Origin of the sequence: Paraburkholderia podalyriae (assembly GCF_014397785.1) — a bacterium.
Lineage (GTDB): Bacteria > Pseudomonadota > Gammaproteobacteria > Burkholderiales > Burkholderiaceae > Paraburkholderia > Paraburkholderia podalyriae.
Map to the genome: position 1 here is coordinate 1 of NZ_VZQQ01000030.1, position 57,671 is coordinate 57,671.

Sequence of the window (57,671 nt, forward strand, 5' to 3'; positions counted from 1 at the left end):
GCAGCTTCTCCGGCGCGATGCTCGGCCGACCTCCCTTGATGTCGGCCTCGTACATCCCGGCAAACACCCGATCCATCTTAGCCAGCGCCTCGTTCGCCATGACGCGAATCGAGCGCAGCGGATGCGAACTCGGAACGAAATCGTCCAGCTTGCGCACGGAAAACAGACTCTCGGTGAACGTGTCGGTGCCGCGCATGATCTCCAGGGGGCGGGTGAGGTTCTTACATCAACGCTTTTGCTATCCGTCGCGATGACTTCAGCGCGAGGTATTTCCGCAGCCTGCTAAGCGTTGCAAACACATCAGTGAATATCCGGAAACACGCTGCCTGGCAAGCCCATTGTCCCGACCTCGACGCCAGGTCCGTGCCCGGCGAACTCACGCCTTCAACGCTAACGCGCGATTCGATCCTCGCACACTGGTTGCAATCGACCGGCGTCTGAAGGTCTGCTTCTTGCTGTTGATTCTCCAAGGTCGGCAATCGCCCGCTTTCGCCGTGAAACAGGAGAGAAGGTCATGGGGGCCGGGTCCGGGCGGCACACATCGTCTGCGCCACGCGCGGTCTATTACGCTCTCGCTTCGAATATCGCTGTCGCCGTCTGCAAGTTCGCCGTCGCTTTCTATACCAACTCGAGGTCGGCATTCGCCGAGGCCGTCCACTCCAGCGCGGACTGCCTGAACCAGCTTGTCCTGCTCGTCGGTCATCGTGCGGCGCGCGCCACGCCCGACGAGCAACATCCACTCGGCTTCGGTCGCGAGATCTATTTCTATGGAATGCTGGTGGCGATGCAACTATTCATCTTCGGAGGCGTTGCGTCGATCGTGATCGGCGGTTTTCGAGCCATGCATCACTCGCGGCTTGAACGACCTCTGCTAGCGATCGGCGTATTGTGCGTGTCCGGCGTGATCGAGGCACTCGCTCTGAGAGCTTCCATTCGCACGATCGAGCCGCGGCATCGCGCCAAGGGGCTGTTGAACTGGTTCAAGGAAAGCGGCAAGCCGTCCGTGATGCTGTCGGTCAGCGAAGATCTCGCCGCGGTAGCGGGAGTGCTCGTCCGTGATCGCGATCGGTATCACCGTCCTCACCGGAAATCCGCTTTACGATGCGCTCGGCAGTATCGGCGTCGGCCTGGTGCTGATGGCCTCGGCTCTGTTTTCGATGAGCGAGATCAAATCGCTTCTCGTGGGTGAATCGGCGCACCAGCGCATACGCGAAGAGATGCACGCGTGGCCGTCAGAATTGCAAATCACTTTGCTGCGTGTTCGGCGGGCGCCGGCGAGTCGTGGCGCACCGCTTGCTTCATAGCTTCCCAAGGCCGCCAATCGTCCCCGGTGTTCCGGAAGAAACGATGATGGGCTATAACACAGGCGGCAGCGCCGTGATGACCGGAAGATCACTGGTGCGCGCATGCGACGTCCCCGGACGCCGTGTGGCGAGCCCGGTACATAGCATGGTCCGGGAATCGTCGGTGACATTGGTGAGCGGCGCGAGCTGCATCCCGTTTGAGAGATCGAGTCGATTCAGACGCTTCCCCCTGGTGCTGCCCTGAACCAACCAGCCAGGAGCAGGCCATGGCCATGCGCAAGCGGGAAGACGATGAGGTGTATCCGAACGCCGCCGGGATCGATGTGGGCGCGTCCAGCCACTGGGTGGCAGTCCCCCGGACGGCCGACGACCAGCCGGCGCGCGAGTTCGGCACGATGACCGGTGACCTGCACGCCATGGCCGACTGGCTGCTCGCGTGCGGCGTCGATACCGTGGCACTGGAATCCACCGGCGTCTACTGGATCCCGGTGTATGAGGTGCTCGAGCAGCGCGGGCTGACAGTCTGGCTCGTCGATGCGCGGCAGATGAAGTACGTGCCGGGGCGCAAGAGCGACGTACAGGACTGCCAGTGGCTGCAGAAGCTCATGAGTCTCGGACTGCTGCGTGCGGCCTGGCGCCCCGCTGGCGAGGTCTGCGTGGTGCGCGCGGTGGTGCGGCAGCGCGAGCTGCTGCTCACCGAACAAGGTAGCTGGGTGCAGCGCATGCAGAAGGCACTGCTGCAGATGAACCTCCAGCTCACCGAGGTACTCACGGACGTGATGGGTACGACCGGACAGGGGATCATCCGCGCGATCGTGGCCGGCGAACGCGACCCGAAGGTGCTCGCGCATTTCCGCCACAGTCTCGTCAAGGCCAGTACCGAAGACATCATCAGGGCGCTGACCGGCAACTGGCGCGAGGAGCACCTGTTCGTGCTCGCGCAGGCGCTCGCAATGTTCGACAGTCTCGCCGAGCGCATCCTTGAGTGCGATGCGAAGACCGAGGCGCTGCTGGTCCCCCTGGGGCGTCACGACGTCCAGCTGGCCGGGCCGGACAAGAAACGCCAGAAGAACGCCCCCCGGTTCGACGCGCGTACCGCGCTCGCGCGCTGGGCGGGCGTGGACCTGACGCGCATCAACGGCCTGTCCGTGGCCACCGTGATGACGATCCTCTCCGAGATCGGCCCGGATCTGAGCCGCTTTGCCAGCGTCAAGCACTTCTGTTCGTGGCTGCGCCTGTGCCCCGCCACGAAGATCAGTGGCGGCAAGACGCTGTCTTCCGGCACACGACCCTCCGCCAACCGCGCCCGGCAGGCGCTGAAAATGGCAGCCATGAGCCTGTCGCGCAGCGACTCGGCGCTCGGCGCATTCTACCGCCGGCTGTGCTCACGCATGGACAAGCCGCGCGCCAATACCGCGGTCGCCCACAAGCTTGCCCGCATGGTGTACTTCATGCTCACGCGCGGCGAAGCCTTCGTCGACCAGGGGCAGCAGCGCTACTATGAGGAACAGCAGCGCCAGCGCAGCATCGCAGCCCTCAGGCGACGTGCTTCCGCCCTCGGATTCCAGCTCCAGCCAAACGCGCCGACTCCATGAAATCCAACCTTTTCCATTGGGTTTCTTGAGAGTACGCAGGGGCGATCGGGTGGTTTGCCCCTAATCGAGCGGACAACGAAGCGTCTGCGCGATCAGGCCGGGCGCAATATGGCTGACAGTGATAATGGATAGTTTGCGGTGCGAATACGACGATTGTATGGTGCTGATCCGGGCAATACGCAACTGGATCGGCCCCCAATGTCCCAGCGACTGTGTGCGCATCAAGGCCGAAATCGGACAGCTCGTCGACCAGGTCGAAGTGGCCGGACCGCGCGACGCTGTGTTTCACGGTCGCCTCGAAAGGGCCCGCTCGCTCATCGTGCTGGGGCGACTATCGGACGCGCTGGACTGTGTCGATACATTACTACCCGTCGTTCGGCAAATTGAGCACGATCCAACGCGTGGCGCTCTACCGCCCGAGGTCCGGGGCCGCAAGCCGTAGACCACGCCAAGGCTTGATGAATCTCAGCAACCACTCAGGCCGCAAAGCCTACCGGGATCAGATAGACGACGGTCTGGCCGTGCGGCAGGCCAAGCTTGCGCGCTGCCGGCGCCCCGTCGACGGCGCCCACGGTCACGGCGACGAGCCCCAGAGTGACGGCCTGGAGCAGCATGTTCTGGGTCGCATGCCCGACCTCGAGATCGGCATACAGATTGGCTCTCGCGCCATACCTCTGCGACAGCCGGCTCGGCTCGGCGGCCACCACGAGCACGGCCGGAGCGGCCTCGACAGACGCCTGATCGACCGCAACGGACCTCAGCCCGGGGCGCAGGTCCGACGTGGCCCGCGTCTCGGCCCGATGGCCTTGAGGCAGGTAGTGCATCACCTCGGTTGCGGTCACCACGTAAAGTTAAAGCGCGTATAAAGCGCCGGCCGAAGGAGCCGCGCGCTTGCCGTCCGGGCTGGTAATGCCCTGCCCGGCCCACAGCAACTGGCCGATGGCCTCGACAGGCAGCGGCTTTGGCGCGAAGCGGCGCACGGACCTGCGCCGCTCGATGGCTTCTTCGAGGGAGACCGTGCCTGTGACGTTCGCCTTGGGCAGCGTAATCTCATTGGTGTATTGCGCCTGGCTACCCTGCGCCAGGCTGGCAGAACTTTCGGCAAGCGCGCCCGCGGCCAGCGCAACCAGCAGTTCACGGCGTTTCATCGGCACCTCCATGCGCGAATCTCAGTGCTGCGCGTTTGCGGCCAATTAGGCCGGTGCAAGCTCGCCTCGATGCCCGGCACGGAAGCACCTCAACGCCAAACCTGGATGATGACAGGCAAAGATTCCGCCTCAATCGGACTTTGGTCTTACAGCCGCCGGGCGCAGGGGCCGGCGAGATGCGTTCTTCGTGCCCGCATTCAGGCGCAGTCACATCGGGCCTGCGATTTGCTTGAGGTTGCCGCGAGGTGACATACATGAACGACGAAAAATTGATCGAGCCCGAATCGGAGGTTCGCGACCGCGTCGAGCGATCCTGGATCAAACGGCTAGGCCCTGGCCTGATCACGGGCGCCGCGGATGACGATCCGTCCGGAATCGGCACGTATTCGCAAGCCGGCGCGCAGTTCGGCTTCAACCTTCTGTGGGTGGTCCTGATCACGTATCCGTTGATGACCGCGATACAGTTGGTGAGCGCACAAATTGGCCGGGTGACCGGCAAGGGCCTCGCGTCCAACATGCGCGCGCACTACCCGCCATGGCTGCTGTACGGCGCGGTCGCCCTGCTCGTCGTGGCAAACATCATCAACATCGCCGCTGACTTGTCGGCAATGGGCGCCGCAGCCGGATTGCTGCTGCCAGGGCCGCAGCACGTTTATGTGGTCGGCCTCGGTGTCTTCTCCGTCGTTCTGCAGATTTTTGTCCCCTACGACACTTATGCGCGCATTCTGAAGTGGACCGCCCTATCGCTGCTTGCGTACGTCGCGGTCGCATTCATCGTTCCGATCTCCTGGGGTGAAGTTGCTCGCGCCATCGTCTTGCCGCGCGTCTCCCTCACGTCGGGCTATCTGACCATGGTCGTCGCGGTGCTGGGCACGACGATCAGTCCATATCTGTTCTTCTGGCAGGCGTCGCAGGAAGTCGAGGAAATGCGCTCGGCACCGAGGCAGGCTCCGTTGCGCCGCGTACCGTACCAGGCGCCCGCGCAGTTGCGAAGGATCCGATTCGATACGTGGCTTGGCATGGGGGTGTCCAACTTCGTCGCATTCTTCATCATGTTGACAGCGGCGGCCACGCTCCATCTGCATCACATCGATGTGAAAACCTCGGCTGATGCCGCGCGCGCGCTCGAGCCTTTTGCCGGGCGTTTCGCTTACATGCTGTTTGCACTCGGCATCGTCGCAACCGGCCTGCTCGCGCTTCCGGTCCTCGCCGGCTCGGCCGCCTACGCCGCCGCGGGCAGCTTTCGCTGGCGCAGCAGTCTCGCGTTGCATCTGAACCTGGCGCGGCAGTTCTATGCGGTGATCGCACTGGCCATCCTGGGCGGTGTGGCCATCACCTTCATGCATTTCGACCCGATCCGCGCGCTGTACTGGAGCGCGGTGATCAACGGCCTTGCCGCGGTGCCGATCATGGTCATCATGATGTCGATGGCCCGCAGCCGGCGGATCATGGGACAGTTCGCCGTCAAGGGCGTACTGGCCTGGGGAGGATGGCTGGCAACGCTCGCCATGGCGCTGGCGGCAGTGGGCGTGTTCGTGCCGTCGTGACGAACGCGTGCCACGGCGAACCCGGCCTTCGCACGGAACAGCGGTGCTCCGCAATTCGCGCCAACGGGTTGCGGAACGGCAACCGGATCTGAACTTCCTCGCTCCACGCTCGTCTCAACGGTGCATCCGGCCAGAGACGGCACCGTCACATGCTGACGGTTTGCCGACAACCGCGTGGCCGCACCCGTTCGACGATCAAGGAGGATCGGACATGCCGAAGAAGCGTTCAGACGACTCGACAGCCGCAAGCGGCAACCACAGCGGCAGGATTCTCGCCGCGCCCGTTTTCTCGCAGCCGCAGCCCACGCCGGACCCACAAACTTTCGTGGTCAGGCACGCATCCGATACCGCAGCCTACAAGGTCATCGACGAACTGAACCGCGAGCACAAGCTGAAGGCGCTGCCGTTTCCCGCGCCGCGCGGCGGCACCGAGCCCCGGCTGACGTTCGCGGAGGTGGTCGACAACAACCAGACGCTGCTCGACGGCATCACCGCGAGCGGACAGATCGTCTTTCACGCCACCGGCGATTGTGGCAGCACCAAAGGTCCGGCGACGCAGAATGAAGTATCGGACAAGATGGTCAGCGACTTCGACGAAGCGGATCCCGCGGAGGTGCCGCAATTCAACTTTCTGCTGGGCGACATCGTCTACAGTTTTGGCGAAGCGCAGTACTACTACGATCAGTTCTATGAGCCGTATCGCGACTATCATGCGCCGATCCTCGCCGCTGCCGGCAACCACGACGGCATGGTTTCGCCGTTGAAGCATGAGAAAAGCCTGCAGGCGTTTCTCAGGAACTTCTGCTCCGACTGCTTCCAGGTCTCTCCCGATGCCGGCCACCTTTCACGCACGGCACAAATCCAGCCAGGGGTTTTCTTTACGTTCGAGGCGCCGTTCGTGCGCATCATTGCGTTGTACAGCAATACGCTCGAGGATCCCGGTGTGATCGCGGACAGTCACATCGGCAACAGCCAGTTGAAGTTTCTGAAAGCGGCGTTATTGCGGGTCAAGAAAGAGAACTATCGAGGCGCCCTGCTTTTCGCGCATCACCATCCCCCTTATGTGGCGCGCGGCCGTCACGGCTGGAGCGTCGACATGCAACAGCAGATCGATGCCGTCTGCAACGAGGTCGGCATATGGCCACATGCGGACCTCGCGGGACACGCGCACAACTATCAGCGCTTCACGCGAACCCGTTCCGACGGCACCCACATTCCATACATCGTTTGTGGGAACGGCGGTCATGCGGTGCAACGACTCACCACCAACGGACAGCCGCCCCTTCGCGCGCCGCAGCTGATGCAGGCTGCATCGAAAGACACGGATGCCGTCGTCCTCGAAAACTACGACGACCGCAACTTCGGCTATTTACGGCTGGTCGCCAACGCCAGACAGTTGCGTATCGAATACCATCCCGCCGTTGACGGACCCAACACCAAAGCGCCCGACGATCACGTGACCATCGATCTGGCCACCCGGCAGGTGGCTCACTACGTCGCTCGCGACTTCGGCGTACCCGCTCTGGCGGACAGCATTCGTCAGTTCGCGCAGGTCAAGCCCAACAAAGGCTGATGGGCGCACAATCCGACACCCATCCGAAGCGCTCCGCGATTCCCTGCTGGCTCCACGCGTTAAAGATTCGAGGATTCGTACCGTAATAGTAAAGATGGGGCGGCAGCTAGCGGTCGGGGCTGTCGCTCAACCAGCTAGTCGGAGAACAGCGTGAGACCCAAAGCGGCACCGTGCCCTAAAAAACCCAATCCGCTTGAGTCCCAGGTCGATAACGACGCACACGCCAATGGCTGGTCAGCCCGCAACCAGCAGTTTCTTTCGTATTTCCTGTCGCGCTTCGGTCAACGCAGGACCATACCGGTAACGAGTGTGCTGATTGCCATTTCCGCCGGCGTTGGCATCGGTGCTGTCGTGCACCATGCAGTCAGCGAAGCGGCGATGACCGTACGTCTTGTATTGTCGATGGTGGCAGGCGTCGCCGGCCTCGCGGTGGTTCGTCGAAAACTCGCGTTTGATTACGCCCAGCAGAGCGCGGCCACCGCACTAGCGGGCGGCCTTCTGCATGCGAATCGCGACTGCCTGAAGGTGCTCGCCACGGACGGAAAAATGCTGCGGGTGTCGGAGCATGGCGCCATGTTGATGGAGGCGGAGTCACCGGAGCAGCTCGCCGGCGCCGACTGGCTCGATTTCTGGACCGGCGAGGACCGCACAGCGGCGGAGCAGGCTTTGGCGGGCGCCCTTTCCGGCAAGAGCGCATCTTTCACCGGAAGCTGCGCGACGACGAAGGGGCGGATCAAATGGTGGAACTCCACCCTCACGCCGGTGACAGGCGACGACGGTGCGGTAGCCGCGCTGCTTTGTGCTTCAGAGGATGTCACCCAGCAATCCGAGCTGTTGAAAACACTGCGCGAACGCGATGAGCTGATGCATGAGATGGAGTTGCATGTGCGGCTCGTGTTCTATTCGTATAGCTCGCATTTTGAACGCTGTCATCATGTCAGCGCAGGTGTCGAGAGCGTGTTCGGCCTGACGCCTGAAGAGCTCAGCAACAGGCCTTCCGCGTGGCTCGAACTCGTGGTGCCTGAGGACCTCGAGCCTTTGCTCGCCGAGATGCGCCGCATCGCGACGGAAGTCGCGGAAGGTCGCTGCGAATATCGCATCCGCCGGCCTGACGGTTGCGTGCGCTGGATCAGAAGCACGGCCTATCCGGTGTGCGATAGCTCCGCAAACGTGGTGCGCATCGTCGGTGTCAGCGAGGACATCACGCTGGAACAGGAACGCCTCGCGGCGCTTGAACATTTGGCCCACACCGATGGGCTGACAGGTTTGGCTAACCGCAGCGCGCTGATCCGCCACATGAAGACGCTGTGCAGGCAGAACGTCGCCTTCGCTCTGATGTTCGTCGACCTCGACCGGTTCAAGGTCCTCAACGATACGCTAGGCCATACGGCCGCTGACCGTCTGTTGCAGGACATCGCCAGGGTCATTCAGGGCGCACTTCCGCCGGATGCCTGTGTAGCGCGCCTCGGCGGAGACGAGTTCGCGGTCATCGTCAAGGGCGACAGCGACAAGGTCTCGTTGGCAACCTTGGCGCAGTCGCTTCTGAACCTGTTTTCGAGCGACGTTCGAAAAGACCACGCCGCGCCATTCGTGACGGCGTCGATCGGCATATCGATCTTTCCCGAACACGGCCGCGAGCACGACGCGCTGCTGACGAGCGCGGATATCGCGATGTATGCGGCGAAAAAAGGTGGCCGCAACGGCTTCCGGTTCGCCGACGAAGCGTCCAGCGATGTGCTCGGAGATTTCGAACTGGAGCGTAATCTGCCGACGGCGCTCGCGTCGAACCAATTCGTCCTCCATTTCCAGGGCATTCATGAACCGGCATCGCTGGCGGTGAAAGGCGTCGAAGCCCTCGTTCGATGGAATCATCCGGCGCGAGGGTTAGTGGCTCCTGGCAGCTTCATCCCGATATTGGAAGAAAGCGGCTTCATCGTCGAAGTCGGGGCGTGGGTCGTGGACGCGGCCCTCGCTCAACTGGCCGTCTGGCAGGCCGCCGGCAGCAAAGAGCTTTCGATGTCGGTGAACGTGTCCGCACGTCAGCTCCGGGATGACGCGCTTGTCGCGATCGTCGACCAGGCGCTGCGAAAACACCGGGTGCCGCCGCGCTGCCTTCAAATCGAACTGACCGAAAGCGCGCTGATGGAAAACCCGACGCTCGCGCAAGCAACGCTGATGGCGCTCAAGCGCGTTGGCGTGCGGATCGCCATCGACGACTTCGGAACGGGGTATTCGAGCCTGCGTTACCTGGCCGATTTCTCGCCGGACATCGTCAAGATCGATCTTTCATTCACGGCAAGGTTGGGCCGCGACGCGGCGGCCACGTCGATCGTGCGCGGCATCATTCAGATGTCGCACGAACTAGGCATTGAAGTGACGGCTGAAGGTGTCGAAACGAATCAACAGTTGCATGCGCTGCGCGACGCGGGCTGCGACTACGTGCAAGGGTACTTTTTGACGAAGCCGACGAATGCAGGGAATCTGGTTCACTGCGAAAGCTTCGCGCCCGCGTTCGCAGCGGGAGCAACCAGCTCCTGCTCCGACTGATAAACAGATCCGCGACGACCGGGCGCAGCCGGCGATTGCCGGCCTCGATCTGCGTACGACGACGCACCCAGACCGGTTCCGTTCCAGTTCCCGCCTTCGCCGTCAATGCGTGCGCACCGGTTGCGCGCTCTGTCCCGCACTCATCGCCGCGTCTCTTTCGGCTCGATGAATGGCAGCGACCTTCGCTTCGGCAGCTAGAATATCGGCGGGATATGAACCATCGTCGCCGAGCGACGGGTTATATCCGGCCGCTTCCAGCTCCTCGAGTTCGTGCATGACTTCCGCGCGGGTGACTTGATGAGGTTCGGGCTCGGACAGAGTTTGCGCATACAGGCCCGCCGAGTTCGCCATCAACATCGCACCAGCGATCGCGAAGCTCACTAGCGGGGAGACCGCGGATTGATTCAACGATTCCGATTTCATGTTGCACTCCTTTTTACATGAGGACGTATTCGCGCATCCGTATATATTGTGAGAGTTACGTGATGCACATCCGGTAGACGGAGTTTTCTCGTTGGATATTCCCGGGCTTCGCGTCAAGGAGCACTGAGATAAGCCGGATACTTCCGGATGCCTAAATAGAACTCCCACGCAATCTTCGCCGCTCGATCCCGTTGCGCAATTGACCCGCGACGAACGCGCCGACGATCAGAGCCAGATATAAGGCCACGAGATCGTGACGCCAGGCATTCAGCGTGAGCTGATGCGCAATCAGTTTTGGATCGGGAGCCGCGAGGATCGCCCGCTTCGCTTCGACGGTTCGCATCATACGGACAAAGCCCACCGCGGACAGCAATGGCAGCATGATGACCGAAGTGAACAGCACAGGCTTCATGCGAAGCGCCCATCGCATGTGACGCAAGCGAAACCATAATCCGAGGCATCCGTGTATCCATCCGGGCGCGAGCAGCGCAAGCTGCAAACCTTGCGTACCTGTTGTTAGCAACTGGTTCACGACGCGCTCGTAGTCCGCTTCGAAGCCATACAGCGAGGACGCGAGCCGGGTCGTCACCGCATGACGGATCAGCAGCAGCGGCAGGCTGAGTCCTGCCCACAGACGCACCCCACTCCACCGGAGGCAACGCCCAGTGACGGCGAGCATAGATCGTTCGCATCGCCAGCGCGAAATGCAGCGCGGCCGCCCCGTACAACGCGATCGTTCCAGGCGCGCTGCGCCAGAGCCGCAGCGCTATAACGAGACCACGTCCGGCAAGTTCGAGCGACCAGATTCCGAGTGCGTGATTGAGCAGATGGAGAAAGAGATAGACCAGCAACACCACGCCGGAGCCGAGTTGCATCCGGCGCAGCGCGGCTTGTATCCGCAACGTCATGCGAACGTCCCGCTGGTGACATGCATCGTGTGACGGGCAAACACCGCCTCGATGACGACCACTCCCGATCCCCGGGCCACATCGACGATGTTCATTTGATCACCCATCCGCTGTCAGTCTTGCCTGCAAGACCGCGGCGATGCGGCGGTTATTCCCGATTCGATCCTCGCGGCTTCGCAGTATCGAGGGAGTACGACAATCTGGCGTGCCCGCGATGGCAATTCGGCGCGTGTTGCGTGAGTGAGCGTCTATGATGGATTGGTTGATTCTGGCCGACCGGTACCACCTCGACAGGGCAATGAAGACTTCTACCAAATCGACAACAAGTTCGGTTATGCGGTGTCGGGCGGTATTGCGCGCAACGCGCTAGTGGTGTCGCGCTGTATCCCGGCTATAACGTGTATGGCCCAGCTACAACGGCGCGGGCGATGTGAATAGCGCGGCGTCGTTTACCTGCGTGCAGTGAAACCGGTGATGGAGAGGCTTGCCGGCCTCTCCACCGGCGCTCTGACGTACCCGGCGTTCGATTGGTGAAGCTAAGCGGATGAATCGACATCGTGCCGGAACCGACGGCGCTGCGCGGCATCGGCGATGCAGCTTTCGACCCGCTGAAGAAACTCGTCGAAATTCACCGCACGCCGCGCCTCGCGACTGGCGATCATCTTCGCGATCGGGCCCAGATAGACGGCCAGCTTAACGGCGACGGCATCGATGCTAGCCTGATCGATCGCACCGGCCGGTGGCATGCCTGCGGCGGTCGCCGGCGATACGGACGATACCTTTGCCGCAGCCGTCGCGACCCGCGGGCCCGTCGATGACGACGTCAGTATCGACCCATCGGGCACGCCCGCCGTCAGCCGTGCGAAGTCCTGCTCGAATTGGCTGCGCGCCGAATCCGGCAACACCGCCACCAGTTGCGCGCCGAGCGCTGGCAGGTCGTTCGCCTGCATGGCCGCGCGTCGCACCAGAAGGCTCGCGAGCGGGCCCATGTGTGTCGCGAGTTGGCGTTCGATGCGCGCGAGTATGTCAGGCGGCCAACTCTGCGGCGCCGAAGGCATAGGCGAGTTGCTGGCGCCGCCCGTCGCATGCGCTGGTGAGGACGCGGACCAATAAGCGGACGGCGTCACGATAGTCAGGTCATCGTCGGCCGGCGCCGGTGAGATGACCAGCGATCTCAAACTCGCGAGCCATTCCGCAGCGGACCCGAAGCGGTCTTCTGGCCGCCTCGCGAGCGCCCTGGCAAGCATCGCGTCGATCGCCGGTGGCAAAGCGGCGACGATTGCCGATGGCCGGGTCGGCGCATCTTTCAGGATCTGCCGCCTGATGGTAGCCGGCGAGCCGGCGAACGGCTGGCGGCCAGTCAGCATACGGTACAGCATGACGCCGGCCGAGAACAGGTCCGCGCGGGCATCGACCGATTCGCCCTCGAACTGCTCGGGCGACATGTAGCTTGGCGTGCCGATCATCCAACCGGACGAGGTTGCGGACGAGCCGATGCGCGCGACGCCGAAATCGGCGACCTTGAGAAGCCCTGCCGCGGTGACGAGCAGATTCGCAGGCTTGATGTCGCGATGCACGACGCCGGCCTCATGCGCATACGCGAGCGCGGCGAGCAGTTGCGCCAGCCAGTGGAACGCGTCGGACAGCGGCAGCGGGTGGCCGGGCACCAGCAAGGTATCGAGGCCATGTCCGGCGACGTACTCCATCACGATGTAGGCCCTGCTGTCGTCTTCGCCGAAATCGTGGACCGTGACGATGTTCGGATGCGCAAGCCGGCCGGCCGCGCGCGCCTCGTTGCGAAAACGCGCCAGCATGTCGCCGCTACTGTCCTCGCTGGCGAGCAGTTCGCGACGCACGGTTTTCAGCGCCACCGGTCTTTCCAGGTGCGGGTCGAACGCGAGATAGACGACACCCATTGCTCCGGTGCCGAGCACGCGGTCGATGCGGTACTTGCCAATCTGCGTAGGCATTGCTTGTTTGCTCATTCTGCTCATTCGGGTTCCGATCGAGGGGAGCCTGGCCGACCACGCCAGCTTACGCTCCCAGCATCCGCAACGCTTCGACGAGACTCGTTTTCATGCGGTTGAACGACACGGCGAGCGAGGCGATTTCGTCGCCGCCGCGCGTCGAAAACGATGCCGTGTCGAGCTTGCCGAGGCTGACTTCGTCGGCGGCGCGCGACAAAGCCTTGAGCCGCTTCGTCACGAGGAAATGCACCATCAGGTTCAGCGCGATCAGCACGCATCCGAACACCGCGGCGAACGACAGCATGAACGTGCGCCAGACGCTGTGCGCCTGTCCCAGCGGCAGCGACATCGGCACGGACACGACCTGCGCGCCGATCGTTTCATGCAGAGGCCAGTTGAAGCCGTTCGCCGGCCCGTACTTGTCGATCATCGTGCGCGGCGCCGCGCTGGGTGTGCTGTGGCATTCGAGGCAGGTGGCCGAGTCGATGCGGGTCGGCCGCGCGATGTAGAGGCTGGGGCCCGACGGCGTCGCGCGTTCGCCAATCAGCTCCGGTAATTCAGGGTGGTCATGCAGGCGCCGGATCACGTCGGTCTCCCAGTCCGTGGCGCGGTCGCGCGGGTTCGTCGGATCGAGCATCGCGTTCTTGTATGAGAAGCCCGGAAACTTCTTCTGGATCGCGAGCAGGCTCTCGATCGCGGAATACGCGGGGACCGACTGCGGCACGAACGCGTATTTGATCTGCGTGGCAAGCAGCGGCGTCACCTGATCAGACGTGTAGTCGAGCACGGCGGTGGCGGCTTCGATCATCAGGCTCGCGTCGCGCACGGTCGTCTGCACTGCGTTTTCCTGCAACACCCGGTCGGCCACGACACTCGTCGCGGCGAATCCCGCGGCGAACACGACGAGGAAGGCGAGATTGAACTTCAAGGTCAACGACAGGTTCATGGCTGCTCCACGCGAATGGGGTGCAAGGGCGGCGACGCCTGGTGGTGCATGGTACGTCAAGGCGCGTCGACGTCGTCCGGCGTAGGTTAGTGCCGGTATAGCCAGTTGGGGACGGATTCGGGACGCACCGCCGGCGGCGCTTGCGCGGGCACCGCCGGCGGCGCTTGCGCGGGCCTTTTGTGTGGCTCGCTCGCCGGGCGCGGCGGCGGTGGATGCAAAATCGGCCGCCATTCCGGCAAAACGTCCAGATGGGCGTCGACCTGCGCGCGGAAGGCAGGAGTTTTCAGGCGCGGAACAAAGCGTTTGACGAAGCTGCCGCGCTCGCTGACGCTGCTCGTGAGCCAGTCGGAGACGTCGGCGTAATCGACGGCGCGCAGTGGCGCAGGCAGATCGTGCCTGCTCGCGAGCCGTCCCGCTACCGCGACCAGAGCGTCCCGGAAGCCAGGCGGCAGCGTGCCGATGAACTCCGTTGACGGCCTGGCTTGCGCGCGCGGCGGCTCGTCCGCATGTCGCTCGAGGTACTGGCCCGCATGCAAGGTCTGCCTGGGCGCCTGGGCTGCGGCGCGAACGACGACGATCGCGTCATCGCCGGACTCCGCGAAAATTCCAGCGCGCCCGGTAGTGGCCAATGCGACGACCGACCACGGACCCGTGCCTGAAGGTTTGATGTCAAGCCCGTGAAGCTCGATCGACAACGGCGCTGGTGCGGCGGCGCTCAGGTTGCAGCTGGCCTTGAGCCAGCCGCTCAGCATCGTGATTCGCACCGGTCCCGCCGCGACGTTCTGCGGCGCCGACGGCGTTTTGAGCAGGACTTGCGTTTGCGGCCCGAGCGCGATCAGCGTGCCCGCACCGTCTTCGAGCTGGGCGGACTTGCCGGCGTCGGTTTCGATGATGTCGTCGTCGCGCAGCCTGGCGCCCTCCCCCGTCCGATACAGTGACGCGCCTCGAATCACCGACACGGGACTATCGGCGTACGCGATGACGACGTCCGCATGGGCAAACGGCAACGCGCACGCAAACAGCGCCAACGCGCCGCCTGCGCGTACGCGCGGGAAGGCTGACGCCAGCATGGCGAGGAAACGGCGTTCGGGTCGCATCATCGGGGTCCGTTACGTCGGTGTCTGCGGTACTGTTTATCGTAGACGGTCCGATTCGTCGAGGGGTTGACCCACGATGGGCAGCACACAACATCCATTCGCGCCGAATAAACCGCCAGTCCCGCTCGCGTTTTGAACAAGCCGCGCATGCGTCAATTCGCAAACGTCGCCAGCTTGAACGTGCACGCAGTTGCCCCCGGCACCAGCAGTCCTTGCTCCACGCCGACCGGCACCTGACTATCGCCTGGCCCGTACAACCAGTAGGTGAAGTAAAGCGCTCCCGCGTGACTGACCGCGAGTCGTTCCAACGCCCGGAATGGTCCCGAATTGATCTTGCCCAACTGCGGCACGAGGTTGATATCGGTCGAGCCGCCGAGCGTGTGAGGAATGGCATGGCCGCGGTGGTAGATTCCGCTGTTGGCAAGCGGATGTCCCCGCATCCGCGGCGCGATTTCCTTGCGCGGCACCGTACTCTTTCCCTGACTGATTCCCCACGCGGCGACCAGGCGCTCGGTCGTCCTATCGAACAGATATGAAAACTGGCCGACGGACGTTTCGAGCAACTCGCACGATGCGACGCGCCGCCGATAGTCGTCAGCCCACAGATCGACCAGCAGCGGGGCGACCTCATTGCTCAACGCTGCGGCCGCACGAGCCTGCGACAGGCGCGGCAAAATGCGGTTGAGTTCAGCGTAGTCCGTCATGCGTCACCTCGAAAGCGTGGTTCGCGCGCTGCTCGCGCGGCTCGCTGGTTCCGTTCTATCGGCCCGCTCGCGCGAGCGCTTCCTGCAAGCGCCGCCGCACCTTGCCGACATCGATCCCGCCAGGACCCGGCGTGTCGATGATCGGCATATAGGGCGCAGGCGTATGCAGCAGATAGGCCTGCATCTCATCGATCACGATCCGGTCGCTCGGGTCGTAGCCGAGGTCCTCCAGTTGCCGGGTCAACTCCGCGCGTTCGTCGTAGCTCAATACCTGCCACCAGAACGCGCGGCACGCGTGGGCGTATGCGCCGTCCGAGAAGTACTGCCAATGGCCCAATTCGTGACTGAGGATCGCGGCCCTGAGCGTCGCGTCGATCGTCTCGCCGCCCGGTGCGCGACTCAGCCCGGGAATGGTGATCAGAAAATCGTGTGCGCTCGCCGCTTTCCAGATGCCCTGCTGCTGGCGAATCAAGCGCCATCGCACGAGAATCGTCTGCAACGTGCGCTCGCCCTGGTTCAGCACCACACCCTGCTCGCGCGCGACTTCGAAAAAATGCGTCAGCTCCTCCGTGCTGAAGTTGTTGCCCGCCGTCAGCCCGGCCGGATCGGTGCCGAAGCGCCGCGCGTAAGCCGCGATGGCCGCCGCCGACACCACGCGGTCGCGCGGCATATCGCGCCGTTCGAGCAATGCCACCACCCGCGCAAACATCGCGCCCTGTTGCGCGAGGCTGGCTGCCTGCATCACATGGAGGCCGGGCTGGTCCGTTATGGTGAACAGTTGCAGGCGCGCGTCGGGTGCCAATGCGGCGGCGAGCTGCGCAAGCGGCAAGCGCACCGCCGCGGTGTGGTCCGCGGTGTCGTCATCGACGGCCACGGGCACGGGACCCGCGCCCGCTCCATCAGCGGCGTGGTTCGACGCCTGTGGACCCGCGGCGACCGCGATCGTGGTCACGCATGCGAACAGCAGCGCCGCGCCCGTCGTCACGTCGCCATACCCACGATAACGTGTCATCGGCGGCAACCTGGAAAGCGCCTAATCCGTGACCGTGACGATCGTCACCCGACGGTTCTCGGGCGCCGTCGGATTGCGCTTGTTCAACGGATCGGAAGAACCTTTGCCGAGCGACGACAGCCGCTCGGATGCAATGCCAGCCTTCTGCGTCAGATATTCGACCACCGCGGCAGCACGGTCTTCGGAGAGCTTCATGTTGAGATCGGGCGAACCGCGAGGATCGGCGTGCCCTTCGACGCGAAACCGGTACGCCGCGAGTTTCTCCGACTGCAATGCACCGGCGACCTTGTCGAGCGCGGCCTTCGCGCTGTCGGTGAGCGTCGCCGAATTGGTGGCGAACGTGATGAGGATTTGCGCGGCCGGTTTTCTCGCGGGCGCGGGGCGCGGCGCGGCGGACGGCGGCTGGTTCGACAGCACGAAGCCGCGCGTCACGACGTTGTCGCCCGACTCGTCGGGCTCGAGCGCGCGCGTCACCGACTGCTCGTTGATGTCCTTCTCGTTCAGGACCGGCTCGGCTGCGCGCGTGGCCGTGCACAGCAAGGCGAAGAGGCACAGCGCGGCGGACAGAACAGTGCCTGGCAAGCGCCGTCCGGAACACGAATGGATCAGGCGTGACAAGCGTGACAGGCGCGACATAAGGCGATCTCCGCGGAATGGATAGGCGGTGAGGCCGCCAGCGCCCGTCACGGACCGTCGGCGAACACCGGCGGGAACCGGCGTATGACAGCCTCATCCTTTAAAGACGAATGATGGGAAGTCAATTTGAAACCGTCGTCCAACGCAACGCGCCGGCGATGACGTTGCTATGCACCCGTGTTCGAACTCAGGTCGATCACCGAATCCCATTCTTCCATGCCGACGTCGAGCAGACTCGCGAGCTGCAAACCGGTCGTCGCGCGCGCGGAAATCCTCACTGAAGCCGGCACGGCCGGCGATCCGTCGCTCCACCAGATAGCGTGTCCCATCGCGGCGGTCTGTTTGAGCAAGGCGGCGAATCCGCCGTCGGCTGCGTCACGGATCGCAAGCCGCCACGGCATCGATGCGCGAGTGCCGTCGAACAGGCTCTCCGCTCGCAACGCCGCGTCGAATGCATCGAGTGCGAATTCAGGCGTCAGCGTTGACAATGCCAGCGCGATCAGCCGGTCGTACCATGCCTGCGCATCGGCCAGTCGCCGCTCGAGTTCGGCGCCGTCGATCGCCTCGGCGATCGTGAACGGAAAATAGCGCCCCACGCGGTCCACGCCCGGCGTCAGAACGCCCGCCCACGCGCTTCGGCCATACAGACCCGCGCCCAACGCGAAACACCACACAGGGGCACTCAGATACAGTTCGAGCCACTGCGCGCCAAAGCGCTGCCGAGCCAGCAACATGCCTTCCTGCAAGCTCTGATCCCAACGCGTGACGAACTCAGCCGGCAGGCGCCGCGCGACGAAGTCGCCATGCGTGCGCACCTTGCCGAAGAAGCCTGGCCCCGGTGTCGGCTGCTGCGCAGGCTCGCCGCTCATAGCCGATCGGGACAGCGGAACTGCTCGAGCATCGCGCGACGAAACGGATTCACGATGCTGCTGGCCGCCAGTTCGAATTCCGCGCGCCGGCCATCCGAGTCGAAGCTCAGGCGGAAGCGGTCAGGTTGCGCGGTAGATTGCAGATGCGCGTCGTCCATCAGATGCAGCAGTGCCCACGGTCCATCGGCGCGCGCCGCCGGAGCACTGCCCGCCGGCGTGAACTCGACGTGCGCCTGGCCGGTGCCCTTGCCGCTCGGCCACTGGAACACCATCGATTGCGGCGCGTCGGGTTTGACCACCATTTGCTGGCCATCGATGTCGAGCGTGAACTGGGTAATCGATGGATCGATGGTCAGCGGCTTCACCGTGAAGCGCACCGACACATCGCGGCCACCGGCCCGGAAGAACGCGTCGCGGATCTGCGCCGCACGCTGGAACTGCCCGAGCACGTCGACCGGGATGCCGAGCGTATCGACGCCGCTGCGCCATTTCCATTGCGCGCCCGACATGTCGACCAGCGTTGCCAGGTTCTTCTGGAAGAAGTCGTCGATCAGGCCGCCCGGGCTCAGCAGCCTGCCGAAGTCGTCGGGCGCGACGTCGCGCGTGGAGCCGCGCACGAGCGGATAGCGACCGTCGAGCGCCTGCCTGCACAACTGCGCCACGTTCGCCTGCCACAACGCGTTCAGGCGCGCCCGCTCTCCGCCCACCATCAGCGACCCCGCCCCGCTCGCGACGTTGGTCGCCACCGTCGCCATCGGCGGCGGCGAGCCTTGGGCCACCAGCTTGAGCTTGTTCAACGCATCGCCGGGCGGCGGCGGCAAGCCCTGACGGCGCGCCGAGTCCGCGGCCTGGAGATAGGTCGCCGCGTCCTTCAGCGCGGCGAGTTGCGTGTCCAGCGGAACCGGGCCCGGCGCGCCCGGTTTGCCGGCGAGTTCATGCAGCGCCTGGAAGTGCGCATCGACCGGATTGAGTTCGGCCGGCGCGGGCGGCGCCGCGTCTTCGGGCTGATTGCCGAGCGCGCTCTCGAGGCGCTTTTTGGCCGCATCGAGCTTGTTGGTCAACGCGGCAACCCCTTGCTCCGTCAGCGAGGCGCCCGTTTTTGCGCTGCCCAGCGTGGTTTCCTGCGCCGCGGCCAGCATCAGCGAGCGCAGCGGCGAGTCGGCCGCGGCAAGCACGTTAGCCACGCGCGCACCCTGCTCCACGCCGTCGAACGGCACTACGTCGATATCGTTGAGCAACGCGTCCCACTGGCGGATGTACTCGTCGTAGTAAAGGCGTGTGATGCCCGCCTTCAGATCCTCGACAGCGGCCGGCGTCGCCACGGATTCCTGTCGGCCGAGCACCCAATCGTCCTTCGCGATATCGATCACCGCCGCGTCGCGCAACTGCCCGAACTTCTGATAGCCGGCCCGCGTGTACGCGCCTGAAACACCGCGCGTCAACGGCGCGCCGCTCTTGCGCACGAGCACCAGCGCGGCATTGCGCCCCGCCGCGTTGGCGACGCTGAACTCCGGCAGTCGGCTCTGTTCGAGATCGCGTTTGACGCGGTTGAACAGGCGCTGCGTCAGCGGCATTCTGGCGAGCGTCGCGCGCGCCTGCGCGATCAGATCCTTGTCCAGCGGCAGCGACGCATCGAAGCGCGCGGGCTGGAACAGCGCGGCGAGATGGCCGTCGAGATCGTTGCGCTGATCGTCGCTCGCATCGCGCAACGGCCCGCGGCGCCAATCGACATCGGCCCACAAGCGCACCGAGTCGGCGTCGTAGTGCAGCGAATCGCCCAGCATCAGATACGCGCGCAAGACTTCGTACTGGAAGTCCGGATTGTTCGCGTCACCGCGGCGCAATTCTTCTTCCATGCGGCTCACCACCAGCGGCAACAGGGTCTGCCGCAACAGCCGCCGGTAACTGGTCTGCGCTTCGAGGCCGAGCTTGTCGCCCTGATCGAGGCCGAGGCGCGACAGCCACGGCACGCTCCTGTCGCGGTCCGCGTAACCGCCGGGAAGATCGCGCGCGGCATTGAGCAGCGGCAGCAGCGCGAGCGGATCGTCGCTGGGCTGGGTGGTCTGCGCGAGCTTCTGCAACTCAGTGACGTGCTGTTGGACAGCGGCGACGTAAGCGCGATTGCGTTGATAGCTGACGAAGAACAGCACCAGCGCCAGCACCGCGACGACGCCGATCGCCGCCAGCGCGGCGCGCTGGAACCACGCGCGGCGCCGCTCCAGCTTCCGGTTCACGCCCGCGAGTCCGGCTTCCTCGAAGATCACGCCGCGCAGCAGCCGCGTGATGAAGTACGCGCGCCCGCTCGCCGGGTCGGGCAACACGACCTGTTGCTGGAAGCCGAGCGCCGAGGCCACCGCGCTCATCACGCGATCGATCGGCCGGCCTTCCTGGGTGCCGCTCGTGAAATACACCCCACGCAGCAACGCGGATTGCTCGAAGCGCGAGGTACTGAAGGTTTCGTCGAGGAAGCCTTTCAGCACGGCTTGCAGACCCGCGAACTGCTGCGGAAATCCATAGACGAGCGCACGCCGGCGCACATCGGTCTCGCGCTGCATGCGGTTCAGCACGCGGGCTTGCAGTTGCTTCTCCAGCGCGTCGAATTCGGCGGGAAATGCGGCCAGTGCGTCGTCCGGCGAGCCTTGCCCGGTGAAGGGGAACGTCATGCCCCAGACCTGTTCGCGCTCGTCGCGGCCGAGATCGTCGAAAAACTCGGCGAAACCCGCGAGCAGATCGCATTTGGTCACGATCACGTAGACCGGAAAACGCATGCCGAGCTGGCCGTACAGTTCCTTGAGCCGTTCGCGCACGGCTTGCGCCTGCTGCGCGCGTTGCGTGTCGGACAGTTGCAGCAGGTCGCGCGTCGACAAGGCCACGATCACGCCATTCAGTGGCCGGCGCGGACGATACTTGCGCAGCAGCTGCAGGAAGCCGGCCCACGCGGCCTGATCGGCTTCGGCGAAACTATCCTGGGTGGTGAAGCGGCCCGCGGTATCGAGCAGCACCGCATCGTCGGTGAACCACCAGTCGCAATTGCGCGTGCCGCCCACGCCGCCGATCGACTGCTTGCCGAGCCGGTCGGCGAGCGGAAACTTGAGCCCGGAGTTCAACAGCGCCGTGGTCTTGCCCGTGCCGGGCGCGCCGACGAACATGTACCACGGCAACTGGTACACATACTGACTGCCGAAGCGACCTTTGACCCGCGCCTTGCGCAAGGTCGCCATCGCGGCTTCGAAACGCTGCTTCAACGCGGCGATGTCGGCTTCGGATTCCTTCTTGCCGGGCGCCGGCTCGGCCGGTCCCTCCGCCACCACGCGGGTGAATTTGATGTTGGCGACGCGCACTGCGATCCAGCGCCCGATCCAGTACAGCGCCCACACCAGCAACAACACGATGATCACGGCCCAGCGGCTGCTGTTGCTTTCGAGCGACTCATGACCCGCGTACGCGACGAGCGGCCCCTCGACCCAGACGATCAGCGACAGCGCGAGCACGCCGAGCAACGACAGCACGATGGTTCGTCTGAGCCAGCCAAAGATTTTCATACCCGGCTCCCGTGTGCCACCCGCGACGGACTCATCCCGAAGGCCTTCACGATGCCGCTCCCGGCGCCAGCACCGTGATATCGACGCGGCGGTTGCGCGCACGATTCGCGGCGGTGTCGTTCGGTGCGATCGGCTCGGCGTCGCCGCGCCCTTCGGCGCTGAAACGGCCGGGGCGGCCGGCCCGCGACGCGAGCATGTCGCGCACCGCTTCGGCGCGCGCCTGCGACAGATGCCAGTTCGACGGGAAGCGCGCGGACAAGACTCGCTGGCTGTCCGTGTGACCCGCGACCACCACGTTGCCCGGCACTTCCTTCAACGCGTCGCCGATACGCTGGATGAGCGGCACGAAACCCGCGGCCAGATCGGCGCTGCCCGACCCAAACAGGCCGTCGCCGTTGATCGTGACGACGGTCCGGTCGGGCAACTCCGAGACACGCACGAGGCCTTGGGCAATTTCAGGCGCGAGGAACTGCGATAGCTTCGGCGCAGGTTTGGGCGCCGCCGCCAGCTTCGACGCAAGCACGGGAGCCGGCGCGACCCGGATCGCGTGCAGCGCTTCGAACACGCGGTCGGACATGTCGTTGAGCCGGAAGCTCAACACCAGATGGACGATCACCAGCACGAGGCAGGCGATTGCGGCCGCCACCCACAACGGCACCAGCTGCAACAACGGCTTGCGCTCGACCTTGACGGGCAGCCAGTGCGGCGACAGATCGCGTTCGGCCGCGCCGCGCTGGCCGCGAATCATCTGTTCGAGGCGTTCGCGGATCGTGTCGAGTTGCGTGCGGCCGCCGTCGATCAGACGGTAACGCCCTTCGAAACCGAGGCCGAGAATCACGTAGATCAATTCGAGCACGTCGATATTGCCCGCGGGGTTCTGCGCGAGACGCTGCAGGATCAGGAAAAAGCGCTCGCCACCGGAAGCCTCGTTGTGGAACGTCACCAGCAGGCTGCGGCTGCCCCACAAGCCCGCACCCCACGGCGTGCTGGCGATCGCTTCGTCGAGGAAGGTGCACAGGCAGTAGCGCGCGGCACCCAGCTTCTCGTCATCGATGCCGTTGGCGCGGCCTTGCGTCTCGAAGTTGCGCACCATTTGCATCAGTTGGCTGCGCAGGTCCTCCACGTTCGGATGGGTCGGCAACTGGCGCAACGGCAGTGCCAGTTCGATCAGCGGGTTGGCCGCGCGCAACAGCGGATTCAGTCCGCCGCCCGCGGGCAGCATCGGCGCGGGCGTCGTCGCGGCCGCCGTGAACGCCGCCCGCGCGCCGCCCGGCGTCGGAATCAGAATCGTCGCGCCGGGATCGTCGGCGGGGCCACGCAGTTCGTCAGGACTCACGATCAGCATCCTCAATCAAGCATCAGCGGCGAATTGCCCAGAACTCCATCGTCAGCCCGGGAAAGTCACCGGCGACATGCAACGCCATGCCGGCGGAATTCGAGAACTGCTTCCACAGTTCGTTGCCGCGATCGAGTTCGAAGTAGGTAAAGCCCGCATGGAACGGCAGTTGCCGGGGCGCCACGGGTAACGCGCGCAGGCCGACGCCGGGCAACTGCAGATTGACGAGATCACGAATGCGTTCGATCGGTCCGATCTTCACCTGCGGCGCGAAGCCGGTCAGGATGTGCTCGGCCGGCATCTGCGCGCGCACCGCGAGCACGAAGGTCGCGCCGGCAAACAGCGTCTTGTCCGGCACGATCGCCACGCGCAAGCCGAACTTGCGCTCTTCGAGCGGGATCGCCACCGCGTGCGGGTCCATCACCATGCTCAGCGACGCGCGAATGTCGTCGATCACCGGTGCGAAGGTTTCGCGCAACCACTCATGGCGATACACCGGATACGCCGGCGGCCGCTTCGATGCCTGGCTGAAGGTCGCCAGCTCGCCGGCCAACTGCACCGCCGCCTGGTACAGCGCTTCGGGATGCAGACCGGTGATCGTCGACAGATGCGCGGCCAGCGGCTCGTGACGATTGATCAGTTGCAGCAACAGGAAATCGGCCACTTCGGCGACGCCCGTCACGCCGGGCTGCGCAAGGCGTCCGGCCAGCGCTTCACCGCGTTGATGCAGAAGGCCCACGAGGTCGTCGACGAACGCCGCGAGACGGCGCGCGACCCGATAGTCGAGACACGGCGGGCTGTAGTCGTTTTCGAGCACGACGCGGTTGTCGGGCAGCCGTTCGAGCACGCGCGCGACGCCAAGCGTCGTGTAGGCATTCGCCACTTCAGGGGCGAGCGCGAGGCGCACCCGCAGTTTGCCGATCTGCAGCAGTGCCGCGCCAGCATTGGGATCGTTGCTGTCGCTGACGTCGAATTCAGCGATGCGGTGTCGCGCGAAGTTCTCCTCGCTGGCGTCGTTGCCGGTCTCAGCGACGCCCGGCCTGCGCACCGGCAACGCCAATTGGACCAGCATGTTGCGGGTGCCTTCGGGAATCTCCAGCGGCTCTGGCAAGTCATCGTCGGCGGGCAGATCGAAGGGCGTGCCGTCCGGCATCACGCCGGAGCACGACAGCAGCGCGAGCTTGCCGAGCTTGAGCAGCGACTCGTCGATCTCCAGCGCGGTAAAGCCCCAACTGTACGGACGCAGACCGGCCGCGCGCGTCTCCAGTTGCCGCTGCAGATAACGATCGTGCTGCTGCAAGTGCTGGGGCTGAAGAAACATCCCCTCCGACCAGATGACTTTGCTATTCCAGGACATGTTGTCTCGTTCAAAAGTATCTAGGTGGGATCGGCGGGATGCTTCGGCTGACGCGCGCGGGCCGCGCTCAGTTCGTCGATCTGCGCCTCGTAGGCGTCATTGAACGCCTGACCGAAGAGCTTCTGGAAGTCGTCGTCGGCTTCGCGCGCGACGGCGCCCTGCACTGCGACGAACAGATCCCACAACTTCGCCTTGCGGTTGGACAGCACTTTTTCGAGCGCGCCGGGGTCTTTCAGCTGCGCTTCAATCGACGCGGGATCGAAGCGTCCGAGCACGTGCGCGAGCGCCGCGCGCATGCCGGCGAGGACCGCAAGCTCGTGCGCCTCGATATCGTCGAACGCGCGCCTGAGCGCCTCGTCGGGTGGCAGATAACCGGCTGAGCGGCCGGTCAGCATCTGCGCCAGCGCGCTGTCGACGTCCGGGAAAAATTTGAGCGGGTTGTTGTCGCGCGCGACGATCATCGTCGTGTCGAGACGGGCTTCGCGTTTGGTCATCGAGCGTGCGCGCAGCACGCCCATCGTGCCGCGCAGCGCTTCGCGCAGCATCGTGCCGATCAGGCGCGCGAACTCAGGCTCGGGCAGGTTCGGCGCGCGCGACGGGTCGAGGCCGAGGCCTTCGAGCAGCGCCTGCAGCGTGGCGGGGTTCGGGCTCGCGGAGGCAGCCGCGTCGTGGCGAACCGGGGCCGTCTGCGCGCTCGGCGCTGGCGCGGCAGGCGGTGAGCTGATCCGGCCTGCGGACGCAGCCGGGTGCTGAACCTGCTGTGGATCAGGCTGCAACGCCGGTTGCGCAGCCGGCGAAGGTGCAGGCTCCGGCGCCGCGGCAGGCATGGCGACCCGCGCGGTGGCGGCCTGCGGCGCGACTACGGGGACGACCACCGGCACCACCGGAGCCGAAGGGGTCGATGGCGCAAACTGCGTCGAAGGCGTGCCGAACAGATCATCGAACGGTGTCGCGGCCGACCCTGCCGCGCCGGCATCGAGCAATCCCGGGGGCAGGCCGGTCGGGCCACCCAGAGGCGCGGGCGCAGTGGGCCATCCCGGCAATTCATGCGCTGGATGCGGTGCGGCCGGCGACCCGCCACCCTGCGCCGGCGTTTCCCACTGCGCCAGCGCATCCGCGAGCGGATCGTAGTCCGCCGGAATGCCCCCCGCGGGCGTGGCCGGCCTGCCGGGATCGGGCCGAGGCGCTTGCGGCGCCGAGAACGCCTGCAATTCCGGCGACACATGATCGCTCTCCGAGCCTGCAAAGCCCGGACGCGACGAGATCCGCTGCGATTCGCCGAAGCCGGGCTGCCCGAGCGGATCGAGCGCGCCGAGTTGCAACACGTCGCCTTGCGAATCGGCCGGCAACGGTCCACTGAGCACCTGCGCGGCACTCAGCGGATCACGCCCGCCCGTCAGACCGCGCACGCCGGCCGCCTGCTCGCCGATCGACACTTCGAGCAGATACGGACCAATCACAAGCCGGTCGCCATCCGCGAGTCGCGCCTCGCGCGTGCCGCCCAGCGCGCGCTGATTCAGAACGCTCGGATTGCTGCCCAGATCGCACAGCAGATAGTCGCCGTCGCGGAACTCGACGCGCGCATGAACACGTGAGATCGCACGCTGTTGATCGGGCAGCACCAGCGTGCAGTCGTTGGCCCGGCCGATCGTGCCGCCGGCGGGGCCGAACGCGATCGCGATCGGCTCGGCCAGGGTCTCGTCGTTGAATCGCACAACCCGCAGCGAAAGAATCGGATAGTTCACTTGGCTCCCCACGACCGGACAGGTGCATCATTCACGATTTAATTTTTTTGGTGCCGTCGTCGGCGTCTTTGGGCGCGCTCGGCGCGCTCGGCGACGAGCCGCCGCCGGAGCCCGCCGAGCCGCCCGAATTGAGCAGGATCGGTGTGCCCGACACCGCCACGCTGACCGGGCCGACCACCACGAAGGCGCCGCCTGCCTTCAGCGTAATACTCGCGCCCGCTTCGATCACGATGTTCATGCCCGCCTTGATATGGATGTTCATGCCCGCGTCGATCGCATAGTCCATCCCGACTTTTTCCTGCAGCTTCTGCCCGACTTTCAGCGATGCGTTGCCGTCGACCCGGGCGTTCTGGTCGCCCGTCACGGCGTCGTGGCGTGCGCCGGTGATCGCTACGAACTCGTTGCCGGTCACTTTCAGATGCCGGTCGTTGCCGACATTGCTCAGCATGTCGTTCTTGACCCAGGTCTCGTGGTCCTTCTCGGCGTGGAAGAACAATTGCTCGGCGCCTTTGTCGTCGTCGAAACGCATTTCGTTGAAGCCACCGCCGCCTTTGGTCGAATTGCTCTTCAGCGTCGAGAACATCTGGTTCGCCGGCAGCTCGTACGGCGGCATCGTGTTCGCGTTGTACACGCACCCGGTCACGAGCGGCCGGTTCGGATCGCCCTCGACGAATTCGACGACCACCTCCTGACCGATCCGCGGCACGAAGAACGTGCCCCAGCGTTTGCCGGCCCAGCTCTGCGACACGCGCACCCAGCACCGCTTCATGCGCGTGTCCGCATCGGCCGGCGGGGCGAACTGTTCCCAATGAAACTGCACCTTGATGCGGCCATATTTATCGGTGAGGATTTCTTCGCCGTCCGGGCCGACCACCATCGCAGTCTGCGGGCCCGCCACGACCGGCTGTGGAGTCAGCCGCTCCGAGCGGAAGTGGTTTTCCTTGCGCAGCGCGGTGAACGCGCAGTCGAAGAACGGCGGCGAAGGATCATGGCGCAGCGTCGACACATAGACATCCGAATTGACTTCGTACACGGCGCTGACCACCAGATAGTCGTGGTTCTGCGCATCGCAGGCGTGATTCTCCAGCTTGAACTGGCCGCCCGGCCAGATGCCGCGCGCGCTCGAGCGGCCCGAAATGCTGTCGTTGCGCGCCTGCCGGATCTCGATACCGACCTTCGCATAGCGATCGCCATCGCTGGACTGCACGTGGCCGCTCAGATGCTCCTGCATCGCGTACACCGGCGGATCGTAGACTGTCGGCCGCGTCGCGCGAGACAGCAGGCCCTGCTGGTTGCTCAACGTGGGTTTTTCGAAATCGTAGTCGTTGACTTCGTACTTGCCGGTCTGCAATTGCGCGCCGGAACTCCACGCATAGACACATTCCTTCTCGGTCGACGGCTCGTACCACCCGTCGTACGAGATCGACGCATAGTGCTCGATCGGTGCGTGCACGTCGCTCGAATCGGTCAACACCAGCGTATGCTTGCCCGCCCTGTGCTCGAAGTAGTAGTAGATGCCCTCGTGCTCCATCAGACGGCTTATGAAAGCGAAATCGGTCTCCCGGTATTGCGCGCAGTGCTGCAGCGCCGGATAGGTCGCCTGACATTTATTGCTGACGTCGATGTGGTAGTCCTGCAGCACGCCGGTCACGATATCGAGCACGCTCTTTTCATGGAAAAAGCGGCTGTGCGACGCGCGCGTGAGCAGCCACAGCCGCGGACGCACGACCGCTTCGTAGCGCGCCATGCGGTTGCGGGTGCTGTCGCCCGGCGCGACGATCCGGAACGCCGTGACGATGCCGTTGAATTGCCGCTCACCGTCGCCCGGCAACGATACTGCGACCGAGATGTCGTGCCCGAGCAGAGCGCCGGGTTGCAGATCGTTGCGCTTGCTCAGCAGATCGAGCCGCCATTCGCTCAGGCGCCCCAACTCCTCGCTGCCCCCCAGATGCAGGAACAGTAGATCCTCGCCGGCAGGCGCGCAACTGACGGTGACGTGTCGGTTCGGGTTTTGCGTGGTCATGTCACGGAATCATTGTCTTGACTGTCGCCGGATTGACGATCGTGACCACGCCACCCCAGTTGCACATGCAGGTCGACACGTTGTCGAGCGACGGCTGGTTGCCGAGCAGCACGCTCGGCGCGCCCGGCGTCCACGGCGTCATGGTGGCCGGAATGCACGGCATCGGCGTGAGCACGCCCAACGCCGCCGCGGTCGCGGCGGCGACGGTCGGATTGGCGGGCGAGCTGCACACGCCGAACGGCATGATGTTGACGAGCGGAATGTGATCCATGATGTTGGCCGCGGGCGGCCCTTCTCCCATCACCCGGTTGACCGGCAGGACCACGAGCGTCGAAGGCGCCGCGCCGAACGAACATTGCAGCGTCGCGCCCATGCTGACTTGTTGCGGCATATGAGGGCATCCTCCGGTCGGATCGATCAATCGAACGTATAGAGAAATTCACCGTCGCGCGCCCCTATCTGCACTTTCGTGACCCGGCTTCCATTCATCATGCGGGTCAGAAACTCAGTGCTGATGCGCGGCAACAGCGTGTTGGTCAGGATCGCGTCGATCATGCGGCCGCCGCTTTCGAGTTCGGTGCAGCGGCTGCCGATCAGCTTCACGACGTCGTCGTCATAGCTGAACGGAATCTTGTGCGACACGCGGATGCGTTTCTCGATCCGCCCTAGCTGCAGCCGGATGATCGCGCCGAGCATCTCGTCGGAGAGCGGAAAGTACGGAATGACCACGACGCGCCCCAGCAAGGCCGGCGGAAACACCTTCAGCAACGGCTCGCGCAGCGCTTTCGCAATACCCTCCGGCTCCGGCATCAGCTCCGGGTCCTTGCACAGGCTCGTGATCAGATCGGTGCCGACATTGGTGGTCAACAGGATCAGCGTGTTCTTGAAGTCGATCACGCGGCCCTCGCCGTCTTCCATCCAGCCCTTGTCGAACACCTGGAAGAACAGCTCGTGAACGTCGGGATGGGCTTTCTCGACTTCGTCGAGCAGCACCACACTGTACGGACGGCGGCGCACCGCTTCGGTCAGCACCCCGCCCTCGCCGTAGCCGACGTAGCCGGGCGGTGCGCCCTTCAGCGACGACACGGTATGCGCTTCCTGATACTCGCTCATGTTGATCGTGATGACGTTCTGCTCGCCGCCATACAGCACCTCGGCGAGCGCCAGCGCGGTCTCGGTCTTACCGACCCCCGAGGTGCCGGCGAGCATGAAGACGCCGATCGGCTTGTTCGGATTGTCGAGACCGGCGCGCGAGGTCTGAATGCGCCGCGCGATCATCTCCGTCGCATGCGCCTGGCCGATGATGCGCCGGTTCAGGTTCTCCGCGAGCTTCAGCACGTTTTCGATTTCGTTGCGGACCATCCGGCCCACCGGTATGCCGGTCCAGTCCTGCACGACAGAGGCGACCGCCTGCTGATCGACGGTCGGCAGGATCAAGGGGTCTTCGCCTTGATGCTGCGCGAGCTGCGCCTGCAGGTCGCGCAGTTCGGCGAGCCGCGCATCGCGCGTCGCGGTGTCGCTGACGGCGTTCCCGGTCGCGCCGGTTGCGGCTCCGCCGTTCGCGGTTTCGTTCACGGCTTGATTCACCGCTTGGTTCGCTCCGTTCGCTTGCGCGGCGCCTTCCACCTTGCCGGTCTCGCCGCGCAGTTGCGCGCGCAGCGCGAGAATCCGCGTCACCAGTTCTTTTTCCGTCTGCCAGCGGACTTCCAGCGTGGCAAGGCGCGCGTGTTCGGCGGCGAGCTTTTCCGCGGCCGTGGCGCGACGTTCGTCGGTATCGAGGCCCACCGCGCTTTCACGGCCGATGATCGCCAGCTCGGTTTCGAGCGCCGCGATCCGCTTGCGCGAATCGTCGACCGACGCCGGCGTCGCATGCTGGCTGACCGCGACGCGCGCGCAGGCGGTGTCGAGCAGGCTGACCGCCTTGTCGGGCAACTGGCGCGCCGGAATGTAGCGGTGCGACAGCCGTACCGCCGCTTCGAGCGCTTCGTCGAGCACCTGCACCTTGTGGTGCTGCTCCATCGTCGAGGTGACGCCGCGCATCATCAGGATCGCGCGGGTCTCGTCCGGCTCGCTGACCTGCACGACCTGGAAGCGCCGCGTCAGCGCCGGGTCTTTCTCGATGTGTTTCTTGTATTCGGCCCACGTGGTCGCGGCGACCGTGCGCAGCGTGCCGCGCGCGAGCGCCGGCTTCAGCAGATTCGCCGCGTCGCCGGTGCCGGCCGCCCCGCCCGCGCCGACCAGCGTGTGCGCTTCGTCGATGAACAGGATGATCGGCTTTTCCGACGCCTGCACTTCCTCGATCACCTGCCGCAAGCGGTTCTCGAACTCGCCCTTCATGCTCGCGCCGGCCTGCAACAGACCGACGTCGAGCGTGCGCAACTGCACGTCGCGCAGCGACGGCGGCACGTCGCCCGCCGCGATGCGCTGCGCGAAACCTTCCACCACCGCGGTTTTGCCGACGCCCGCCTCGCCGGTCAGGATCGGATTGTTCTGGCGGCGGCGCATCAGGATGTCGACCACCTGACGAATTTCCTCATCGCGCCCGACGATCGGGTCGAGCTTGCCGTTGCGCGCCTGTTCGGTCAGATCGGTGGTAAAGCGCCGCAGCGCTTCCTGCTTGCCCAGCGCGGCGGCCGGCACCGGGCCGCCCGTGGTGTCCGCGTCGCCGCCTTCGCGCTGCGCGCCGCCCGCCCGAAAACCATCGCTCGCGCTCATCGCCGCTTCCGGCGACTCGCGCAGCAGGCTGTGGAACTCGTCGACGAGCGAATCGAGCTTGATGCGCTCGAACTGCCGCGAGATGCCGTAGAGCCCGTTGCGAAGCGACGGCGTCTTCAAGAGGCCGACCACCAGATGACCGGTGCGCACCTGCGACTCGCCGAACATCAGCGAGCCGAACACCCAGCCACGTTCGACCGCCTCCTCGACTTGCGACGAGATGTCGGTCACCGAACTCGAACCGCGCGGCAGACGGTCGAGCGCTTCGGTCAGATCGCGCGCCAACGCGGAAGGCTCGAGCCCGTAGTGTTTGATGATGCGGTGCAGGTCGGAGTCCTGCAATTGCAGGATCTGGTGGAACCAGTGCGACAGTTCGATATAAGGATTGCCGCGCAACTTGCAAAACACATTCGCGCTCTCGATTGCGCGGAATCCGAGCTTGTTCAGCTTGCCGAACAACGCTGCCCGTTTGATCTCGGCCATTTTTCTATTCCCTCGATGATGTCGATGGCGGCGCCGCCGCGCACGCCTCGCCGGCCGCCACGGCAATCCGTGAACGGCCATCCGGACCGATCGGCCGCAACACCAGTTGGCGCTGATCGCCGCGCGCCGGGTGGCCGAGCGTCCACGTGGTGTAGCCGAGCCGTGTGTGGCGCCCGAGTTTCAGGCGTGGCACGTCCGGCTGCTTCAGCACCAGCCGCAGATCCCAATCGAGCCCGTCGCGCGCGTAATTGCGCACCCAGTCGACGAGGCGGTTCAGACTCTCGCCGCCCGGCAGGAAGCGCTCGTAGTCGACGCGACTCAACGGTCCGATGACGATGCGGAATTTATGCTGGCAATCCCAGACGCGCGCGCCGAGCAGCGTCCCTACGCCGAGCGAGGCCGAGCCGTCCGGCGCGCCCAGCCGCAACAGCGAGTTCGCGGGCAGTGTCATCCAATGGCCGACCCATTGCTCGATGTCGACCGGCAGGTTGAAAAAGCGCGCCAGCACGAGTTTCAAGCCAGCAGCAGGACGGGTCGGGCCGCCCAGCAAACCCGCGAAGTGCAGTTTGGCGAAATCGGGCACCGCATCGCGCTCGCGCAGCGTCGACTCACCAAGCCCGAACACGCTGCCGACATAAAAGGAAAACCGGTCGCGCCCCGGGCGGTCGAGGCTCACCGCCGGTTGCGCATTGGCCCACGCGCGGTAGTACAGCGACACCATCCGGTGATGAAAGACATCGAGAAAACGCGCGAAGGTCGGATCGTTCGCATTGCGAGCGCGGTCGCGCGCGTACTCCGTCAGATGGGTCGGCAGCGGTCCGTGCGGCCCGAGCAGACCGAAGAACTTGACCGCCAGGCGCGCGGCGTGATCTTCGCCGGCCGGCGTGAAGGCACCGAGCGTCGTCGGATGAAACACCAGTTCGGGTTCCTGCACGAAACGGATCGCATCGTCGCGCGGCTGCATCGACTCGCCGACGCGCGGCTTGTCCGGATATGCGTTCTCCAGCAGCCGCACGACCTGGAAGAAGTCGAAGCGGTGCGCGTCGTCTTCGAGCTGGCGCAACAGTGTCAGAGCGTCCGGCATTGTCCGACCCTCGCTGGCCAGCGCATGATCTCGCCGCGCGAAAGCGTCTTCACGACGGTCTCGGTGAACGAGTTGATCGATACGTATTGCGCGAAATAATGCGCGAGCACGGCGCCGAGCAGAAACGCGCCGGCGCCTTCGAACGCGGCTTCGTCGAGTGTCAGCGTCACTTCGAGACCACGGCCGAATACGATCGGACCGGCGCACGGCAAGCGTCGTGTCACCGAGCGCGAATCGATCGAGCGCACGCCCTCGATCAGCCGCTGACTCGCGATCTCGTCGGCGGGACAGTAGAGGCTCAGCAGATCGCGCAGCGCGCGGGCGCCCTCCTGCGCGTCGTTATCGAGCAGCGACGAATAGTTCAGCGACAGGTGGCTCAGCAGCCGCCACGCCACGGCTCCGTGCGCATACGATGGCAGCGGCGGGCTCGGGCCGCTCACGCAGCGCACGCTCTGCACCGGCGCTTCGACATCGAGCGTGAAATCGGCGGGGCCGACGCCGACGGGCATGGTCAATGGCAAGTCGCGGTTCGTGCACAGCACCTGCAAGCCGAGTTGCCGCAGGTCGGCGCGAAACGGCGCATTGCTCGCGTCCACCAGCGCGATGAACATCTCGCTGCCGAGGTAGCTGGTGCGGGGGCCGCGTTCATGCTGACGCGCCGACGGCAGACGTTTTTCTCGGCGCACCTGGTAGTACGCGCCGGCGCGATAGGTGGCGCCGAGATCGCGCGCGTGATAGAACGGCTCGAAGCGCTGCTCGCCGCCGGCGCCCGCGCTATAGCCGGTCGCACTCTCGATCTGATAGATCTCGAAGTCCATCGGCCGGGTGCGATCGGCCACCACGTGATATTCGAACTGTTCGTCCGATAGCGCGATGCGATCGGTACGCCGCGAGAACAGATTGATAGCGGGCGTGCAATGCAGCGCGAAATTATTCGCGTCGAGCGATTGTTCGAGCAGCGGATCGCCGCGTTTGAGCAGCACGATGACTTCGATGTCAGTGTCCGCGCAGCGACGCAATGCCGCCTGCAAGCCGTCGATGGCCAGAAACATGAAGCGCTGCGGAAAGGCGAAATACTCCTGCAACAACCGGTAGCCCTGGAACGACTGCCGGCTGACCGGCAGCAATGCCTGATCGTCGGCAAAGCCGAGCGGGCGCAGCGCGCTCGCCGGCAACTGCACATGCCAGGCCGCCGGACGTTTGGCCGGCATCACGACGACGCCGCTCACCGAAGCCAGCAAACGCTCGTGAATGCGCGTGGGCATCCCGTCCGTGCCGCGCAGATACAGCGTCAGCCGGTCGAGTTTCAGCTGGTTGATTTTCAGACCGCCGGTGGCACGCAGGCGCAGTCTGAGGCCGGCCTTGACACCCGCGCCGGCCGCCATGCTCGCCGGCAGCGCGCTGTCGATGCCACCGAGCGAGCCCGCGTGCGTAAAAAACCGCGCTTCCGTGATTTCGAGCGGCCAAAGCGTCAGTTCGTGCGCGCTGCGGTACTCGCAGCGCGTCGAGCCGTTCTTGTCGAGCACGCTGCGCAGCGCGCTGCCGCGTGGAATGCGCACGCCGTCCGCGAGATTCGAGCTGCTCAGGTCGGGCTGGATCTGCACCACGGCCATCGACGGCGTGGGCGCGAGGTAATGCGGGTACACCAGTTCCGCGAGGTGCTGGGTGAAGCGCGGAAACTCGTCGTCGATCTTCAGTTGCACGCGGGCCGCGAGGAAACTGAAGCCTTCGAGCAGACGCTCCACGTACGGGTCCGCGCATTCGAGGTTTTCCAGTCCGAGGCGGCCGGCGATCTTCGGAAATTCGCGCGCGAACTCGCCGCCCATCTCCCGAAGGTGCTGCAGTTCCTGGCTGTAGTATTTGATCAGGTCCGGATTCATGGCTTCAGCGTGGTCCGCCCTGGTCGATCACCCGGATTTCGCCGACTTCCAGATCGAGTTCGGTCCTGAAGTAGAGCCGCTCCGGATACGGCTGCGCCCACAGATCGCCTTCCACCAGAAACGACACTGTGTTGTGGCGCCCGGTCGTCTCTTCGACTTGCATCGAGCTGACCCGCACGGTATCGCGCAGGATGCGCGGCTCGAACGCCCAGATCGCATCGCGCACCAGTCGCTCGAGCCGCAACGGATCGATGCCGGAGGCGGTCTTGCCGGCAATGTCCGGCAAGCCGAAATTGATCACGGAAGTCGCGACATACGGATAGCCGCTCAGATCCTGCACCGACGCGAGGCCGTTCGCGTTCAGCAACCAGCCGAGGTCGCGCTGCACGCTGTCGCGCAGCGCGCGCATCGACAGAACGCGGCGTTCGCGCGCTTCGACTTTCACCTCCGGTTCGAGATCGGTCAGGCGGTCGAGCAGCGACGGTTGCAGCCGATCACGGGCGGTCAGCTCAGCCATGATCCGGCACGGCCGCGCCGTCCTGTTCGGGAGGCGCGTCGCCGCTCATCAGTTCGATGGTTCGCACGTCGAAGAGCGCGTAGTCGTTCGAGTCGGAGGCGAACATGCGCTGTCCCACCGGCCGCGCGAGCGCGGGATCGTCACCGATCCATTCGGTCAGGCGCGCCAGCCACAGCGCGCGGCTGGGTTCGGCGAGCGTGCCCGGATAGCGGGCGGGAATCAGACCGGCGGCCTGGCCGTCGTTGGCCCACGTGAAGACGGCCGGCATCCAGACCCGGTCGCGCAGGTCGGACGGCGGCTCGATTTCGATGCGTTTGATGCGCGCAAAAGGAATCCAGTAATAGCGGCCGTTGAGCACGGCTTCGAGGGTCGGGCCGAGCCGGTTGTCGGCGTCGGCGAGCCATGTGAACGGTTCGCCGTTCAATGCGCCGGCGGTGGCGGGTGCCTCGTCGAGCGCCTGCGCGCGCGCGGCCACGGCCGCGCCGCTATCGCCCGCGGCATCGAGCCGCAATGCCTCGACCAGCAACGCGAGCCAGCCGGTCGGCTCGCCGAAGATCAGCGGCGCGCGCTCGCCTTTGAAAACCGCTTCGCGCAGCGCCTCGCATTGCAACGCTTCGCGATAGGTTTGCACCATCGGCAACGCGGCCGCGTCGAGTTCGCCGACGACGTTCAGTTGCGTCAGCGCGCGATCCCAGGCGCCCATCACCGCGAGCAACTGGAATAGAAAGACGCGATAGGCGGCCTTCGACGGATCCTTGCGAACCTGGTTTTGCAATTCGCGCAGACATCCGTCGAGATCGCCTTCGCGCAAGCATTCTTCTGCGTTCATGCCGGTTCGCTCCGGTCTGGCTCAAGTCGTCCCACCCGCCGCCGCCCCGCGACGGCGCGGCCGCCGCGGTGCACTCGCCCTTCGCGCTCAGCCGATCAGGTCGTCGCGTTGGCGGGGATGTTCCATTTCACTTCGACCACCCCGCCTTCCTTCTCGCCCTTCGCGTTTTGCGGCTGGTACTCGATATGGAATTTTTCGAAGTTGAGCGTGACGTTCTCCGTGAAGCGTTCTTCGCCGCCCGAGCCGCCGGTCGAATACGAGCTGACCAGCACGCCGTTCAACGTGATCTTGTAGTACTCGAGCGGATTGTCGCCACCTGCCTTGCGCACCGTCAGCAACGCCGTATCGATGTGCGTGCCTTTGGTGCAGGCCGCCATGATCGGCGGACTCGCCTTGTCGCTGTATTTGGTAAATGACAGGTCCTGCACCGACACCTTGCCGGCGCCGCCGCCCGTGCCCATGTGCATCGTGCCGCTCTGGCTCATGCCCCAGCTCCACGCGAGCACTTCGATTTCTTCCTTGTGGGTCTTGTCCTGCGACTCGCCCTTGATATCGCCTAGCTTCATGAACATGTCGATGGCCATCTTCTTCTCCGCTCAAAGCAATTCGAGACTAAATAGGGATTTCCGTCATGCCGCCTTGGCGGACGGAAGCTTCGAAACCAACCGTAGCGATACGGTCAGGCCTTCCAACTGGTAATGCGGACGCAGGAAAAACTTCGACGTGTAATAACCGGGATTGCCTTCGACTTCCTCGACGACCACCTCGGCGGCCGCGAGCGGACGTCGTGCCTTGGACTCTTCCGTCGAGTGCGCCGGGTCGCCGTCGACGTACTGAAGGATCCAGTTCTGCAGCCAGCGCTGCATGTCGTCCCTCTCCTTGAAGCTGCCGACCTTGTCGCGCACGATGCACTTCAGGTAGTGAGCGAAGCGGCTGCAGGCGAACAGGTAAGGCAGACGCGCAGCCAGGTTCGCATTCGCGGTGGCATCCGGGTCTTCGAACTCGGCGGGCTTGTGCAGCGACTGCGCGCCAATGAAGGCGGCGAAATCGGAGTTCTTTTTATGCACGAGCGGCATGAAGCCGTTCTTCGCGAGTTCGGCTTCGCGGCGGTCGCTGATGGCGATTTCGGTCGGGCATTTCATGTCGATGCCGCCGTCGTCGGTGGGGAACGCGTGCACCGGCAGATTTTCGACGGCGCCTCCCGACTCGATGCCGCGAATCCGCGAACACCAGCCGTACATCTTGAACGAGCGGTTGATGTTGGTCGCCATCGCATAGGCGGCATTGGCCCATGCGTATTTGCCGCTGTCCGCGCCGGCCGTGTCTTCCTCGAAATCGAATTCCTCGACCGGATTGGTCTTGGCGCCATACGGCGCGCGCGCGAGAAAGCGCGGCATCGCGAGACCGACGTAGCGCGCATCCTCCGATTCACGCAGCGAGCGCCACGCGGCATGATCAGGAGTCTGGAAGATTTTCGTCAGGTCGCGCGGATTGGCCAGTTCCTGCCATGAATCCATCAGCATGACAGCGGGATCGGCGCCCGCGATGAACGGCGCATGTGCGGCGGCCGAGATCTTGGATATCTGCGTCAGCAGATCGACGTCGGGCCCGCTGTTGTCGAAGTAATAATCGGCCACCAGCGCGCCATACGGCTCGCCGCCGAACTGGCCGTATTCCTCTTCGTAGAGCTTCTTGAAGATCGGGCTTTGATCCCACGCGGTGCCCTTGTACTTCTTCAGCGTCTTGTACAGATCGCCCTTCGATACATTCATCACGCGGATCTTCAACGTCTCGTCCGTCTCGGTGTTGTTGACCAGATAGTGCAAGCCGCGCCACGCGCTCTCGACTTTCTGGAACTCTTCCGAGTGGATGATCTGATTGATCTGCGCGGTCAGCTTCTCGTCGATCTGCGCGATCAGCGATTCGATCGTCGCGAGCACGTCGCCCGAGATCAGGTTGGTATCGCGCAGCGCCTGTTCGGCGAGCGTGCGCACCGCCGTCTCGACGGCTTCCTTCGCCTTCTCGCTCTTCGGCTTGAATTCCTTTTGCAGCAGATTCGCGAAATCGCTCGTTTCGAGCCCGGCTTCGCCGGGTTGCGCTTGCCCTTGGGTGCTAGGTTCAGCCATGGTCAGACTCCCCTGTAAATCACGCTCATTGCTGCGGCTTCGGTGCGGACGCCAACGACTGCAGCAACGCAGGATCGTTGAGCAGTTTCGCGATCAGGTCCTCGGCGCCGGTCTTGCCGTCCATATAGGTCAGCAGGTTCTGCAACTGGCCGCGCGCCTCCAGCAGCTTCGACAACGCGTCCACCTTGCGCGCGACCGCCGCGGGCGAAAAATCGTCCATGCTCTCGAAGGTCATGTCGACCGCGAGGTTGCCTTGACCGGTCAACAGGTTCGGCACCTGCACGGCGACGCGTGGCTTCATCGACTTCAAACGCTCGTCGAAATTGTCGACGTCGATCTCGAGAAACTTTCGATCCGCCACCGGCGCAAGCGGGTCCGCCGGCTGGCCGGAGAGATCGGCCAGCACGCCCATGACGAAGGGCAGATTGACCTTTTTCTCGGAACCGTAGACTTCGACGTCGTACTCGATCTGAACCCGCGGCGCTCGATTGCGCGCGATGAACTTCTGGCTGCTTTCCTTGGCCACGACCATTCCCCTGGTTGACGCCGCACGGCCGCGAGCAGCGTGGCGCATGACTGGCGTTGCTAGAACCGAAAAAGCCCATCCCCGCCTGACTGTTTACTCGTTTTCGATACCGCCGGCCTGCCTGGCCTGGCGCACGCCTTCGGGCGCGAGGTCCTGCAGAATTTCCATGAAATTCTTGTCGACCAGACGGCGCGCGCGCTGCAGCAGCAGCGGCACCGGGCTGGAGGGTTCGTGATGCTCGTAGTACGCGCAGATTTTGTCGATCATGCGGATCACGTCCTGACGGTCCGTGATGTCGCCCGACCCAGGCGCGGCCGCCGCTGCCGCGCCGGCGCGTTCGCCCGTGGCCGCGTCGCCGTTTGAGAAGGCGTCCGGCGCTCCGGCCGGGACGTCCAGACGTTCGCCGAGAAAGTCGGCCGCGCGCCGCAGCAGCCTCGTGAGCGGCGACAGGTCGATGGAACGCGCCGCGCCGACGCGCTCGGTCAATACCGTCTCGATGCGCATCGCGCTATGCTGCGCGGCGAGCAAGGCCGCGTGCGCGGCGCTGGCGTCTTCATGGGCGTCGGTGATCACCGCGTCGATCGAGCTCAGCGACGGCGCCTCGACGCCTTTTGCCAGCGGCACTTCGCCGGTCGCATATTCGATGTCGCGCAAACTGACGACACCGTGCGCGCGCGACGATGCGAGCGGTGCGTCGCGCACGTCCACCAGCATGCCGGACGGTTCGACGAGTGCGGCGAGCGCGTTGACGCGGGCGGTCGGATCGTTGTCGTCGTCGGGATCGAGCTGCGGATAAACGTGGTCCCAGCGCTGTTCGAGCAGCCCTTCGACGAGCGCGAGGCCCTCGGCGAAACCTGGGAAACGCTGGCGATTCAGCAGCGCGCGCGCGAGGTGCACCGCGACGCGCAAGTCGCGGCCCTTCGCGAGCAGATCGAGCGATAACGCTTCGGCTACTTTCCAGTCAGGCGGCGTGGCGGCGACCATGGTTTCGCCGAACTGCACCTCCGGCTTGCCGTGGACGACCTGCTCGAGCGCAAGGAAGTCAGGGTCGTACTCGAGGTCGTCCCCGCACGGACTGGCAGCTGATAGGTCGGCAAGCATTTCGCCCGCGAGAAGCGTGGCCATGTCTGGTATCGGTCTCGGATGAGTAGTCTCGACGCACCGTAAGTGAGCGGTACGGGTTGCCCTTGCCGGCCAGCAATCAGCGTTTCCGGAAATACGTGTTAACTCTGATTAGATTGTCTGTGCCAGCTATTGCGATGTTTTTAGCAAGCGTTGTACTTTCTCGGCGGCAACCCGATATGAGAATAGCACGCAGCCCGGAAAATCAAAGCCGGAATCAATAGAAACGAATTTTGAGTAATTAAGCGAGACAGTATATGTAACAGCATTAAACTCCGTAAACGCATAAAACGTTTGAATCCTTCATTCCGGCACCATTAGCAATCGTCAGGTCGGAAAGTCGTCTTATGACCTCACCGGCATATCCTTTCAGGACAGTCGATTGGCGGGATCGGCCGACATCTATGTAAACGAATCAGGCGCTCAATTTTTTAAAAAATGCGGACCTCGCGGACTCCTGGTAAATGCTTACGTTGCGTTTAAGGGTTAGTCCCGATAGCGGTACGACACCCCTCCGAAGCGGCGAATAACATATTAAGTTTTGTCTTGTAATAAATAAAACAGGCCAATAGACTAAGTTTGTTTTCCAATCATTGCGCCGGTTGCACGGCGCAATTGGCGGTATTGCACGCGTTTGAAGCCGGGCTCTGCCCCCAGCAAGCGGGGCTTACCACCTCGGGGCGAAAAGTGGCAGATATCCAGAGCGCAGCAATGGCCGACCACGCTGCAGAAAGCGCACTACCCGACCTGTGGCAACGCCGCACCTGCCTGAGCCACGACGAGATGGAGTCGATCTATACGATCGTGCGCCACGCGCTGACCGGCTACCATCCGTCGGAACTGCAGGCGCTGGGCGAGGACAAGGAGGAACTGATCTCGCAATTCCTCTATTTCAAGGTGTTCCGTCTCGATGCCGCACCGACTGCATTGCCCACCTTCCCGCTACACAGCGCGCCTTCGACCAGCCACGCCGTGTGCGCCTACTTTCGCCGCTATCTGATCGACTGTCTGCGCAGCGCGAGCCATCAGCGCAACGTGTCGCTCGATGAAGACGGCGTGATGCTCGAGATCGACCGGCAAACGGCCTTTGACCCCGATCCGATCGGCTCGGTCCTGCTGCAATACGGTTTGCACGAAGCCGAAGTACGCGAATCCGCGTCGCACTTCATCGACTCGCTCGGCGACGCCAACCGCATGCTGCTCGCCGGCAGTCTCGGCTGGCTGTCGAACGAGAAAGGCGGTCTGTCGCAGGTCGCCGCGCGCTATGGCATCGCGTCGTATCACTACCGGGCGCGCAAGCTCGGCGTCACGCTGAAAAAAGGCTCGATACCCGCCGACTTCGCCCGCACCGAAATCGGTCAATGGATCGAGCAGGGCCTCGGCATCGACATCGCGCCGGGCAATCGCATCGTCATCCTGCTGGTTCTGGGCATTCTGTCCGCGCAGTCGCACGCACAGGAATGAGCTCGACAGACCACGAGCCTATGAGGGGTCAACGGTGCAACTTGTCACCGCAAGCCTGACCGACCGGGGCGGCCGCCCGCGCAATGAAGATTCGTTCGGCGACTGGTCGAGCGAACGGCTCTACTATTGCGTGGTCGCCGACGGCGCCGGCGGACATGGCGGCGGCGACACCGCCTCGCGCCTCGTCGTCGATTCCGTGCTGGCGGATTTGCGCTACCTGACCGTTGCCGAATTGCCGCCGACGGGCGAACGGCTGTGCAGCGCGCTCGCGCATGCCAATCAGAACATCGTCGAAGAACAGTCGCGCGGCAAGGGCAACGAAAAAGACATGCGCTCGACTGCCGTGGTGCTCGCCATCGATCGCGAATGCGCGACGGCCGCGTGGGCCCATTGCGGCGACACCCGCCTGTACTGTTTCCGCCACGGTGAAATCAGCGCGCGCACACGCGACCACAGCATGGTTCAGCAGATGGTCGACGCGCACCTGCTCGCCGAGGAGCAGATGCGCCATCACCCGCGCCGCAACGTGCTGTATGCGGCGCTGGGCACCCGCGAGCCGCTGCCGATCGCGTGGGTGGACGGCACCTTCGCGCTACGTGACGGCGACGCTTTGCTGATCTGCACGGACGGCCTGTGGGAGTACGCCGACGACGCTGGCATCGCCGACGCGTTGGCCCATGCCGCGACACCTGGCGCCTGGCTCGATGCGCTCGCGCAACAGGTGCGTGCGAGCGCCAGGGCGCATCACGATAACTTTACGGCGCTCGCGGTGTGGGTCGGTGACGATGCGCAGGCGACACGATTGATGCCGGGCCCGGCACCGGCGTAACGCCGCCGATCAGCATCAGAACGGGTCTTGCATCATGCCGATCTCGATCATCATTCCCTGTCTGCAGATGGCGGCAACGCTTGGGCGCGCGCTGGAAAGCTGCCTGATCCAGCCTGAGGCCGCGCAAATCATCGTCGTCGACGATGGCTCGACCGATGCTTCGATCGAAGTCGCCGAGCGTTACGGCCGCCTCGACGCGCGCGTGCAAGTGCTGCGCATGCACGTGAACGGCGGCGTCGCCGCCGCGCGCAATTGGGCCGCGATGCACGCCACCGAGGACCTGCTCGGTTTCATCGACGCCGACGACGAGTACCTGCCCGGCGCGCTGGCTGCGGCGAGTGTCTATCTGCAGCGCTGCCCGGGTGAGGCATCGGTGCGGCTCGATGTCGAGTATGCCGGCTTTCCGCGGGCGATCGTCGAGCATCCCGATTTCGAAAAATACGCGGCGATCCTGAGCAACACCGTGCCGAGTAGCCTGGTGATCCGGCGCGCGGTCTACCGCGCGCTGGGCGGGTTTCCGATCGACGCGTTCTTTCGTCGCGTCGGCGGCGAAGACGGCGCGTTTTCGTGGGCCTTGAGCAGGTTGTTCGGCAACCGGCGACTGATCGACGCGAAGCGGGTGCGCCAGCATTACCACCCGGCCATCCACGCGGAACGATTTTTCAGGATTCACCTCGGCATGGAGCAGCCCGTCCATGAAGAGGTCGTCGAAGCATGGCGGCTCGCGCAACAGTTCGTCGCGGGCGCCGAGGCCGCCATCGCGCAACTGCGCGCGCTGCATTCGCCCGACGGCGCCGCGCCGGCCGTCCCGCCCGCTTCCCCTCGCCCCCGCTAGAAGTCGCCGCAGCCGTGCTGCGCGTTGATCAGCATGCAGCTGTTCAGATTCGGCTGCGAACGCACCCGCTTCCATTCGACCGCGAGGAGGTCCTGATTCTCGCCCGGCGCCGTCGTGCTGAAGAGCGGCTGGTTCGAGCCAATACAGATGTTGGTGCCCTGCAGATTGTTTTCGTAGACGAACGTCTGCTGCTGGCTGCTGAAAAACGTCTGCAGACCGCTTTGGGCGACCGGATTGGGGATCGGGCCCTGCGGGTTCGGAAACGGGACCACCATCAGCGTGCCTGGCACGTCCTTGACGATATAGCCCACGCTGGACGTGAAGTTCGGGATGATCGGATAACCGCCCGCTGGTGAAGTCAGACTGGCCGTGGTCGTCTCCGAGCCGCTCAACGTGGCGGCGGCGGTATCACCGTTGATCAGGCCGCTGGTCGTGTAGGTGAAGGCCGGATTCGGCGCGCCGACGTAGCGCGTCGCGCCGTCCGCGGTGACCGTGACCGTCGGCTGCGCGACATAGACGAAATGATTGCCGGCGGTAGGCACGGTGCCGCCCCAACTACAGCCCGAGCCGAACAGGCAGCCGTAGAAATTGGGCTGCGCGGTGTTCGGCTGCACGCTGCCGCGTGTCCCGGTCCTCCAGGTGCTGCCCCAGATTCGCCATGCGTTGCCGGCGCTGAGCGTGCCGGACCCGGCATCGACGAAAACACCGTTCTCCATCACCAGATCGATTGAGCCGCCCGCGCTCAGATTCGTATTCGGAGCCGTCGCGGACGGCGTGCTCGCGCCCAGCCCGATATTGCCGGTCGTAGCGGTCGCGACGAGGCTGCCGCTCAGCGTGGAGTTCGTCACCGACATCGGGCTCGACTGGCTCGCGGCGGAGTCGAACGTCCGGCTCGTCAGCGGACCGATCACGAAGCCATGCGAGTTCGAGAAGGTGACGGTCCCCGCATTGGCCATCGCTAGCACGGCGACATCGTTTTGCGGATCGGTCAGCGTGAAGGAACCGGGGCCGGCGAGGATCAGCCCGGCGCTCTGGATGCCGCCAGGGTCCGTGACGGGACCGGCCGAAAGCAGCATCAAGGTCTGGCCCGGGGTCGAGATGCCGTACGTCAGCGCGATCCCTTGACTGCCCGCGCCCGGGTTGGACAGCGTCAGATTGTTCGCGAAGCCCGGACGCGTCGGCACGCAAGGCGAGCCGCCCGATGCGCACTGCCCGCCGACGGTGATGAGCCCGGTTTGCGTGCTGGACCCGAGCACGATGCTGGGAATCGACGCGAAGGTCGAGAAAGTCGGGGCGTCAATGCCGAGGCCGCCGCCCGTGCCGAGCAGCGTGATCGGCGTCGCGTTCTGGGCGGTAATCGCGAAGCTCGCCGGGTCCACCGACGCCGGCATGATCGACAGTACGCCGCCCGGCGACGACAGCGCCGCTTGCGTGATGGCGAGACTGCTCGCCGTGCCGTCGTTGAATGCGCGCAACACGATCGAACCGGGATTCGCGGTCGAGATCGTCACGTTGTTGCCCGCGACACTGAAGGTCGCATTCGTCAGCCCGAACTCGCTCTGCTCGGTCGCGGGCACCGCCGCGCCGATCGCGACGCCCGGATCGGACGTCGTGGTCGAACCGGCGATGCCGATGGTGGTGGCGGGCGACCCCGTCGCGCTGATCGTGCCGTTGGCGATCAGCACGCCATAGTCGCTTTGCAGGTTCGGACTGCTGCCGGCGGGCCCGCTCACCGCGCCACGAATATCGATCGTGCCACCGCTGGTCGACGTGATCGTCGTGCCGTCGGCGATCAGCACACCCTGGACGAAGGGACCGGTGCCGCTGCCGAACAGACTCACCGTGCCCGTTCCGGTCGTCACCGAGACGGGCGCGGTCTGGATGCACTCCCCGCATAGCGTGTTCTCGAACATCAGCCCGATCACCGAGTCGCCGTTGACCGCGGGTCCCACGCTTTGTCCGCTGAACTTGATGTTGCCACTCGTCGACTGGACCGACGAGCCGTGCATGTCGAGCCCGATACTGACGTTCATATTCGACGCCACGCTGCCCGCGGCGGAAATGTCGCCGCTGCCGGTGCTCAACGTGGTGCCGTAAAAATAGACGCCGTGCGCGAAGGTGCCCCCGGTGACATTTCCTGTCACGCCGATCGAGCCGGCCGTGTTGGCGATCGTGGTGTTCTGGATCTCGACGCCAAAGCCCCCTTGCGCGCTTTGCGACACGCTACCGGCGAGCGTGATCGCACCGGCCGAACTGCCGAGCCCGGGTTGCAGCGCGGGACCCTCGCCCACCGTGGCGGCGCCGCTCAGGAATACGCCGATCCCGGCGCCGCCAACGGCACGGCCATTCACGCTCAGCGCCCCGCTCGTCGTGTTGGCGGAACTGCCGGACAGCAGCACGCCGATGCCCTGATCCTCGAGATTCGAACTGCCGCTGCCATCGATGGCGAGCGCGCCGCTGCCGCTTTGAATCACGTTGTCGCCGACCACGGATACGCCGTCGTTGCCTCCGCCGCCGGCGGTGGCCGTGCCGGTGATGCCCAGCGCGCCGCTCGTCGTCGCCAGCGAGCTGGTCCCGCTGATCGCTACGCCGTCGGCGTTCGGGCCCAGCGCGACGCCCGTCAGCGAGAACGCGCCGCGCTCCGTGGAAATATTCGACGCGTTGATGAAGATGCCCGACGACGACGTGACCAGGTAGCCGATCGCCACGCCATTGAGCGGGAACGTGCCGGTGGCCGTCAGATCGCCGCCCGCCGTGTCGATGCTCGACCTCTGGATCAGCACCGGGCTCGCGCCGCCGCTTCCCAACGTCACACTGCCGCCGTTGGTGTTCACCGTGACGCCCTGCAACGAGACCAGACTGAGCGGGCTCGAGCCGCCCACGTTCGCATCGAATACGAGGCTGAGCGGCCCCGCGCTCGACGTGATGTTGTTGTTGACCAGCACCGATCCGGACGCGCTGAGCTTCAGCGTGGCGCCTTGCGCGACGGTCGTGACGTTGAGCGGCGCGTCGACGACGATGTCGCCCGCGCCGTTGTTCGGATCAGTCCCGGTCACGACCGTCACCGACGTGCCGAGGCCCAGCGGACCGGTGAGCGCCGTGTTCAGGATGAACGAAGTGCCGGTGATCGGCCCGAACGTCATCGTGTTGGAATCGGTTGCGGTTTGCGTTTGGACCGGCGTCGCGGAGACATCCGGTATCTGCGTCACGATGTCGACCTCGAACGGATCGAGCAGCCACCTGCCGCCCCGACCCTTCGCCGCCGATGCGTCGATGGCCATGCCGGTCGTGTCGAGCGAGTGGCCGGACGTCTCGATCAAGCCGCCGTTGCCGCCCTGCGGTCCACCCTTCGCCGTCAATGTGCCGTAAATGCGGCTGGCCGTTTCGCTGTAAGCCACCACGTTGCCGCCATTGCCGGCGGCGAGCGCATCCGCATGGATGCCGGCGCTCGGCGACATCCAGATCGCATTGGCATTGCGCACCGAGGGGTCCGCGCCCGCCGGGCCGCCGCCGAAGTGCACGATACCGCCGCCCGCGGCGCCGCTCGCATCGACGTAGGCTCCGGCCAGCAGCGCCACGTCGTAGCCGGTCACATCGATCCTGCCGCCGTTTTGCCCCGCGCCGCCGCTTGCGTCGAGCGTACCGCTCACCTGCGTCACGCCGTGGGTGCCGCCGTCGAGCAGAATGTGCCCGTCGTGCTCGCTCAGGCTTTGCGCGCGCACGATGCCTTGCTGGTTGATGACCGTGCCGGCCAGCGCGTCGGCCGTCTGGGCGCTCATGACCACGCTGCCGCCGTCGGCGGCGAGCACGCCGGTATTGCCGATCAGCGCGTGCGCCGCTCCCGCGTTGATCTTGAGCGTGGTCAAACCGTCGCCGGCGAAGTCGACGGTGATGTCGTTGCCCGCGCCCAGCGCGACGGTGCCGAGTTTCGCGCTGACCGTGCCGCTATTGCTGACGGAGCCGCCGAGCAATGCGATGGTGCCGCCCGCGGCCGCCGTCAGCGAACCGGCATTGCTGAGCGCCGCCGCAGATGCGCCCACGAAGTGGAAGTTGCCGGCGAGGAAGTCGGCATTGGAGAGATTGAGCGTCGAGGCGATCATCGAACCCACGTTCACCGAGGACCCCGGCGCAAAGATCACTCCCGCCGGATTGACGAGAAACACCTTGCCGTTGGCCTGCAAGCGTCCGGCGATCACGCTGGGGTCGTTGCCCACCACGCGGTTGAGCAGCGCGGACGAAGCCGACGGCTGGGAGATCCTGACCGCTTCGCTGCCGCCGATCGAAAACGTGTTCCAGTTGACGATTGCGTTGGACGAACCCTGCGTGATGTTCAGCCGCCCCGCGCCCGGCGAGTTGATGCTGACCGTGCCGGCCACCACCTGGGCACCGGTCGGATTCGCGAGCGCGAGCGGCAGATACGATGCCGCGAACAACGCGGCGACCGCGCCGGCGATCGTGCTCGCAGGCCCCGGTCGCATCTTGCATGGCTTGTTCATCGCACACCTCGGCACAGATTCCTGCTGCTTGTCGTTGCGGTTGCCTGCTAGAACGTCTTGGTCAGTTGCACGTAAAAGCGCGGCAGCTTGTCGTTGCCGGTCGTATCGGGCCCGGTCGTGCGCCATGCGACCGTACCCTGCAGCGAAATGCCGCCCGGCGCGGCCCAGAACGCGCCCAGACCCACGCCGCTGCGCGTGATCACGTTCGACCCCTGGCCCGGACGCGGCGTGGCGTTGTACCAGCCCGTACCGAAGTCGAAGAAGGTGAACACGGTCGCCCGCGCATCGATGGCAAAGCGCCCTTCCAGCGTGGCGACGAAACCCTCGTCGACCAGTGCCTCGGACGGCGAATAAGCGCGCACCGCGCGCGGGCCGCCGAGCAGGAAGCGCGACGAACTGTCGAGCGTGGTCGCGGCCCACTGGCCGGACACGCCGGCGAACACGCTGAGCCGCTCGGTGACCGCGTTCAGGCGGTTGGCGAAGAAGGTGGCGCGCAGTTCGTTGCCTTGCGTGTCGCGACCGAGCGGCGAAGCATCGAGTGCCTCGGCCTCGGCGTTGCGAAAATGCAGACTGCCGATCAACAGCTCGACATCCGCGCTGTTGAAACCGCCGCCGAACAGCGCGTCGCGGCTTTCGTAGCTCAGCCCGATGCTGCCCTCCACGAGTGATCTGGGATTGTGTTGATCGACGATGCCGACGTTGTCGATCAGGTCGCGGTACTCGAAATTGACGCGCCCCAACAGGCTCTGGTTGCGTGTGCGCACGAGCGGATGCGTGAGCGTGAAGTCCACCACGGTCGCTTCGCCCTGCGCGTCGAGCGACGCGAACTCCCGGCCGAGCACATAGTTGAGCCGCGATACCGCGACCCCGACGCGCGTGCCTTGCGCATTGATCGGCGCTTCATAGCCGACGCGCCCGTAGAGGGTGTCGCCGCGTTCGCTGCCGAGCAGCCGCAAGTCCAGGTTGTCGCCGATCATGAACGGCGAATTCAGACGAGCGAGCGCACCGAGCCGCCATGTGCCGCTCGACTGCGTGCCGAAGTTGTCGACGTCGAGCGCAAAGGTCCAGCGTTTGGCCGGCGCGACGTTGATGGTCAGATCGACCGTGCCCGGCTCGTCGCCCGCTTCGATGGCTGACGACACCTGAATACCCGGCAGATCGGACAGCAGCAGCATGGTCCGTTCGAGTTCGTGTTGCCGCAGCGGCTTGCCGGTCGGAATCTGCGCGACGCGCTCGCGCAGCAGGTCTTCGCGGATCGGCGTGCCGGCCGCGATGTCGAGCCGTACATGGCCGACGCGCCCTTCGAGCACGCTCAACTCGACGTTGCCGGACGTGACATCCTGCGGCGGGATCACCACCTGCGCGAGCAGGTAGCCGTGATCGCGATAGACCTGCGTGATGCGCGCGGCAATCGCTTCGAGCCCGGCAAAACTCGTTTCCTTGCCGAGCTTGTCCTGAACGGGCGCAAGCAGCGCGTCGCTGGAAATCGTGTCGTTGCCCTTGAGCGTGATGCTCTTCAGCAGGAAGGCCGGACCGGGCGTCGCCACGGGCGCGGCCGGCGGCGGCACGGCGGGCAACGCCTGATTGCCGGTAGGCGGTGCCGGACGGGTCTCGCGCGGCGCCGTCTGGTTCAGGATGCTGCCCGCGTTCGGCAGCGTCTGGCCCCACGCAAGCGCACTACCGCAGGACACCGCCGCGGCGATCAGTCGGAGTCTGTTCATCGGTGTAGGTGTTTATTCCTGTTGCTGACGCGCGATGGTCAAACGCCAGCCACCCATCAGATCGAATGGCGCCCAGAAGAACGGATGCGCGAAACGCGGCGTGTGCAGCACCGCCAGTTGCGCGGTGCGCATCGCGTCGATCGCGTCATGGCCTTGCGCGAGCTGCGCGTAGAAGGTGCGCATCGTCAGCGCGCTCGATTCGTCCGCGACCGGCCACATCGATACGATCAGGCTGGTGGCGCCGGCATAGAAGAACGCCCGCGTGAAACCGAGAATTTCGTCGCCGCGCGCGATCCGGCCAAGCCCGGTTTCACAGGCCGACAGCGTGACGAGCGAGACGTTGTTGAGCTTGAGGTTGTAGATGTCTTTCGCCAGCAGCGAGTCCGGGCCGTCGGCCGGCTGCGTCGCGGGCGCGAGCAGGATGCTCGAATGCAACGGATCGATCGTGTCGGCCTGGGCGTGCGTCGCCACGTGCAACACGCGTCCGGCGGGCGCGTTGTCGCGAAAGCTCAGACGCGTGGCATCGCTATGCAGAAACACCTCGTTGCGCGCGAACAGCGGCGCGATGCCTTGCACTTCCGCCTCGGCGCCCGGCAGCGCATAGGCGGGCGTGATGCTCGGATTGCCGAACGCGACCAGATCGCTCGCGATCTTCTGCTGGCGTTGCGCGAGTTGTATCGCGACACTCGCCGACGGTTCGAGCGCAATCGCATGGCGTTCGATCAGAAAGCCGTCGGCATCGTGCAGTGCCTGAAACGGCAGGTAGTGCAGCGCGCCGTGCGACACGATGATCAGCCGCTCGTTCGCGCGCAAGCCGAGCGGCGCGATCAGCAACGCGTCGAGCTTGTCGCCGTAGGTCAGCGCGGCCGCTCGCCGGCGCACGATCGCGTTGCGCAGGTCGGTCACGGCGGCATCCATGTCCGCGCGCGCAATCGGCAACGTGTGGCCGGTGAGACCGTCGTTGCGCACCACCCAGACGATCAGCTCGCTGGGCAGGCTGTGAAATTCGACGATCGCTTCGTTGGGCCGGAGCGCGCTGCGCGTCGCGGCAAGGCTCGGCACCTGCCCGTTCAATTGACGGTCGTCGACGCCGGCGTCGACGCGGTTGCGCACCACGTCGAGCAGCGCACGCGCGCGGCTGCGTTCGGACAGCTGCCAGGCGCTCTCGTAGTCGCCGGTTTCGACCGTCAGCTTGATCGCTTCTTCGAATACCGTTTGCGTGTCGCCGAACAGCGCCGTCTTGAACTCGTCGCTGCGAAAGCGCGCGCGGATTTTCTCGGACTCGTCGATCGCCAGCAGGTAAGCTTCGCGCGCATGCGGCTTGTCACCGAGTGAGAGGTCGGCGCGGCCGATTCCTTCGTGAGCCCATAGGCGGTCATAGTTGGCGTCGCTGGAATTGCCGCTTTGGCTCAACAACGTTTCGAACGCGCGTCGGGCGTCCTCGGGCTTGCCTTCGGCCAGCAGCAGATTGCCCTCGATGCGCTGGTAGGCGGGCGCGAGCTCCGCGCTGGCCGGTGCGCCGAGTGCATCGAAGCTTTGGCGCGCGCCACCCGTATCGCCATCGGCGAGTTGCGCGTTGACGACCGACATCAGCACCAGCGGCTTGTAACGCGGCGACGCGGTCGTGAGCGCATCTTCGTAGGCGGCCAGCGCCTGTTGCGGTTTGCCCCGGCGCAACGCGACATCGCCGAGCACCTTGTTGGCCGGCGCGTAGACCTGCCCGGGCGCCTTGGGTGTCGACGCCAGGGCTTCGCGGGCGTAGCGTTCGGCGTTGTCGAGGTCGCCCGCATAGCTGTACGCGATTGCGAGGTCGCGTTTGGACAGGGCCGCCAGATCCGCGTTGCTGGTCTGCCCGGCCACCACCAGCGCGCGCGCCGCGGCATCGACGCTGTCGCGAAAGTCGCCGCGCTCGGCGGCCGCGACGGCCATGCTGCAATAGTCGTAGGCGGGAAGTTTGACGCGGTCGCGCGACAGCAGCAAACGTCCTTCGGACGTCAACGTGTTGATCGTTTCGGCGTCGCGTTCGCGTTCTTCGGCCTGACGGAAGCCGAACGACTCGGGGGCAAGTGCCGGCGCGCTGGCGGGCCGCGCCGCGGCAGCGGACGCGCCGGCGGCCAGCACACCATCCGCTCCGCCCAACAACATCGAGCCAATGACGAGCGCGCCTGTGATCCACGCGGTATCGATGCGCCGTGGCCATGCAAGGACAGCGCGCCGCGAATGGCGTTGCACGACGCTGTGTGCCATCCCGCTCGATAAGCCCTGGCGCTCGTTCACTTTGACTTCCTGCAATCAGGCAAAAGGAAGCGGCTGCGACGGAATGCGCACAACCCGCAAGCTGCACGCAGCGGTTGACTAACACCGTATAGACGAATCCGGCCTACCGATTTTGAAACCCGGCGGATGAACGAGAGACCACCGCTCAGGCGCGCACGCCCGCCTGTTTTCAAAAATTGGCCCGCCTGATCGTCTTAAAGATGGACGCGCGTGCGCGTGAGGGTGGCGCTCGCGTGTGCCGGGCTCTGCCGTCGTACCATCCAGGGAGCCAAAGCCGATGAGCAGCCCCGACGACAAAACCGTGATCGTGCAGCGACCGTCCGGACCGGACGGCCAGCAAAACCCCGCCGAAGCGGCGCACGCCGATCGTACCGTCGTCACCCGCCCCGCCGCGCAGGGTTCGAACGCGCAACATGCGCTCCCCGCCGGCACACGACTCGGCGAGTTCGAGATCGTCGATCTGATTGGCGAAGGCGGCTTCGGCATCGTCTATCTCGCCTACGACACCCAGCTAGGACGTCACGTCGCGCTGAAGGAATACATTCCCGCTGCGCTGGCTTCGCGCGTCGGCGCGGCCGAAGTGTCGGTCCGCTCGGAACGTCATGAAGATACCTTTCGCGCCGGCCTGAAAAGCTTCATCAACGAAGCGCGGCTGCTCGCCCGCTTCGATCATCATTCGCTCGTCAAGGTGTACCGGTTCTGGGAGGCCAACGGTACGGCGTATATGGTGATGCCATATTACGAGGGCATCACGCTGCGCGACGGCTTGCGCCACATGAGCGCCCCCCCCGATGAAGCATGGCTGCGCGCGCTGCTCACGCCGCTGCTCGAAGCGTTGGCGGTGTTGCATGCGGCACAGTGCTACCACCGCGACATCGCGCCGGACAACATCCTGCTGCTCAAGGGCAGCGGCCGCCCCGTGCTGCTGGACTTCGGCGCGGCGCGGCGCGTGATCGGCGACATGACCCAGGCGTTGACGGTGATTCTGAAGCCCGGTTATGCGCCAATCGAACAATATGCCGAAGAGGCGGCCTTGAAACAGGGGCCGTGGACCGATGTGTACGCACTCGCAGCGGTCGTCTATTTCGCGATTCAGGGCAAGACACCGCCGCCGTCGGTCGGCAGACTGATGAGCGACACGTATGTGCCGCTCGCCACGGCGGTGGCCGGCCGCTATAGCGAGCGGTTCCTGCGCGCGATCGATCATGCGCTCGCGGTGCGCCCCGAGCAGCGCCCGCAAAACGTTCAGGCGCTGGCGAACGAACTGGGCATTGCCATCGATGCGCCCCATGACGCGGGACCGGCGGGCGAACAGATGCCCCGCGCTTGCGTCGAGACGGCGGTTACCAGTGCGCCGCGAACGGCTTCGGCGTCGGCGTCGGCGATGCCAGCGGCAGTCGAGGCGAAGCGCAATCCGCCTGAGTCAGCGGCCGTTCCGGCCGGACCCGGCAGCGAACGGAAACGCACAGGCATGATCGCAGCAGGTGCCGTTTGCGTGGTGGCGCTCGCGGCGCTCGGCACGTGGCTGGCCATGCGCGCGCCACCGGCCGCGAATCCGACTGTCACGGCAGGCACGGACGCCCGCAGCGCGGCGTCGCCGAAGCCGGCCGACACGGCTGCGCCGACGCCTGGTCATGCCGCTCAAAGCCCTGCCGCCGTTGCGCCCGTTGCCCCGGTTGCTCCTGCCCCGCCTGCCACGGCCGCAACGCCCTCCACGCCTACCACCTCAGCCGACACCCTCGCCGCCTACACGCCCGCCAGCGAACTCGAGCGAATCGTGACGCTGGCCGATCCGTCGATCCAAGTCACCGCCACACCGCGCAGCATGACCGCGACGATCGGCAAGGATCATCTGCAGTTCAAACTCGACAGCAACCGCGCAGGCTACGTCTACGTGTTCATGGTCGATCCGGACGGTCAATACCTGATGCTGTTTCCGAATGGACTCGATCGCAACAACCGGATCGCCGCCGGCCAGACGCTGTCGTTGCCGCGTGCCAGCTGGCCGATGCTGGCGGGCAACCCGCCTGGCCCCAACCACTTCCTGACGCTGATATCGACGACGCCACGCGATTTTTCCGACGGTGGACTGAAGGCCGCCGCGCCGTTCCAGTCATTCCCCGCCGATGCCCAGCAGCAAGCGGCCGCGCGTCGCGGCCCGCGCTATTCGCCGTTCGCGGGCAAGCCGCGTTGCCCGCCAGGCACAGCGAATTGCGCCGGGGACTTCGGCGCCGCCACATTTACCATCGATGCCGTCAAGCCACCTGGCTAGCGCGGCTGCGTGTGGACGATGCGCGGTAGACGTCTGACGGAGGATGGGCACCGGTTGCGTTCGCCGGTTGGCGATGTCCGGTTCACGCGGGGCATGAAATTTGCGGAAGCCGCATGATCGCATCCAGACAAGGAGACCGACATGGACACGCGGCAAATCGAAAAACTCCGTCCCACGCAATTGAGCCACGGCGCGCGGGAGGTCCGCGAAAAAGCCCGCCAATACAGGTCAATGAGCGGCCATGAACTGGAGATGGCGATTGCCGAAAAGCCGATACCGGTCGTCTGCGGACCCGGCGGCATACCGTTCGCGATCGATCATCACCATGTGGCGGCAGCGCTGTGGCAGGTTGGCGTCCGCTCGGTTCCGGTCGTGCTGGTGCGGGATCTTTCGTCGTACACGTGGGCGTCGTTCTGGCTCAGCATGGAAAACGAACGCTGGACGTATCCATACGACTTTCAAGGCATGCGCCGGCCGTTCTCCGACTTGGCGGAGCACATATGGGAAATAAAAGACGACGAATACCGAAGCCTCGCGGCAGCGGTCCGCGATGCCGGCGGCTACGAAAAAACCAATGTCCCGCTGGAAGAATTCCGCTGGACCGAGTTCTTTCGCGCGACGTTACCGCGACCCGATAGCGACGAAAAGTTCACCGCGTTGCTCAAAGAGGCCTTGAAGCTGGCAAAGAGCGACTCGGCATTGGGACTGCCAGGCTATCTCGGTCGCACGGATTGAGTCGGCGGCCCCTTCAATCATGGGCCACACTGTCCGCCGTCACGAGAAACTGATCCAACAACGAGATCTTCAACGGCTTGTCCGCATCGAGCTTGTTCTTCCCGATCACTTGCTTCCAGCCATCTCCGCTACCGGGATTGCGATAGAACGCGACGACCGCCACATATTTGGTATCGGCCCGCATCGGCTGCGACAGGCTCGCCGACGCGCCCGGATTCAGCACTGATGCCATGCTCGCCTGCAAATCCTGCGCGAGCACCGTGCGGTCGTTTTTCAGCAGATCGTCGTACGACGCGCCGTCGAACATCTTGCGGTCCTTAAGCTGATACACGCGCACCGCAACCGATGTCGCGCGGCCCGCGTCGTCGGGGTTCAGCGCTTCGCGCGCCGACAGGTCGACGTCGAGCACCTTGACCTGCTTGAAGAACACAGAGTGGTACGCGCTCGACGACGCGTCCGACACGGATTGCCATGCGCCGCATGCCGACAGCAGCGCGACGGACACAACGGCGGAAACAGTAAAACGAAGGTTCATGAATGGTCCTTTCGGCGCGTCGTTCATTGCGCGCGATGAGTCAGGTACGGATTGGCCGCGGGCTGCGGAAACGCTTGATAGACCCCGAGCGCGACGTTGATCAGGCGTTCGTTCACGGCAGGCAGCACGGTCGTCCAGCCGAGACGCGGCGCGGGTCCGGCCGATCCGGCAGCGACCGGCCCAGGCGCGTTGATCGCCGGCAACGGCGCGAGGCGCGACGACATGGCCATACGCAGATGCACGTCGGCCTTCAGCCCGACATATAGCTGCACGAACGCCATCAACTCGCGATGCAGCCGCGCACCCGGCAACAGATCGTGCGCCTGGGCGGCATCGGACGGCCGCAACGTCACGCGCACCGCGCGACTGCGATACGCAAGCCGCTTGCCGAGCACATAGCCGCCGCCGAGGCCGCGGCGCGCGCCGTCGCTCGCCGCGCCAACACGAGCGGCCGACGACATCAGCGGCTGCGGCTCGCCGGCACGCGCGAGCGCGGGATAGAACTCATCGACGCGCACGTCCGCGCCGGGCACCGCGAGCGCGATCACGCCCGCGAGCCCTTCAGGCGTGCGCGTGCGCTGGATCAGCAGACCGAGCAGTGCGAGCATCCGCGAATCGGGCAAACCGGCGCGCTGCGGCTTGTCGCCCCAGCCAAAGCCGGCAAGGCACAACAGATTGCGCGAATGCGCGTCGCTGCCGCCCGCGCGAAAGCTCTCCGGATAGCGGTACTTCTTCCACGCCCGATACAGCAGCGTGACGAAACGATGGTTGAACTGATCGAGAAAAGCCTCGACCACTTCGTGCCCTTCCTCGCGCAGCACGATCTCGTCGATCAGGTGCGACGGCATCGCCGCGTCGACGCCGTAAAGACCCATGAACGTCGTGCGCACGGTCGGCGCCGCGGCATTGACCAGGGACTCCAGATCATCATCGAATTCGACTGCGGCGATCTCGCCCGCCGGAAAGCCGGTGCGCGCGCGCGGCCGGAAGCGCACCGGTTCATGCCCCGGTGTATCGCGCGTGCCGAAGCCTGGCTGCCGCGGCACCCGCAACTCGAGCAGTCGGCACAACTGCATGAAGTTCATCCGCGGCGCGCGCACCAGCAGCGCCGCGACCAGCGGCTCCAGATTCGGCGGGTCGTTGCGCGCTTCGAAAGCGTTAGCGTGCGCGCTCATAGCGCAGCCCGTTGCGCCTTGCTGCGCGGCCAGACCGTGCGGGTCTGCGACGGCAGGCTGACGATCGACAGCTTCGTGAACAGATTGATCTCCGCGTACAACGCGAAAAAGCGTTGCAGCAACTCGCCGAACAGCATCACGTCACCGTCGCCCGCGAACGCGTGCGAATCGAGTGTCACCTCGATGTGCACGCCACGCTCAACCGAGCCGCCCGACACCTCCTCGAGCAATTCCTGCGACACCCACAGAATGCCCGCGAGGCGCCGGCGGTTCAGTTCGTCGCGGGTCCAGTCGTAGAGCGCGAGCGCGCCGCGCCGTTGGTTGCCTAAAGTTGTGGAAATTTTCGCCAAAACAACTATGCTGAATGCATCATGGACTGGCCCAGTGATCCGGCCCTATATCCTCCATACCTCCGCTCCTGCATACGCAAGAGGATGGGAATTGGTGAGGGCGCAGACTATAGGCCTTGGCGTATGCTTAAAGAGCTACCGACAAGTGGCACAGCAGCGGTAGTGCATGGGATTCGTGTTAGCCGCAACTATGAGTTGCTTGACACCAAGTCGACCGCAATTTTCTATTTGCTGGAGCGTCGGCGAACCATCTCAGATATCAGGGAGCGGTGGCCCATTCTCGACCTTAATCGGACGCTACAGCTCGCATATAAGTTCGATGTGGTCCATCCATGCCGCGCCGGTGTCCCGGAGCCGCTGACTTTTGATTTCCTTATAACGGACCAAACCGCTGAGAAGACCTACAAAGCGATCAATTTATTCCGCGCTGAGAACAGCCTCAATGCACGCGAACAGAGCTTGATGAGGATCCGAAAGGCGTGGTGCGACGAAAAAGGGGTTGATTGGGTACTGGTCGACAGTTCGCCAATCTCCCGAACCGTGGTTCATACGCTTCGATTTATACGGACATGGTACGTCAACTGTTACAAACCGAACGCAGCAGTTTCCAAGCGTTTCTCTGAACGCTTTCTAAAAGAGTACGCGCGGAACGTCGTCCTTGACGAGCTGGTCGAAAAAACGGGGCGATATTTGGGATTGCGTCCCGATACCAGACTCGATACGTTTCGGTACTGCGCGTGGATCGACCAAATTCCGGTTTCCCTAAAACACCGGCTAGCTTGCGATCTCCCACTGGTACTGCGACTGGAAACTCATGATTGACTTCCAACCTGAAACGAGCCCGGCACTTGCCGCTGGACTTGTGTTGCGCAACGGTATAACAACAGACGTCCAGTATCTACGGATAACTCATGTCTTTCCGAGTTGCGTGTATGTCATGCGCATCCGAGAGCCTCTTGACGTCCGGGCTGCACGTCGACCGAGGCGCGTTGAGCGTGCCAATATCGAGAAACTCGCCAGCGAACCCGGCTCCAACTGGGGGCGCGTCACCCTACCCGCTGCACTCAGCGACTCACCGAAAAAAAACTCCGAAAAGGATCAAGAACTGGAGCACGCTTGGACACTTATCAGGCCTTTGGTGTGCGAGTTTGAACAAGAAAACAATCTTGTCCGCAATGCCTTCAGCCGACTCATCCGCCGACGCGCGGACCTAATGCAAATAAGTGCAGTAACCCTCAGAAAACTCCTGCTTCGCTACTATTATTTCGGTAGCGTGAAGTCCGGATTACTGAGCTTGCCACATGGACCCGATCCAGTATCTGAGAGACAGGCTACTAGTGGCGACGTCACCTCGCCTTCCGCAACAAAACGCTCAAGGAGAGGACGGAAATCGGCGAACACATCCGCCCTTGGCGTGAATG

At 64.8% G+C, this 57,671-nt stretch carries 41 protein-coding genes and 4 pseudogenes (1 of these 45 running past the window's edge); 13 read left to right on the forward strand and 32 right to left on the reverse strand.

What is annotated here, in order from left to right; translation table 11 throughout:
* On the reverse strand, positions 1 to 196 hold a 196-nt coding region (locus tag F6X42_RS27470; RefSeq protein WP_512699631.1), incomplete at its 3' end, for a transposase.
* A 318-nt stretch (positions 197 to 514) separates the two neighbouring features.
* On the opposite strand from F6X42_RS27470, the pseudogene F6X42_RS27475 reads away from it, so the two are divergent.
* The 3 genes and pseudogenes from F6X42_RS27475 to F6X42_RS27480 all read left to right on the forward strand — a co-directional run.
* Positions 515 to 994: pseudogene (locus F6X42_RS27475) on the forward strand (cation diffusion facilitator family transporter); the annotation flags it as partial.
* A 61-nt stretch (positions 995 to 1,055) separates the two neighbouring features.
* Complete coding sequence (locus F6X42_RS45630; RefSeq protein WP_312892920.1) at positions 1,056 to 1,304, forward strand: cation diffusion facilitator family transporter; 249 nt, start codon at positions 1,056 to 1,058, stop codon at positions 1,302 to 1,304.
* A 266-nt stretch (positions 1,305 to 1,570) separates the two neighbouring features.
* The gene (locus F6X42_RS27480; protein ID WP_187637204.1) at positions 1,571 to 2,899 is read left to right on the forward strand and encodes an IS110 family RNA-guided transposase; all 1,329 of its coding nucleotides are present in this window, start codon (positions 1,571 to 1,573) and stop codon (positions 2,897 to 2,899) included.
* A 476-nt stretch (positions 2,900 to 3,375) separates the two neighbouring features.
* On the opposite strand, the pseudogene F6X42_RS27485 reads toward F6X42_RS27480, so the two are convergent.
* A pseudogene (locus F6X42_RS27485) lies at positions 3,376 to 4,059 on the reverse strand (SagB/ThcOx family dehydrogenase).
* A gap of 242 nt (positions 4,060 to 4,301) precedes the next feature.
* Between F6X42_RS27485 and F6X42_RS27490 the strand changes: the two are divergent.
* The 3 genes from F6X42_RS27490 (at position 4,302) to F6X42_RS27500 (ending at position 9,714) form a co-directional block, all read left to right on the forward strand.
* Positions 4,302 to 5,594 (forward strand): NRAMP family divalent metal transporter, encoded by a 1,293-nt coding sequence (locus F6X42_RS27490; RefSeq protein WP_187637205.1) that lies wholly within the window; start codon positions 4,302 to 4,304, stop codon positions 5,592 to 5,594.
* A 211-nt stretch (positions 5,595 to 5,805) separates the two neighbouring features.
* Positions 5,806 to 7,167, forward strand: a complete 1,362-nt coding sequence (locus F6X42_RS27495; protein ID WP_187637206.1) for a metallophosphoesterase family protein — start codon at positions 5,806 to 5,808, stop codon at positions 7,165 to 7,167.
* 402 nt (positions 7,168 to 7,569) lie between these two features.
* Positions 7,570 to 9,714: a putative bifunctional diguanylate cyclase/phosphodiesterase gene (locus tag F6X42_RS27500; protein ID WP_281394049.1), complete on the forward strand. Its 2,145-nt coding sequence runs from the start codon at positions 7,570 to 7,572 to the stop codon at positions 9,712 to 9,714.
* A gap of 102 nt (positions 9,715 to 9,816) precedes the next feature.
* Here the strand turns inward: F6X42_RS27500 and F6X42_RS27505 are convergent, their stop codons facing one another.
* The 24 genes and pseudogenes from F6X42_RS27505 to tssA form a co-directional block, all read right to left on the reverse strand.
* Positions 9,817 to 10,137, reverse strand: a complete 321-nt coding sequence (locus tag F6X42_RS27505; RefSeq protein WP_187637208.1) for a DUF4148 domain-containing protein — start codon at positions 10,135 to 10,137, stop codon at positions 9,817 to 9,819.
* 151 nt (positions 10,138 to 10,288) lie between these two features.
* Positions 10,289 to 11,045, reverse strand: a pseudogene (locus F6X42_RS27510) (hypothetical protein).
* Between the two features lie 536 nt (positions 11,046 to 11,581).
* Complete coding sequence (locus F6X42_RS27515; protein ID WP_187637209.1) at positions 11,582 to 13,015, reverse strand: serine/threonine-protein kinase; 1,434 nt, start codon at positions 13,013 to 13,015, stop codon at positions 11,582 to 11,584.
* Positions 13,016 to 13,079: 64 nt separating this feature from the next.
* On the reverse strand, positions 13,080 to 13,958 hold the full coding sequence (locus tag F6X42_RS27520) for a c-type heme family protein (protein ID WP_187637210.1): 879 nt from the start codon (positions 13,956 to 13,958) through the stop codon (positions 13,080 to 13,082).
* 86 nt (positions 13,959 to 14,044) lie between these two features.
* On the reverse strand, positions 14,045 to 15,058 hold the full coding sequence (locus F6X42_RS27525) for a FecR family protein (protein WP_187637211.1): 1,014 nt from the start codon (positions 15,056 to 15,058) through the stop codon (positions 14,045 to 14,047).
* A 149-nt stretch (positions 15,059 to 15,207) separates the two neighbouring features.
* On the reverse strand, positions 15,208 to 15,759 hold the full coding sequence (locus F6X42_RS27530) for a DNA/RNA non-specific endonuclease (RefSeq protein WP_187637212.1): 552 nt from the start codon (positions 15,757 to 15,759) through the stop codon (positions 15,208 to 15,210).
* Between the two features lie 55 nt (positions 15,760 to 15,814).
* Positions 15,815 to 16,771, reverse strand: coding sequence for a hypothetical protein (locus F6X42_RS27535; protein WP_187637213.1), 957 nt, complete (start codon positions 16,769 to 16,771; stop codon positions 15,815 to 15,817).
* A 21-nt stretch (positions 16,772 to 16,792) separates the two neighbouring features.
* Positions 16,793 to 17,353: an OmpA family protein gene (locus F6X42_RS27540; protein WP_246530238.1), complete on the reverse strand. Its 561-nt coding sequence runs from the start codon at positions 17,351 to 17,353 to the stop codon at positions 16,793 to 16,795.
* A 221-nt stretch (positions 17,354 to 17,574) separates the two neighbouring features.
* Positions 17,575 to 18,276, reverse strand: coding sequence for a type VI secretion system-associated protein TagF (tagF, locus tag F6X42_RS27545; protein ID WP_187637214.1), 702 nt, complete (start codon positions 18,274 to 18,276; stop codon positions 17,575 to 17,577).
* Complete coding sequence (gene tssM, locus F6X42_RS27550; RefSeq protein WP_187637215.1) at positions 18,273 to 21,818, reverse strand: type VI secretion system membrane subunit TssM; 3,546 nt, start codon at positions 21,816 to 21,818, stop codon at positions 18,273 to 18,275. The genes tagF and tssM overlap by 4 nt, the downstream gene beginning before the upstream one ends.
* Positions 21,819 to 21,864: 46 nt before the next feature.
* Positions 21,865 to 23,163 (reverse strand): DotU family type VI secretion system protein, encoded by a 1,299-nt coding sequence (locus F6X42_RS27555; RefSeq protein ID WP_187637216.1) that lies wholly within the window; start codon positions 23,161 to 23,163, stop codon positions 21,865 to 21,867.
* A gap of 13 nt (positions 23,164 to 23,176) precedes the next feature.
* Positions 23,177 to 24,511: a type VI secretion system baseplate subunit TssK gene (gene tssK, locus F6X42_RS27560; protein ID WP_187637217.1), complete on the reverse strand. Its 1,335-nt coding sequence runs from the start codon at positions 24,509 to 24,511 to the stop codon at positions 23,177 to 23,179.
* A 20-nt stretch (positions 24,512 to 24,531) separates the two neighbouring features.
* On the reverse strand, positions 24,532 to 26,256 hold the full coding sequence (gene tagH, locus F6X42_RS27565; protein ID WP_187637218.1) for a type VI secretion system-associated FHA domain protein TagH: 1,725 nt from the start codon (positions 26,254 to 26,256) through the stop codon (positions 24,532 to 24,534).
* A gap of 31 nt (positions 26,257 to 26,287) precedes the next feature.
* Positions 26,288 to 28,279 carry a type VI secretion system Vgr family protein gene (locus F6X42_RS27570; protein WP_187637219.1) on the reverse strand — a complete coding sequence of 664 codons (1,992 nt, stop codon included), beginning with the start codon at positions 28,277 to 28,279 and terminating at the stop codon, positions 26,288 to 26,290.
* Position 28,280: 1 nt separating this feature from the next.
* Entirely contained in the window at positions 28,281 to 28,670 is a 390-nt protein-coding gene (locus F6X42_RS27575) for a DUF4280 domain-containing protein (protein WP_187637220.1), read from the reverse strand.
* A gap of 26 nt (positions 28,671 to 28,696) precedes the next feature.
* Positions 28,697 to 31,477 carry a type VI secretion system ATPase TssH gene (tssH, locus tag F6X42_RS27580; RefSeq protein WP_187637221.1) on the reverse strand — a complete coding sequence of 927 codons (2,781 nt, stop codon included), beginning with the start codon at positions 31,475 to 31,477 and terminating at the stop codon, positions 28,697 to 28,699.
* Positions 31,478 to 31,481: 4 nt separating this feature from the next.
* Positions 31,482 to 32,561, reverse strand: a complete 1,080-nt coding sequence (tssG, locus tag F6X42_RS27585) for a type VI secretion system baseplate subunit TssG (protein ID WP_187637222.1) — start codon at positions 32,559 to 32,561, stop codon at positions 31,482 to 31,484.
* A complete protein-coding gene (gene tssF, locus F6X42_RS27590; protein ID WP_187637223.1) occupies positions 32,546 to 34,441 on the reverse strand; it encodes a type VI secretion system baseplate subunit TssF in 1,896 nt (631 codons plus the stop codon). Before tssF ends, tssG (F6X42_RS27585) begins: the two co-directional genes overlap by 16 nt.
* Before the next feature lie 4 nt (positions 34,442 to 34,445).
* Positions 34,446 to 34,958 (reverse strand): type VI secretion system baseplate subunit TssE, encoded by a 513-nt coding sequence (gene tssE, locus F6X42_RS27595; RefSeq protein ID WP_187637224.1) that lies wholly within the window; start codon positions 34,956 to 34,958, stop codon positions 34,446 to 34,448.
* Positions 34,951 to 35,787, reverse strand: a complete 837-nt coding sequence (locus tag F6X42_RS27600; RefSeq protein ID WP_187637225.1) for a type VI secretion system accessory protein TagJ — start codon at positions 35,785 to 35,787, stop codon at positions 34,951 to 34,953. The genes tssE and F6X42_RS27600 overlap by 8 nt, the downstream gene beginning before the upstream one ends.
* Positions 35,788 to 35,882: 95 nt before the next feature.
* Positions 35,883 to 36,371 (reverse strand): Hcp family type VI secretion system effector, encoded by a 489-nt coding sequence (locus F6X42_RS27605; protein WP_187637226.1) that lies wholly within the window; start codon positions 36,369 to 36,371, stop codon positions 35,883 to 35,885.
* A gap of 45 nt (positions 36,372 to 36,416) precedes the next feature.
* The gene (gene tssC / locus F6X42_RS27610) at positions 36,417 to 37,913 is read right to left on the reverse strand and encodes a type VI secretion system contractile sheath large subunit (protein WP_187637227.1); all 1,497 of its coding nucleotides are present in this window, start codon (positions 37,911 to 37,913) and stop codon (positions 36,417 to 36,419) included.
* Between the two features lie 25 nt (positions 37,914 to 37,938).
* Positions 37,939 to 38,445 carry a type VI secretion system contractile sheath small subunit gene (gene tssB / locus F6X42_RS27615; protein WP_222945744.1) on the reverse strand — a complete coding sequence of 169 codons (507 nt, stop codon included), beginning with the start codon at positions 38,443 to 38,445 and terminating at the stop codon, positions 37,939 to 37,941.
* A gap of 87 nt (positions 38,446 to 38,532) precedes the next feature.
* A complete protein-coding gene (tssA, locus tag F6X42_RS27620; protein ID WP_187637229.1) occupies positions 38,533 to 39,564 on the reverse strand; it encodes a type VI secretion system protein TssA in 1,032 nt (343 codons plus the stop codon).
* 684 nt (positions 39,565 to 40,248) lie between these two features.
* On the opposite strand from tssA, the gene F6X42_RS27625 reads away from it, so the two are divergent.
* The 3 genes from F6X42_RS27625 to F6X42_RS27635 are packed head-to-tail and all read left to right on the forward strand — an operon-like array spanning position 40,249 to position 42,689.
* Positions 40,249 to 41,025, forward strand: a complete 777-nt coding sequence (locus F6X42_RS27625; RefSeq protein WP_376776436.1) for a hypothetical protein — start codon at positions 40,249 to 40,251, stop codon at positions 41,023 to 41,025.
* Between the two features lie 34 nt (positions 41,026 to 41,059).
* Positions 41,060 to 41,854 carry a PP2C family protein-serine/threonine phosphatase gene (locus F6X42_RS27630; protein ID WP_187637231.1) on the forward strand — a complete coding sequence of 265 codons (795 nt, stop codon included), beginning with the start codon at positions 41,060 to 41,062 and terminating at the stop codon, positions 41,852 to 41,854.
* 34 nt (positions 41,855 to 41,888) lie between these two features.
* Positions 41,889 to 42,689 carry a glycosyltransferase family 2 protein gene (locus tag F6X42_RS27635; protein ID WP_222945741.1) on the forward strand — a complete coding sequence of 267 codons (801 nt, stop codon included), beginning with the start codon at positions 41,889 to 41,891 and terminating at the stop codon, positions 42,687 to 42,689.
* Here the strand turns inward: F6X42_RS27635 and F6X42_RS27640 are convergent.
* From F6X42_RS27640 to F6X42_RS27650, 3 genes are read right to left on the reverse strand one after another with little or no spacing between them, the layout of a single operon-like run.
* Positions 42,686 to 47,185, reverse strand: a complete 4,500-nt coding sequence (locus tag F6X42_RS27640; RefSeq protein ID WP_187637232.1) for a beta strand repeat-containing protein — start codon at positions 47,183 to 47,185, stop codon at positions 42,686 to 42,688. The two genes, F6X42_RS27635 and F6X42_RS27640, sit on opposite strands and share 4 nt — an antisense overlap.
* A 47-nt stretch (positions 47,186 to 47,232) precedes the next feature.
* A complete protein-coding gene (locus F6X42_RS27645) occupies positions 47,233 to 48,906 on the reverse strand; it encodes a ShlB/FhaC/HecB family hemolysin secretion/activation protein (protein ID WP_187637233.1) in 1,674 nt (557 codons plus the stop codon).
* A 12-nt stretch (positions 48,907 to 48,918) separates the two neighbouring features.
* Entirely contained in the window at positions 48,919 to 51,183 is a 2,265-nt protein-coding gene (locus F6X42_RS27650) for a CHAT domain-containing protein (protein ID WP_312892919.1), read from the reverse strand.
* A 277-nt stretch (positions 51,184 to 51,460) separates the two neighbouring features.
* Between F6X42_RS27650 and F6X42_RS27655 the strand changes: the two genes are divergently transcribed.
* Both F6X42_RS27655 and F6X42_RS27660 read left to right on the forward strand, forming a co-directional pair.
* On the forward strand, positions 51,461 to 53,455 hold the full coding sequence (locus tag F6X42_RS27655) for a serine/threonine-protein kinase (protein ID WP_187637234.1): 1,995 nt from the start codon (positions 51,461 to 51,463) through the stop codon (positions 53,453 to 53,455).
* Between the two features lie 141 nt (positions 53,456 to 53,596).
* Complete coding sequence (locus F6X42_RS27660; protein ID WP_187637235.1) at positions 53,597 to 54,190, forward strand: ParB-like protein; 594 nt, start codon at positions 53,597 to 53,599, stop codon at positions 54,188 to 54,190.
* Between the two features lie 13 nt (positions 54,191 to 54,203).
* Here F6X42_RS27660 and tssJ read toward each other — a convergent pair whose 3' ends face one another.
* The 3 genes and pseudogenes from tssJ to F6X42_RS27675 form a co-directional block, all read right to left on the reverse strand.
* Entirely contained in the window at positions 54,204 to 54,725 is a 522-nt protein-coding gene (tssJ, locus tag F6X42_RS27665; RefSeq protein WP_246530239.1) for a type VI secretion system lipoprotein TssJ, read from the reverse strand.
* A gap of 23 nt (positions 54,726 to 54,748) precedes the next feature.
* Positions 54,749 to 55,900, reverse strand: coding sequence for a type VI secretion system baseplate subunit TssG (gene tssG, locus F6X42_RS27670; RefSeq protein WP_187637237.1), 1,152 nt, complete (start codon positions 55,898 to 55,900; stop codon positions 54,749 to 54,751).
* Positions 55,897 to 56,217: pseudogene (locus tag F6X42_RS27675) on the reverse strand (type VI secretion system baseplate subunit TssF); the annotation flags it as partial. The gene tssG (F6X42_RS27670) and the pseudogene F6X42_RS27675, both read right to left, overlap by 4 nt.
* A 156-nt stretch (positions 56,218 to 56,373) precedes the next feature.
* Between F6X42_RS27675 and F6X42_RS27680 the strand changes: the two are divergent.
* Complete coding sequence (locus F6X42_RS27680) at positions 56,374 to 57,072, forward strand: PDDEXK family nuclease (RefSeq protein WP_187637238.1); 699 nt, start codon at positions 56,374 to 56,376, stop codon at positions 57,070 to 57,072.
* Positions 57,065 to 57,671: the 5' portion of a TnsB C-terminal domain-containing protein gene (locus tag F6X42_RS27685; protein ID WP_187637239.1), read on the forward strand. The gene runs 1,556 nt beyond the window's last position; 607 of the gene's 2,163 nt are visible here — the first part of the coding sequence; the start codon lies at positions 57,065 to 57,067; its stop codon lies beyond the right edge, outside the window. Before F6X42_RS27680 ends, F6X42_RS27685 begins: the two co-directional genes overlap by 8 nt.

What these genes read in the sequence shown, in the direction of transcription:
- F6X42_RS27660 (WP_187637235.1), top strand. Translation starts at nt 53,597, where the DNA reads ATGGACACGCGGCAAATCGAAAAACTCCGTCCCACGCAATTGAGCCAC.
- tssE (WP_187637224.1), bottom strand. Translation starts at nt 34,958, where the DNA reads ATGGCTGAGCTGACCGCCCGTGATCGGCTGCAACCGTCGCTGCTCGAC.
- F6X42_RS27530 (WP_187637212.1), bottom strand. Translation starts at nt 15,759, where the DNA reads ATGACGGACTACGCTGAACTCAACCGCATTTTGCCGCGCCTGTCGCAG.
- tagF (WP_187637214.1), bottom strand. Translation starts at nt 18,276, where the DNA reads ATGAGCGGCGAGCCTGCGCAGCAGCCGACACCGGGGCCAGGCTTCTTC.
- tssH (WP_187637221.1), bottom strand. Translation starts at nt 31,477, where the DNA reads ATGGCCGAGATCAAACGGGCAGCGTTGTTCGGCAAGCTGAACAAGCTC.
- tssF (WP_187637223.1), bottom strand. Translation starts at nt 34,441, where the DNA reads ATGAATCCGGACCTGATCAAATACTACAGCCAGGAACTGCAGCACCTT.
- tssG (WP_187637222.1), bottom strand. Translation starts at nt 32,561, where the DNA reads ATGCCGGACGCTCTGACACTGTTGCGCCAGCTCGAAGACGACGCGCAC.
- tssA (WP_187637229.1), bottom strand. Translation starts at nt 39,564, where the DNA reads ATGGCCACGCTTCTCGCGGGCGAAATGCTTGCCGACCTATCAGCTGCC.
- F6X42_RS27575 (WP_187637220.1), bottom strand. Translation starts at nt 28,670, where the DNA reads ATGCCGCAACAAGTCAGCATGGGCGCGACGCTGCAATGTTCGTTCGGC.
- F6X42_RS27570 (WP_187637219.1), bottom strand. Translation starts at nt 28,279, where the DNA reads ATGACCACGCAAAACCCGAACCGACACGTCACCGTCAGTTGCGCGCCT.
- F6X42_RS27520 (WP_187637210.1), bottom strand. Translation starts at nt 13,958, where the DNA reads ATGAACCTGTCGTTGACCTTGAAGTTCAATCTCGCCTTCCTCGTCGTG.
- F6X42_RS27495 (WP_187637206.1), top strand. Translation starts at nt 5,806, where the DNA reads ATGCCGAAGAAGCGTTCAGACGACTCGACAGCCGCAAGCGGCAACCAC.
- F6X42_RS27555 (WP_187637216.1), bottom strand. Translation starts at nt 23,163, where the DNA reads ATGCTGATCGTGAGTCCTGACGAACTGCGTGGCCCCGCCGACGATCCC.
- tssK (WP_187637217.1), bottom strand. Translation starts at nt 24,511, where the DNA reads ATGTCCTGGAATAGCAAAGTCATCTGGTCGGAGGGGATGTTTCTTCAG.
- F6X42_RS27635 (WP_222945741.1), top strand. Translation starts at nt 41,889, where the DNA reads ATGCCGATCTCGATCATCATTCCCTGTCTGCAGATGGCGGCAACGCTT.
- tssJ (WP_246530239.1), bottom strand. Translation starts at nt 54,725, where the DNA reads ATGAACCTTCGTTTTACTGTTTCCGCCGTTGTGTCCGTCGCGCTGCTG.
- F6X42_RS27640 (WP_187637232.1), bottom strand. Translation starts at nt 47,185, where the DNA reads ATGAACAAGCCATGCAAGATGCGACCGGGGCCTGCGAGCACGATCGCC.
- tssM (WP_187637215.1), bottom strand. Translation starts at nt 21,818, where the DNA reads ATGAAAATCTTTGGCTGGCTCAGACGAACCATCGTGCTGTCGTTGCTC.
- F6X42_RS27480 (WP_187637204.1), top strand. Translation starts at nt 1,571, where the DNA reads ATGGCCATGCGCAAGCGGGAAGACGATGAGGTGTATCCGAACGCCGCC.
- tssB (WP_222945744.1), bottom strand. Translation starts at nt 38,445, where the DNA reads ATGGTCGTGGCCAAGGAAAGCAGCCAGAAGTTCATCGCGCGCAATCGA.
- tssC (WP_187637227.1), bottom strand. Translation starts at nt 37,913, where the DNA reads ATGGCTGAACCTAGCACCCAAGGGCAAGCGCAACCCGGCGAAGCCGGG.
- F6X42_RS27490 (WP_187637205.1), top strand. Translation starts at nt 4,302, where the DNA reads ATGAACGACGAAAAATTGATCGAGCCCGAATCGGAGGTTCGCGACCGC.
- F6X42_RS27515 (WP_187637209.1), bottom strand. Translation starts at nt 13,015, where the DNA reads ATGCCTACGCAGATTGGCAAGTACCGCATCGACCGCGTGCTCGGCACC.
- F6X42_RS27655 (WP_187637234.1), top strand. Translation starts at nt 51,461, where the DNA reads ATGAGCAGCCCCGACGACAAAACCGTGATCGTGCAGCGACCGTCCGGA.
- F6X42_RS27535 (WP_187637213.1), bottom strand. Translation starts at nt 16,771, where the DNA reads ATGACACGTTATCGTGGGTATGGCGACGTGACGACGGGCGCGGCGCTG.
- F6X42_RS27645 (WP_187637233.1), bottom strand. Translation starts at nt 48,906, where the DNA reads ATGAACAGACTCCGACTGATCGCCGCGGCGGTGTCCTGCGGTAGTGCG.
- F6X42_RS27505 (WP_187637208.1), bottom strand. Translation starts at nt 10,137, where the DNA reads ATGAAATCGGAATCGTTGAATCAATCCGCGGTCTCCCCGCTAGTGAGC.
- F6X42_RS27500 (WP_281394049.1), top strand. Translation starts at nt 7,570, where the DNA reads ATGGTGGCAGGCGTCGCCGGCCTCGCGGTGGTTCGTCGAAAACTCGCG.
- F6X42_RS27600 (WP_187637225.1), bottom strand. Translation starts at nt 35,787, where the DNA reads ATGAACGCAGAAGAATGCTTGCGCGAAGGCGATCTCGACGGATGTCTG.
- tssG (WP_187637237.1), bottom strand. Translation starts at nt 55,900, where the DNA reads ATGAGCGCGCACGCTAACGCTTTCGAAGCGCGCAACGACCCGCCGAAT.
- F6X42_RS27605 (WP_187637226.1), bottom strand. Translation starts at nt 36,371, where the DNA reads ATGGCCATCGACATGTTCATGAAGCTAGGCGATATCAAGGGCGAGTCG.
- F6X42_RS27680 (WP_187637238.1), top strand. Translation starts at nt 56,374, where the DNA reads ATGCTTAAAGAGCTACCGACAAGTGGCACAGCAGCGGTAGTGCATGGG.
- F6X42_RS27525 (WP_187637211.1), bottom strand. Translation starts at nt 15,058, where the DNA reads ATGATGCGACCCGAACGCCGTTTCCTCGCCATGCTGGCGTCAGCCTTC.